The sequence below is a fragment of the Oceanobacillus polygoni genome (genome assembly GCF_008304605.1).
Classification (GTDB): domain Bacteria; phylum Bacillota; class Bacilli; order Bacillales; family Amphibacillaceae; genus Oceanobacillus; species Oceanobacillus polygoni.
The window spans coordinates 57,824-115,494 of sequence record NZ_PIJY01000024.1; the positions used below are offsets into that span (position 1 = coordinate 57,824).

At 38.0% G+C, this 57,671-nt stretch carries 56 protein-coding genes, 1 other RNA gene and 3 riboswitches (2 of these 60 running past the window's edge); of the genes, 38 read left to right on the forward strand and 19 right to left on the reverse strand.

What is annotated here, in order from left to right; translation table 11 throughout:
- The 3 genes from F1560_RS09515 to ade form a co-directional block, all read left to right on the forward strand.
- Positions 1-633 carry the 3' end of a helix-turn-helix domain-containing protein gene (locus tag F1560_RS09515; RefSeq protein ID WP_149474385.1) on the forward strand. 1,470 nt of this gene lie to the left of the window's left edge, so 633 of the gene's 2,103 nt are visible here — the last part of the coding sequence; its start codon lies beyond the left edge, outside the window; it ends in the stop codon at positions 631-633.
- A gap of 114 nt (positions 634-747) precedes the next feature.
- Positions 748-1,290, forward strand: coding sequence for a GNAT family N-acetyltransferase (locus F1560_RS09520; protein ID WP_149474386.1), 543 nt, complete (start codon positions 748-750; stop codon positions 1,288-1,290).
- Between the two features lie 252 nt (positions 1,291-1,542).
- Entirely contained in the window at positions 1,543-3,285 is a 1,743-nt protein-coding gene (gene ade, locus F1560_RS09525) for an adenine deaminase (protein ID WP_149474387.1), read from the forward strand.
- Between the two features lie 64 nt (positions 3,286-3,349).
- Here the strand turns inward: ade and F1560_RS09530 are convergent, their stop codons facing one another.
- Positions 3,350-4,882, reverse strand: a complete 1,533-nt coding sequence (locus F1560_RS09530; RefSeq protein ID WP_149474388.1) for a DHA2 family efflux MFS transporter permease subunit — start codon at positions 4,880-4,882, stop codon at positions 3,350-3,352.
- A 177-nt stretch (positions 4,883-5,059) separates the two neighbouring features.
- Between F1560_RS09530 and F1560_RS09535 the strand changes: the two genes are divergently transcribed.
- The 3 genes from F1560_RS09535 to F1560_RS09545 all read left to right on the forward strand — a co-directional run bounded on the left by F1560_RS09535 (position 5,060) and on the right by F1560_RS09545 (position 7,583).
- On the forward strand, positions 5,060-5,965 hold the full coding sequence (locus F1560_RS09535; RefSeq protein ID WP_149474389.1) for a TetR/AcrR family transcriptional regulator: 906 nt from the start codon (positions 5,060-5,062) through the stop codon (positions 5,963-5,965).
- 379 nt (positions 5,966-6,344) lie between these two features.
- The gene (locus F1560_RS09540) at positions 6,345-6,824 is read left to right on the forward strand and encodes a GNAT family N-acetyltransferase (protein ID WP_149474390.1); all 480 of its coding nucleotides are present in this window, start codon (positions 6,345-6,347) and stop codon (positions 6,822-6,824) included.
- Between the two features lie 198 nt (positions 6,825-7,022).
- Positions 7,023-7,583, forward strand: coding sequence for an NADPH-dependent FMN reductase (locus F1560_RS09545; protein ID WP_149474391.1), 561 nt, complete (start codon positions 7,023-7,025; stop codon positions 7,581-7,583).
- A gap of 81 nt (positions 7,584-7,664) precedes the next feature.
- Here the strand turns inward: F1560_RS09545 and F1560_RS09550 are convergent, their stop codons facing one another.
- Both F1560_RS09550 and pdxK read right to left on the reverse strand, forming a co-directional pair.
- On the reverse strand, positions 7,665-8,204 hold the full coding sequence (locus F1560_RS09550; RefSeq protein WP_149474392.1) for a YusW family protein: 540 nt from the start codon (positions 8,202-8,204) through the stop codon (positions 7,665-7,667).
- Positions 8,205-8,425: 221 nt separating this feature from the next.
- Entirely contained in the window at positions 8,426-9,235 is an 810-nt protein-coding gene (gene pdxK / locus F1560_RS09555) for a pyridoxine/pyridoxal/pyridoxamine kinase (protein WP_149474393.1), read from the reverse strand.
- Between the two features lie 224 nt (positions 9,236-9,459).
- Between pdxK and F1560_RS09560 the strand changes: the two genes are divergently transcribed.
- Entirely contained in the window at positions 9,460-9,984 is a 525-nt protein-coding gene (locus F1560_RS09560; RefSeq protein WP_149474394.1) for a nitroreductase family protein, read from the forward strand.
- Positions 9,985-10,032: 48 nt separating this feature from the next.
- On the opposite strand, the gene F1560_RS09565 is transcribed toward F1560_RS09560, so the two are convergent.
- The 5 genes from F1560_RS09565 to F1560_RS09585 all read right to left on the reverse strand — a co-directional run bounded on the left by F1560_RS09565 (position 10,033) and on the right by F1560_RS09585 (position 14,880).
- On the reverse strand, positions 10,033-10,302 hold the full coding sequence (locus F1560_RS09565; RefSeq protein ID WP_149474395.1) for a hypothetical protein: 270 nt from the start codon (positions 10,300-10,302) through the stop codon (positions 10,033-10,035).
- A 411-nt stretch (positions 10,303-10,713) separates the two neighbouring features.
- Positions 10,714-11,301 carry a CalY family protein gene (locus F1560_RS09570; RefSeq protein WP_149474396.1) on the reverse strand — a complete coding sequence of 196 codons (588 nt, stop codon included), beginning with the start codon at positions 11,299-11,301 and terminating at the stop codon, positions 10,714-10,716.
- A 38-nt stretch (positions 11,302-11,339) separates the two neighbouring features.
- On the reverse strand, positions 11,340-11,942 hold the full coding sequence (sipW, locus tag F1560_RS09575) for a signal peptidase I SipW (protein WP_149474397.1): 603 nt from the start codon (positions 11,940-11,942) through the stop codon (positions 11,340-11,342).
- A 92-nt stretch (positions 11,943-12,034) separates the two neighbouring features.
- A complete protein-coding gene (locus tag F1560_RS09580) occupies positions 12,035-12,427 on the reverse strand; it encodes a hypothetical protein (RefSeq protein WP_149474398.1) in 393 nt (130 codons plus the stop codon).
- Between the two features lie 146 nt (positions 12,428-12,573).
- Positions 12,574-14,880, reverse strand: a complete 2,307-nt coding sequence (locus tag F1560_RS09585; RefSeq protein WP_149474399.1) for a glycoside hydrolase family 3 protein — start codon at positions 14,878-14,880, stop codon at positions 12,574-12,576.
- 746 nt (positions 14,881-15,626) lie between these two features.
- Positions 15,627-15,805: riboswitch (Lysine riboswitch) on the forward strand.
- 106 nt (positions 15,806-15,911) lie between these two features.
- On the opposite strand from F1560_RS09585, the gene dapA reads away from it, so the two are divergent.
- From dapA to F1560_RS09605, 4 genes are all read left to right on the forward strand, one after another.
- Positions 15,912-16,805 carry a 4-hydroxy-tetrahydrodipicolinate synthase gene (dapA, locus tag F1560_RS09590; RefSeq protein ID WP_149474400.1) on the forward strand — a complete coding sequence of 298 codons (894 nt, stop codon included), beginning with the start codon at positions 15,912-15,914 and terminating at the stop codon, positions 16,803-16,805.
- A 336-nt stretch (positions 16,806-17,141) separates the two neighbouring features.
- The gene (locus F1560_RS09595; RefSeq protein ID WP_187773682.1) at positions 17,142-17,576 is read left to right on the forward strand and encodes a universal stress protein; all 435 of its coding nucleotides are present in this window, start codon (positions 17,142-17,144) and stop codon (positions 17,574-17,576) included.
- Between the two features lie 124 nt (positions 17,577-17,700).
- Positions 17,701-17,928, forward strand: a complete 228-nt coding sequence (locus F1560_RS09600) for a YdbC family protein (RefSeq protein ID WP_149474402.1) — start codon at positions 17,701-17,703, stop codon at positions 17,926-17,928.
- 87 nt (positions 17,929-18,015) lie between these two features.
- Positions 18,016-18,402, forward strand: coding sequence for a hypothetical protein (locus F1560_RS09605; RefSeq protein WP_149474403.1), 387 nt, complete (start codon positions 18,016-18,018; stop codon positions 18,400-18,402).
- Positions 18,403-18,473: 71 nt separating this feature from the next.
- On the opposite strand, the gene F1560_RS09610 is transcribed toward F1560_RS09605, so the two are convergent.
- Positions 18,474-19,445: an L-lactate dehydrogenase gene (locus F1560_RS09610; RefSeq protein WP_149474404.1), complete on the reverse strand. Its 972-nt coding sequence runs from the start codon at positions 19,443-19,445 to the stop codon at positions 18,474-18,476.
- A gap of 315 nt (positions 19,446-19,760) precedes the next feature.
- Here F1560_RS09610 and cydD point away from each other — a divergent pair, with 315 nt between their 5' ends.
- On the forward strand, positions 19,761-21,494 hold the full coding sequence (gene cydD / locus F1560_RS09615) for a thiol reductant ABC exporter subunit CydD (protein WP_149474405.1): 1,734 nt from the start codon (positions 19,761-19,763) through the stop codon (positions 21,492-21,494).
- Positions 21,491-23,218, forward strand: coding sequence for a thiol reductant ABC exporter subunit CydC (cydC, locus tag F1560_RS09620; protein ID WP_149474406.1), 1,728 nt, complete (start codon positions 21,491-21,493; stop codon positions 23,216-23,218). Before cydD ends, cydC begins: the two co-directional genes overlap by 4 nt.
- 39 nt (positions 23,219-23,257) lie before the next feature.
- On the opposite strand, the gene cydS is transcribed toward cydC, so the two are convergent.
- From cydS to F1560_RS22745, 5 genes are all read right to left on the reverse strand, one after another.
- Positions 23,258-23,389: a cytochrome bd oxidase small subunit CydS family protein gene (cydS, locus tag F1560_RS22575; protein WP_275955851.1), complete on the reverse strand. Its 132-nt coding sequence runs from the start codon at positions 23,387-23,389 to the stop codon at positions 23,258-23,260.
- A gap of 5 nt (positions 23,390-23,394) precedes the next feature.
- Positions 23,395-24,420 carry a cytochrome d ubiquinol oxidase subunit II gene (locus F1560_RS09625; protein ID WP_149474407.1) on the reverse strand — a complete coding sequence of 342 codons (1,026 nt, stop codon included), beginning with the start codon at positions 24,418-24,420 and terminating at the stop codon, positions 23,395-23,397.
- Positions 24,417-25,757, reverse strand: a complete 1,341-nt coding sequence (locus tag F1560_RS09630) for a cytochrome ubiquinol oxidase subunit I (protein ID WP_149474408.1) — start codon at positions 25,755-25,757, stop codon at positions 24,417-24,419. Before F1560_RS09630 ends, F1560_RS09625 begins: the two co-directional genes overlap by 4 nt.
- Positions 25,758-25,980: 223 nt before the next feature.
- Entirely contained in the window at positions 25,981-26,745 is a 765-nt protein-coding gene (locus F1560_RS09635; protein ID WP_149474409.1) for an NRDE family protein, read from the reverse strand.
- 264 nt (positions 26,746-27,009) lie between these two features.
- On the reverse strand, positions 27,010-27,177 hold the full coding sequence (locus F1560_RS22745; RefSeq protein ID WP_425466044.1) for a putative holin-like toxin: 168 nt from the start codon (positions 27,175-27,177) through the stop codon (positions 27,010-27,012).
- A 366-nt stretch (positions 27,178-27,543) separates the two neighbouring features.
- Between F1560_RS22745 and proB the strand changes: the two genes are divergently transcribed.
- Together proB and F1560_RS09645 are read left to right on the forward strand one after the other, a co-directional pair.
- A complete protein-coding gene (gene proB / locus F1560_RS09640) occupies positions 27,544-28,665 on the forward strand; it encodes a glutamate 5-kinase (RefSeq protein ID WP_149474410.1) in 1,122 nt (373 codons plus the stop codon).
- Positions 28,662-29,909 (forward strand): glutamate-5-semialdehyde dehydrogenase, encoded by a 1,248-nt coding sequence (locus tag F1560_RS09645; protein WP_149474411.1) that lies wholly within the window; start codon positions 28,662-28,664, stop codon positions 29,907-29,909. The genes proB and F1560_RS09645 overlap by 4 nt, the downstream gene beginning before the upstream one ends.
- Positions 29,910-29,964: 55 nt before the next feature.
- Here F1560_RS09645 and F1560_RS09650 read toward each other — a convergent pair whose 3' ends face one another.
- Positions 29,965-30,567 (reverse strand): uridine kinase family protein, encoded by a 603-nt coding sequence (locus F1560_RS09650; RefSeq protein WP_149474412.1) that lies wholly within the window; start codon positions 30,565-30,567, stop codon positions 29,965-29,967.
- 23 nt (positions 30,568-30,590) lie between these two features.
- Complete coding sequence (locus tag F1560_RS09655; RefSeq protein WP_149474413.1) at positions 30,591-31,172, reverse strand: SCO family protein; 582 nt, start codon at positions 31,170-31,172, stop codon at positions 30,591-30,593.
- A 222-nt stretch (positions 31,173-31,394) separates the two neighbouring features.
- Here F1560_RS09655 and F1560_RS09660 point away from each other — a divergent pair, with 222 nt between their 5' ends.
- The 14 genes from F1560_RS09660 (at position 31,395) to F1560_RS09725 (ending at position 46,955) form a co-directional block, all read left to right on the forward strand.
- Complete coding sequence (locus tag F1560_RS09660; RefSeq protein ID WP_149474414.1) at positions 31,395-33,044, forward strand: ATP-binding protein; 1,650 nt, start codon at positions 31,395-31,397, stop codon at positions 33,042-33,044.
- Positions 33,037-33,756, forward strand: coding sequence for a response regulator (locus tag F1560_RS09665; RefSeq protein WP_149474415.1), 720 nt, complete (start codon positions 33,037-33,039; stop codon positions 33,754-33,756). Before F1560_RS09660 ends, F1560_RS09665 begins: the two co-directional genes overlap by 8 nt.
- Positions 33,757-33,930: 174 nt before the next feature.
- Positions 33,931-35,262 (forward strand): CitMHS family transporter, encoded by a 1,332-nt coding sequence (locus F1560_RS09670; RefSeq protein WP_149474416.1) that lies wholly within the window; start codon positions 33,931-33,933, stop codon positions 35,260-35,262.
- Between the two features lie 359 nt (positions 35,263-35,621).
- Complete coding sequence (locus F1560_RS09675; RefSeq protein WP_149474417.1) at positions 35,622-37,199, forward strand: ATP-binding protein; 1,578 nt, start codon at positions 35,622-35,624, stop codon at positions 37,197-37,199.
- Complete coding sequence (locus F1560_RS09680) at positions 37,200-37,883, forward strand: response regulator (protein WP_149474418.1); 684 nt, start codon at positions 37,200-37,202, stop codon at positions 37,881-37,883.
- A gap of 184 nt (positions 37,884-38,067) precedes the next feature.
- Positions 38,068-39,042: a tripartite tricarboxylate transporter substrate binding protein gene (locus tag F1560_RS09685; RefSeq protein WP_149474419.1), complete on the forward strand. Its 975-nt coding sequence runs from the start codon at positions 38,068-38,070 to the stop codon at positions 39,040-39,042.
- Positions 39,043-39,053: 11 nt separating this feature from the next.
- Positions 39,054-39,503, forward strand: coding sequence for a tripartite tricarboxylate transporter TctB family protein (locus F1560_RS09690; RefSeq protein ID WP_187773683.1), 450 nt, complete (start codon positions 39,054-39,056; stop codon positions 39,501-39,503).
- Positions 39,504-39,520: 17 nt separating this feature from the next.
- On the forward strand, positions 39,521-41,014 hold the full coding sequence (locus F1560_RS09695) for a tripartite tricarboxylate transporter permease (RefSeq protein ID WP_149474421.1): 1,494 nt from the start codon (positions 39,521-39,523) through the stop codon (positions 41,012-41,014).
- 220 nt (positions 41,015-41,234) lie between these two features.
- Positions 41,235-41,489 carry a hypothetical protein gene (locus tag F1560_RS09700; protein ID WP_245347630.1) on the forward strand — a complete coding sequence of 85 codons (255 nt, stop codon included), beginning with the start codon at positions 41,235-41,237 and terminating at the stop codon, positions 41,487-41,489.
- 167 nt (positions 41,490-41,656) lie between these two features.
- The gene (locus F1560_RS09705) at positions 41,657-42,499 is read left to right on the forward strand and encodes a MurR/RpiR family transcriptional regulator (protein WP_149474422.1); all 843 of its coding nucleotides are present in this window, start codon (positions 41,657-41,659) and stop codon (positions 42,497-42,499) included.
- Positions 42,500-42,594: 95 nt separating this feature from the next.
- Positions 42,595-43,719 carry a M20 peptidase aminoacylase family protein gene (locus tag F1560_RS09710; RefSeq protein WP_149474423.1) on the forward strand — a complete coding sequence of 375 codons (1,125 nt, stop codon included), beginning with the start codon at positions 42,595-42,597 and terminating at the stop codon, positions 43,717-43,719.
- 20 nt (positions 43,720-43,739) lie between these two features.
- Complete coding sequence (locus F1560_RS09715; protein WP_149474424.1) at positions 43,740-44,531, forward strand: GNAT family N-acetyltransferase; 792 nt, start codon at positions 43,740-43,742, stop codon at positions 44,529-44,531.
- A 161-nt stretch (positions 44,532-44,692) separates the two neighbouring features.
- Positions 44,693-45,808: an o-succinylbenzoate synthase gene (gene menC, locus F1560_RS09720; RefSeq protein ID WP_187773684.1), complete on the forward strand. Its 1,116-nt coding sequence runs from the start codon at positions 44,693-44,695 to the stop codon at positions 45,806-45,808.
- Positions 45,809-45,908: 100 nt separating this feature from the next.
- A complete protein-coding gene (locus F1560_RS09725) occupies positions 45,909-46,955 on the forward strand; it encodes a YkvI family membrane protein (RefSeq protein ID WP_149474425.1) in 1,047 nt (348 codons plus the stop codon).
- Between the two features lie 146 nt (positions 46,956-47,101).
- On the opposite strand, the gene F1560_RS09730 is transcribed toward F1560_RS09725, so the two are convergent.
- The 3 genes from F1560_RS09730 to F1560_RS09740 are packed head-to-tail and all read right to left on the reverse strand — an operon-like array spanning position 47,102 to position 50,129.
- Positions 47,102-48,208, reverse strand: coding sequence for a 5-methyltetrahydropteroyltriglutamate--homocysteine S-methyltransferase (locus F1560_RS09730; RefSeq protein ID WP_149474426.1), 1,107 nt, complete (start codon positions 48,206-48,208; stop codon positions 47,102-47,104).
- 43 nt (positions 48,209-48,251) lie between these two features.
- The gene (locus F1560_RS09735) at positions 48,252-49,355 is read right to left on the reverse strand and encodes a 5-methyltetrahydropteroyltriglutamate--homocysteine S-methyltransferase (RefSeq protein WP_149474427.1); all 1,104 of its coding nucleotides are present in this window, start codon (positions 49,353-49,355) and stop codon (positions 48,252-48,254) included.
- A 21-nt stretch (positions 49,356-49,376) separates the two neighbouring features.
- On the reverse strand, positions 49,377-50,129 hold the full coding sequence (locus tag F1560_RS09740; protein WP_149474428.1) for a cyclase family protein: 753 nt from the start codon (positions 50,127-50,129) through the stop codon (positions 49,377-49,379).
- Positions 50,130-50,229: 100 nt separating this feature from the next.
- Positions 50,230-50,332: riboswitch (SAM riboswitch) on the reverse strand.
- A 181-nt stretch (positions 50,333-50,513) separates the two neighbouring features.
- On the opposite strand from F1560_RS09740, the gene F1560_RS09745 reads away from it, so the two are divergent.
- The 9 genes from F1560_RS09745 to F1560_RS09785 form a co-directional block, all read left to right on the forward strand.
- Positions 50,514-51,449 (forward strand): MBL fold metallo-hydrolase, encoded by a 936-nt coding sequence (locus F1560_RS09745; RefSeq protein ID WP_149474429.1) that lies wholly within the window; start codon positions 50,514-50,516, stop codon positions 51,447-51,449.
- 64 nt (positions 51,450-51,513) lie between these two features.
- Positions 51,514-52,254, forward strand: coding sequence for a CBS domain-containing protein (locus F1560_RS09750; protein ID WP_246811924.1), 741 nt, complete (start codon positions 51,514-51,516; stop codon positions 52,252-52,254).
- Between the two features lie 30 nt (positions 52,255-52,284).
- Positions 52,285-52,899 carry a 3'-5' exonuclease gene (locus F1560_RS09755; RefSeq protein ID WP_149474430.1) on the forward strand — a complete coding sequence of 205 codons (615 nt, stop codon included), beginning with the start codon at positions 52,285-52,287 and terminating at the stop codon, positions 52,897-52,899.
- Positions 52,900-53,047: 148 nt separating this feature from the next.
- Positions 53,048-54,652, forward strand: a complete 1,605-nt coding sequence (locus F1560_RS09760) for an acyl-CoA synthetase (protein WP_245347629.1) — start codon at positions 53,048-53,050, stop codon at positions 54,650-54,652.
- 92 nt (positions 54,653-54,744) lie between these two features.
- Positions 54,745-54,885, forward strand: coding sequence for a small, acid-soluble spore protein L (gene sspL, locus F1560_RS09765; RefSeq protein WP_149474431.1), 141 nt, complete (start codon positions 54,745-54,747; stop codon positions 54,883-54,885).
- Positions 54,886-54,971: 86 nt separating this feature from the next.
- A non-coding RNA gene (ssrS, locus tag F1560_RS09770) (6S RNA) lies at positions 54,972-55,157 on the forward strand.
- Positions 55,158-55,313: 156 nt separating this feature from the next.
- Positions 55,314-55,685 (forward strand): VOC family protein, encoded by a 372-nt coding sequence (locus F1560_RS09775; RefSeq protein WP_149474432.1) that lies wholly within the window; start codon positions 55,314-55,316, stop codon positions 55,683-55,685.
- Between the two features lie 160 nt (positions 55,686-55,845).
- A riboswitch (purine riboswitch) is annotated at positions 55,846-55,947 on the forward strand.
- A gap of 129 nt (positions 55,948-56,076) precedes the next feature.
- Positions 56,077-56,664: a xanthine phosphoribosyltransferase gene (locus tag F1560_RS09780; protein ID WP_149474433.1), complete on the forward strand. Its 588-nt coding sequence runs from the start codon at positions 56,077-56,079 to the stop codon at positions 56,662-56,664.
- Positions 56,661-57,671 carry the 5' portion of a nucleobase:cation symporter-2 family protein gene (locus F1560_RS09785; RefSeq protein WP_149474434.1) on the forward strand. 276 nt of this gene lie beyond the right edge of the window, so only the first 1,011 of its 1,287 coding nucleotides appear in the window; it begins with the start codon at positions 56,661-56,663; its stop codon lies off the right edge, out of view. Before F1560_RS09780 ends, F1560_RS09785 begins: the two co-directional genes overlap by 4 nt.

Consider the following 57,671-nt stretch of genomic DNA (forward strand, 5'->3'; position numbering starts at 1 on the left):
GATCTTCAATATCTAGATATTCATGTGCATCAGTTAGCTTCTCGGATTAACAGCGAGATAGGGGATAGAGAAAAACTTGTATACGGTTTTTATAATAAAATAAGTTTACTTGTATCTCTGTCTAATGTGGAGGAAGTCAACGAAATAAAAACAAAGCTAGAAACGGTCCGTATTCATCAGCATGATAAGGGATCTGCAATCTTCCGCGGAGGATTAAGTAGTGTATACAAAGGGCTTGCTTTTATTAGTAAATGCTTTGATGAAGCAAATAAAACAATTTCTTATCTAGCGAGTCGCAGTAGTCTGGAAGTGATTCGGTATGAGGAAATTGGATTAGATCGTCTATTCCTTAATCAGCCTTCTGGTGATATTGAGCAATTTATACAGGAAACTTTATCACCGCTTACAAAAGAGAACAGTCGGTATAAGGAATTAGAGAAGACATTATTTACGTATGTGGAGGCGAATCGCTCACCTGGAAAAACAGCAAAATTGCTCCATATCCATATAAATACATTGTATCAGCGACTCCAAACTATTGAAGAATTGCTCTGTATAGATTTGAATGATAGTAAAGATATACTTAAAATCCAACTCGCATGTCATTTGAAACAGTCACAAATGGCTTTGTAAAACGGATAATTAGTAGACGTATGTTACAGGGGAATTTGAAAATATTGTGTATATAATTATATAGAAGAATCTTATTTGGCTATGATTATAAGATGTTAAATGGAGGAGACATGCATGCAATTCCCACTATTAGAAACAGAGCGATTAAATTTAGTTGAAGTCGATCAGCGATATACAGATAGCTTTTTTCAAATTATGTCCAACCCTACTGTGACGAAATACTATGGAATGGATAGCTTGGAAAATCAACAACAGGCAAAAAACATTATTCATTCATTTAAAAGAACGTATGAAAGTAACCGAGGAATTCGTTGGGGAATTGTTTTAAAAGAATCGGGCGAATTGATTGGAACACTTGGGTTAAATAATTTAAATAAACATAGCAAACGAGCTGAAATAGGATATGAACTAAACCCGGCTTTCTGGGGAAGGGGAATGACATCAGAAGCTGTACGTGAGGTATTAAAGTATTCCTTTGAAGAACTTGATTTATTTCGTATGGGAGCAGTAACTTTTCCGGAAAATATAGCCTCGATAAACTTGCTGAAGAAACATGGATTTATTAAAGAGGGACGGCTAAGAGGTTACCTATATCAAGGGCAACAATCGCATGATGCCATTCTGTTTTCTTTGTTAAAAACAGAATGGCAACGGTAGAAGAAAGAGAGGAATTGTGGTGGAGGATACTCAGAGATTGCAGCCAATTGCAGCTGGTTGGCTTATTAAGCTCTTTGTACATAATTTAGTATAAGAAAAATGGAGTTGAAATTTTTTTCTTTTAGTTTAAAGAAGAAAGCAGCCTTTTACTTGGTTGAAGTTGACGGTGCCGTAATGAAAAAGCTATGATGGAATTTAAATAGCTGTGACGAAAGAAGTGTTTGAACAGAAGATGACATAGGAGTTGGGTTGATGAGCGATTCAGAAGCAATTACAAAAAGAATAGCAGTAGCTAGCAAAAGAACTCCTGCTGATGTTGTTCTTAAAAATGCTGAGATTTTAAATGTCTTTACAGGAGAAATAATGGATGGAGATATAGCGGTTGTTGATGGCTATATTGCTGGAATCGGATCGTATGATGGAAAGGAAGAGATAGATGCTACGGGGAAAACGGTCGTACCGGGATTTATTGATGGGCATGTTCATATCGAAAGTACGATGCTAACCCCACGGGAATTTTCAAAGCTTTCTCTTTTGCACGGTGTAACTACTGTTATTACGGATCCACATGAAATTGCCAATGTAGCCGGATCTGAAGGGATTCAGTTTCTTTTGGATGACGCTGAAGAACTGCCGATGGATATTTTCATCAATTTGCCATCCAGTGTGCCAGCAACTTCGTTTGAAAACAATGGTGCTACCTTAGACGCGGAAGCATTACAACCTTTCTTGGCTCATCCGAAAGTTCTCGGGCTTGCTGAAGTCATGGATTTTTCTTCTGTGGCAAGTGGAGAAAAACAGATAGTCGATAAAATTGCGATGGTTCAAGCAAATGGTGGCGTTATTGACGGTCATGCCGCCGGATTAGAAAGAGAAGATTTAAATATCTATATGGCAGCAGGAATTCGTACGGACCATGAAAGTGTAAGCAGTGAAGAAGGAAAAGCTCGTCTTGATTTGGGGATGTACCTTATGGTAAGAGAAGGTACGGTTGCCAAGGACTTAGATGCACTACTGCCAGTAATTACTGCACAAAATTCAAGAAGGTGTATGTTTGTAACAGACGATATTTTATTAGATGATTTCATGGAACAAGGAAGTATTAACCATATTGTTCGACTAGCAATAGAGAAGGGGCTAGACCCAGCAATTGCGATTCAAATGGCAACCTTAAATGCTGCTGAATGCTTTGGTTTACGCCATCTTGGAGCAGTTGCACCAGGATATCAGGCTGATTTTCTGCTATTAGATGACTTACAATCGGTCTCCATTCATCAAGTATATAAGCGAGGCAGGTGTGTTGTCGATAAGGGAGAAATGAATAAAGCATTATTTCCGAAGTTACAATCCATTCAAAGCCGGATTGCTTCGCTTCCGACATTTCATACAAAAAAGCTAACTGAAAATGATTTAGAACTTTCGCTAAAATCAACTGTTTGTCATATTATCGAAATTATACCGAACAGTATTGTGACGAAGCATGTAAAAGAAAGCGTACAGGTGGAAAATGGGTTGTTTGTTCCTTCAACAGAAACAGATCACCTGAAGATGGCTGTAATCGAAAGGCATAAGGGAACCGGAAATGTGGGAGTTGGAATAGTGAAAGGCTTTCGATTGAAAAGAGGAGCGATTGCTACTTCAGTGGCTCATGATTCGCATAACATCGTTGTTGTCGGAGTGTCTGATCAGGAGATGCTTCGAGCAGTCGATGAAATTTTAAAAACAAATGGTGGATTAGTAGTTGTAGATGGGGAAGAAGTGTTAGCTACTTTACCTTTACCTGTTGGGGGATTGATGTCGAACACTACGTATAAGGATACTTACAAAACGCTACAAAAAATGAATGCTGCAACAAGCAAGTTAGGTGCAAGTGAATCCTTTAATTTGTTTTTAACCCTATCCTTCTTAACATTACCAGTAATACCGGAACTAAAGCTTACGGACCAGGGATTATTCCATTTCTCTTCCTTTTCATTAATAGATACAGAAGTTTAATGCATAAAAAATCCCTTGAAATGGTCAATCAACTTTCAAGGGATTTATCTGTTGTATCGGTTTGTTATTTTGCGATTACGGAATTTGTTGCCTTTTTCTTTTCATCTCTTTTTTCAATGGTACCGTCTGATTTAACGCGACGAATAAAGAATGCTAGAACCAGAGCTGCTCCCCCAATTATTGTAGACACTAAGAAGGAGAAGTTGATTCCATTAAGCATTGCTTCATTGATAATTTGCCCCTGCATTTCTGCCATTGCTTGTTCAGATTGTACTAGGTTAGGATCCATTGCTACCATCGCTGCATCTGTTAATTCTGTTGTTTTTGCCTCCGTGCGATTGTTCATTACTGTAACCAATAATGCTGCACCAATGGCGCCAGAAACTTGTTGCAGTGTATTATTCATTGCAGTCCCATGTGGATTTGCTTCCATAGGTAACTGATTCAATCCGTTTGTCATAACTGGCATCATTACCATAGACATTCCAAAACTACGGACAGTAAATAAAACCATGAGACTTACATATGACATTTCCATGTCTAGTTGACTAAAGAAAAAGGTCGTTGTTACAACAATAGTTAATCCGATAATGGCAAGGGTTCGTGCTCCGTATTTATCAAAAAGCCGACCGGTAATTGGGGACATTAATCCCATTATAACGGCACCTGGAAGCATGAGTAGCCCAGCATCCATCGGAGAAAAACCACGAATGGTTTGGATATAAATTGGTACTAATATCATCGCGGAGAACATCGCCGTTGATAAAACAATCGAGATTGCTGATGATAATGCGAACATCGGGTACTTAAAAATCCGAAATTCGAGCATTGGCTCATCCATACGAAGCTGTCGGAATATCAACGTAATCACCGAAATGATACCGATAATAATTGTCCCATATACGAGCGGGTGCTCCCACCCTTTGTCGCCAGCAGAACTGAAACCATATAGGAGTCCTCCAAAGCCTAAGCTCGATAAAACAATGGATAAGACATCGAGCTTGATATCACGTTGAGGTGTGATATTCTTAAGCTTGAAAATGGAATAAACTAAGATAAAAATAGCGAAAGGTAATACAATATCGAACAGCATTCTCCAACTATAGTGTTCGACAAGCCAACCAGAAAGCGTTGGTCCAATCGCAGGGGCTACGAACATAACCAATCCAAAGATTCCCATTGCTGTTCCTCTTTTTTCAATTGGAAAGGCTGTAAGCATGATATTCATTAATAATGGCATCATCATTGCTGAACCTGCTGCTTGAATCATTCGTGCAGTAAGAAGTACTCCGAATGTTGGGGATAAACTTGCGAGCAATGTACCTAAAGTAAACAGTGTCATTGCAGTTAAAAATAAACTCCGATTCGTAAAGCGCTGAATAAAAAATGCACTCGCGGGAATTAGAATTCCATTAATGAGCATGTAACCGGTGGACAGCCACTGAACAGCTGTAGGGTTAATTTGAAATTCGACCATAATTGATGGTAAAGCTACATTTAATAGTGTCTCGTTTAAAATAGAAATGAAGGCACCGATAAATAAAATCGCAATCATCCCATATGGAGGTTTATGTTGAATAGAGTTGAACGCACTCATTTTTTCATAATTCCTTCTTTCTTTAAATAAATATAAAGTCCGTTATTTGGAACAAAATATATTCTATACCGATAGTCTAATAATATCAAGTGAATATTTTTTTGATATGTAAAAGTTGATACAACAAGTTTAAAAGTCTATATTATAAATAGACGACTATTACAAAAAGGTGATTAAATGAATCGCAAGAAGAAGCAAATTATAGATGCAGCACATCGGTTGTTTATTGAAAAGGGGTTTGTAACCACATCGATCCAAGATATTTTAGATGAAGCGGAAATTGCAAAGGGAACATTTTACAATTACTTTACTTCTAAAAATGAATGTCTGATGGCGATATTGGAATTCGTATATGAAGAAACGAATCAAAAAAGAAACGAGATTGCCCACGGGAGAGAAAAGAATGATGAGGAAGTTCTTGCTGCGCAAATAGCAATTCGAATGGACACGAATCGCAAACATAGCATTATGGCATTATTCTCTTCTATATCACTTTCAGATGACGATGACTTACAAGCATTCATCGGAAAGCAACATAGTAGGGAGTTACAATGGGTTGCGAAAAGGCTAACGGAAGTTAATGGACCGGAAACAGAACGCTATGCTCTTGATCATGCAGTAATCCTTTTAGGAACCATTCACCATTCCTTACATATTTTAAAAATTATCGGGAATAAAGACATAGCTCCAAAAAGGGTCATTCAATTCGCTCTGGACTCTATAAAACCAATGATTAAAGCGCAACCGCAGGAAGTACTTTTTCAAACGGATATGATTTTAAATAATCCAGAATATGCGGAGGAAAATATCACGGATTTAAAAGTACAAGCTATATCTCAATTGCAGACACTGCTTAGTAAAGTAAATAAAGTAGAAAAAGAAAAAACTGACAAACTTGATTATCTACAATTTTTGATCGATGAACTAGAAGCGGATGAACCACGCCTGTTTTTGTTGGAGAGTGTTCTGATGTCTATATCCAAAGCATTTCATGAACCAGAAGTAGGAAATGAAAGACAGGTTTTTCATTTAGTGTGGAGTATAATGGAACGATTAAAAGAAGTGGAGAAGGAGAGTAAATAAGACTCCATTGCTTTTTTAGTGGTGTTTTTTGGACACCAAAGGCTCAGCATTTAGCTTCACTTGTTTATAATAAAAGGATTTAAGGAATGATATTAGTATAACGTTAGAAATCCATTATCGAAAGGGGCTGCAAAATGGGTAGATTACTACGAAGACTTATTCGATATGGTCCAATTATTTATCCGATTGTCAGAAGACTGTGGAAAAATCGGAAAGCAAAAAGAAATTATAACTAAATCGTTGTAGAGGTGGTCCGTACAGTAACTGGCCACCTCTATCAACTTTGTACATACATTATTTTTTAAAAATTCCCTTTCTATTGTTATAATTATGTTCGTAATGTAATCACTATGTAGTGCAGAAAAAGCGAGGAAATGACATGCAATTTACGATAAGGAAGATGACCGAAAAGTATGCGATTGAGGTTCTTTGCTGGAAATATGAACGTCCCTATGATTTCTATAATCAAGTACTAACAAGTCATGCAATTATGGAATTGACAGGAAAGAAATACTATGTAGTCTTAGATCGATTCGATGTGTTGGTAGGCTTTTTCTGTGTTGGTGCTCCTGCTCAAGTGCCTGCTGGCTATCCGTTTGGTGCATATAAAGAAACGTGTGTTGATATTGGGTTGGGTATGAAGCCTGCTTTCACTGGAAGAGGACTTGGCTTATCATTTTTTTCAGCTATTCTTGATTTTGTAGGAGAGTGCTATGAAAAAATGGATATCCGTCTAACCGTTGCTACCTTTAATAAACGAGCCATTCGTCTCTATGAAAAAGCAGGCTTTGTTGAACAAACTAAATTTCAAAGTAAGCGAGCCGAGTTTATTACGATGATTAAGCCTTGGGTTAAGTGAGACTATCATTATTAGTATTATAAAGGCTTTATATAGAGGATACATTATAGAATGTTGCATGATGATTGCTTTTGATGACTAAAACAAAACGGTCATTTATTTCGCTTAAGCATATATCTTGAATATCCATTTCTACTTTGCTAATAATATTATATTGCATCAAGAGAGTTTAAAAATTATAGATGGAGGAATTACCGAATGAAAATTGTAGCAATGGTAGGGAGTAATCGTAAAGAATCTTATAACATGAAGCTTGTTCAATTCATGCAGAATAGATATGCTGGAAAAGTTGACATTGAAATTTTACCAATTGATCAGCTACCAATGTATAACGAAGATGACGAACTAAATCCACCAGAAATTGTAAAGGAAATCCGTGCGAAAATAAGTGCAAGTGATGGCATTTTATTTGCAACCCCAGAATACAATGGTTCTATTTCTGGAATATTAAAAAATGCAATTGATTGGTTTTCACGTGTAGAGAAAGTAATGGTGAAGAAGCCGGCGATGATCGTTGGAGCTTCGATGGGAGCGCTAGGCACAGTGAAAGCACAGCTGCACTTACGCCAGATTTTAAATTCTCCAGGAGTAGCAACATTGACTTTACCTGGAAATGAAGTTTTTGTAGGTGCTGTTCATGAGAAAATTGATGTACAAGGAAATTTAACAGATGAGGCTACGGTTCAATTTATTGATTCCGTTGTAACAAATTTTGTTAACTGGACTGAAAATTTCAAGGTCACTGCTGCTGTAAAGTAATGACTACATAGTAAACTCCGCTGCTAGTAATGTATAATAAGCAGCGGGGTTTTTTTAATAAAGTTAATGCCTACAAAGGGTTTATTGTTGATATTCGACTTCCGTACCACCAACAAATTCGATATCCAATTCAACATGTTGCGCATCAGATGGGATGTTGAACGCTTCTAGTACGGTACTCAAAACCTCTTCCTTTGGTGTGTTTTCATCAAAGTCAAAGGTTGAAAAGATGCTATCGAGCTCTTGCATCGCTTCATCGCCCCGTAATTGAATTCCTTGTGTTTCATTTCGATAGGATGCTTCTGTTTCATTAGTATCTTGTTCATACTCTACTTCAACAATATCTTCTGTGCCTTCAAAATCAGCTTCTAAATCAAAGCTAGTAAACGGGTAATCAGATTCCATATCTGTTGTTACATTATCACGGTCGTTGTCCGTTTCAGAAGTATCTGTGTTTGTATCCGTGTTCGTATCATCTTGATTTTGATCGTCTGTAGCGTTGTTTTCTGTCTCTCCTGCATTATTATCCGCCGGAGGATTCGTACCTTCATCACTCGTACCACACGCTGCAATAAGTAAACCGAATGTCATTATTGTTACAAGTACCATCATTTTTTTCATGATGCTCACTCCTTTTGTTCAATAGTGTATACCATCATATTGCCCAAACGAGAAGAAACTAAACTTTATTAAAAGATTTTATAACCATTTACCTATGTGCTAAGGCATCTTGGAATTTGTGCCATGGTAATGAGAAAACGCAGATCTTCAGGTGTAATGTAGCTAGTAATCAGGAAAAGCCTTGAAATCCAATTTAATCTATTCCAAGGCTCGTTTATCTTTTATTCGTTTGTCACTTTATTGTATGCACCGTGCATGACTGGACCAACATAATCGTTTAGCTTCCAACCATTAGCGATAGCTGCAGTAACAAAATCCTTAGCAGCAAATACAGCTTCCTTCACACTTTTGCCATTTGCTAGATTTGCTGTGATTGCTGCAGCAAATGTACATCCAGCTCCATGGTTATAGGTGGTATCGATTTTTTGTTTTTCAAGAATTTCAAAGTCTGTACCATCATAAAATAAATCAATTGCTTTTTCATGATCAAGTGCCTTGCCACCTTTAATGATAATGTTTTTTGCACCAAGCTGGTGGATTTTTATAGCTGCTTGTTTCATATCTTCAATTGATTTTAATGGGCCAGTCTGTGCTAATTGACTAGCTTCAAATAAATTAGGTGTTGTAACGAGTGCACGTGGAAGAAGGTATTCGCGCATTGCGTCTGTATTTTCAGGCTGCAATACTTCGTCTTCTCCTTTACAAACCATAACTGGGTCTAGTACGAAATTATTAATTTTATAGGCATCTATTTTTTCTGCACCAAGCTTAATGATATCCACGGAACCTAACATGCCAGACTTCATTGCATCGACACCGACGGATAGAATAGTGTCTAACTGTCTGTTTACAAGATCCAAATCAATTGGTGTTACGTGATGATTCCAGCCCTCTGGATTCATAGTAACGATACAGGTTAATGCAGTCATGCCGTATACATCATGCTCCTGAAACGTTTTTAAATCAGCAGCGATACCTGCACCTCCACTTGTGTCGGAGCCTGCAAGTGTTAACGTTTTTTTCATTGTCATTGAAAGAACCTCCTCTAAAAAGCTAATTTTTATTATAGCACTTTTGAAGTGTCTGTCACTTATTGATTTTATTTTGAGAAAGTTGTCGAAAGAGGAGTTTTCTATAAATATCCGCTTGTTTGTTGAATAGTAGTATCATAAAATTAGCTGGCATTTGGTGGTCGAAGGCATATTAGTTTGCTATGATTACTATAAAATCTAAGAACAAAGGAGAGGACCATACGATGGATGTTTTTCAAGCGATACAAGAAAGACGTGAAATTACAGAGTATGCTAACCGTCCCATCCCAAATGAGGTTCTAGAGAAAGTCGTGGATGCAGGTTATTATGCGCCATCAGGGAATAATCTTCCTTCCAAATCGTTAATTGTGATAAGGAATCGTTCGCCATTAGATAGTCTTGCGGCAACTACTCCTTATATGAAATGGTTAAGAGAAGCGCAAGCGGCAATTGTCGTTACGGGTAAGCCGCAAATAAGTAAATACTGGTTACAGGATGCATCGATTGCATGTGGATTTATCTGGCTTGAAGCTGTTGAAGTTGGGCTCGGCACAGCATTTGGATCGGTTTATCACGCTGAGGATGAAAAGGAATCTTTCGTTAGGGAAAATCATGTGCGCCAGCTGCTCAATATTCCAGAAAAACACCGCGTTGTCGCTATTTTGGGAATGGGATATCCACTAGAAACATTAAAACCGAAAAAACACCTAGCAAGAGAAGAAATTGTATATTATGATACATTTAGCTAAATGAATGAAACTGTTCCTGAAAGTGAATTTGTAGGAACAGTTTCTTTTTTACTTATGTCTTAAATCCTTGGTATTTTGATGTTCCAGCATATCTATTTTCTTTTGTAGTTCGATAATTTGCTGCTGCATCAATTCAAACTGCTGATCCATCTGTGTTTTTTCTTGATTCACCTGGACTTCTCCATCTTTTTCTTGTTCAAGTGCAATGAAAGCACCTAAAATTGCTATATTACCTCCAATGACACTAATTATCTCACCAAGAAAAGTTAGCTTATCACCGAAATTTGCAGGGAGGTCACGATATGAATTTCGCTCCATCTTAATTACCTCCTGAGAATTAAGTTATGTAATAGCATATGTTTCATGTACTCTTGAGTTTCGCACCTTGAAAAAACAATAAATAAGCAATAATAGCCCGCATAAACTGGACTTTGGTTATTGTTTATATAGATGCATTAGGTAGAAATAAGAAAGGAATAGAGATATACATACGACATCAAATTCAAGGTAATGTAGTCGCAGAACAATTAAGTAGGATGGGATATATTGGTCCATTTACAAGTGAAGAGGTCAAACGAAAACGACATAGGTGAGCGGGTGGCCTTGGAAGTTGGGCAGTAGAAGTAGTGCATGAGAAGAACCGTAGTAACATTTTAGGGGGGAGTGGTTAGAAACAAAGGCTTTCTGCCGCAGAGAAAACCACCCGTTCGCACGGGTGGTTTTTAATCGTTATTTTACCTCGCCCTCTGTTTGTGTTGCTACAAAGGTCCAAGTGAGATCTAAAGAATCTCCTTGGAATTCGTTCTGATCTTCTCCGTTATCGACGAAGTTGAACTTGACAAAAAGATCGTGTGTTGTCCCGACCGGTAATCCCTTATCGCCAAGATCTGGATAGAAAATATTTTCATTAATTGCTTCTGGCGTCATGTCTTGTAGTTCAGCCAAGGTTGTTTTGTAAATTACTTCATCTAAGTTGTTGACGTTATAAAGAAATTCTACTTCGATATGTTCTCCAAAATCGCTTGAATTATTTCCCTCTGCATCAATTACGGAATAGTCTGTTTCCAAATACACCGTGTCTATATCTAGGGAACCATTGTTATGCAATTCAAACGTACGAACCATTGAGTCACCAGGCTTCAAATTGTCAACATCGATCAAAGTTGACGGCTCGGTCGATAAATCTAGTGTTCCTGCGGCGAACGTACTATTTGTCTCTGCACTGCTACTAAAATAAGCGAATGTTCCTCCCCCGATTAAAGTTAGGCCTAATACTGCAGTTGTGATACCCATGCCAATCTGTTTTTTAAAACTCATTATAATTCCTCCTCATAATATTGTGTTATGTTGATGCCTCATCCGTTTTCGTTACCCCGATGTGGAAATGGGACCGCTTTATCATTGGCTATCTGTTCTTTATCCTTTGGCGGCTCGATTTGTTTTAGTGCATGCCAAAGGATGATAATTGCGTAGGCAAGTAGTAAAAATCCTGGCAAGATTAATAGTAAAACAGCACCTTGTTCCGTATTAGCAAAGTGAGCTACATAACCGGCATACGGAACCGTAAATCCTGTATATTTTCCGACGATATTTTCAGCTAGCACGGGCTCTGTATCAGTAGCGTTATTATTATCCCCTTTGGTAATATACTGCTGGGCATTATTTTGGACTTCGTGAATTCGATGGGTGATGAGAATCTCATCAGAGCTTTTGTAAGTGATGACATCTCCTGTCTTAAACTGGGTTTCACCATTGGTAGGATCGATCAAAATAATGGATCCAGTTTGGATGTCAGGTTCCATGGATCCTGACAAGACCGTTTTTAATTGGTACCCAAAAACATTTGGCTCCTCATCAGCTACCTGGGTAGAGATGACAGCGAATAAGGTGATAATTAGTAAAATAAACATTAAAGCTGTTGTAAGTCTGCTGATGAGTTTCTTGGTTTTTCTCCACATAGTGATTGATCACTCCGGTACTATTTTGTTATCATTATATAGTTTATTTTTGCTTTATTTTGAAAATAGATTGTTTCATTGCATTCTGCTGTTTATTTATCCTCATTCTCGTCCTCATTCATTTTTGACTCAGAATCAACAACTTCCGATTGGTGCTCTTCTTTTGCATCAATATTATCTTGCTCTTGCTCAATAGTGTCGGCGGTTTCATCTTCTGCTTGATTGGAATCGCTCGTTGCTGATTGTTGTCCCACGTCGTTATCGGAATTTACTACGTCATCTTGTCCTTCCGATTGTTTAAACATGTTATCAGCGGTTATCCTTCCTTCCATTGTTTGCGTATCGTGGAAAGATGCTGCTGTCGGTGATGAGAATAGGGTGACGAAACAAATTAACAGATATGAAATGACGAGTAGGTTGAATGGAATGCCCATTTTCTTTTTTTTAAAGCTTCGTTTCGTTTTTGTTAGACGAAAGCTCCCCATTTTATTCACTCCTGATTACATATTCCATGTACTAGAACCTGTTAAAAAGAAAGATTGATCGTTCAAGGACTCGTGATTCTAATATTACCCTCTGTGACGGGTCACGACCTGTCACAGAGAGTGCCTTGCCTGATAAACTTAAAAATCTACTGCCATAACTTGATTAATTGATCAGACTGATTGCTGAGAATGTCAAACGCTTTATCAGAGATCAACCCATTTTTTTGCTGACTGTTAAGTAAATACTTAAATGTTTCCATGTGTTTAACGACTTTTTCCGAGGCCTGTTGATTCTCGTAAAGACTAACTGCAGTTAAATGTGTCTTTAAAGAACGCGCAGCTTGATCATTTTGGAATTCTCCATCTATCTCGTACTGTTCAACAAGGTTTTTCATATATTCTGCACTTATATAGGATAGACCGTAGCCCAAGCTATAGTCATCACCCTTCACGTTGGTGTAAGCATATTCAAATGTCTCGGCGTATCCAGGTACGTCCGATGCGTTGTTAATTACAGCTTCCACATCGGCTGGCACTGTGAATGGTAGTTTACCAGTTGGGTTGAACTTGCCGCGAATGACATCAACAATGGCGTCAGGAGTAGTATTGAATGTAGCCAACACTGCATCTGCACCCGGCTCAATTTCATTGATCAACCATGGGTTTGTCATATTGACACCTAGAATAGTAGTATCCACCTGTTCTTGCAGATAGAGGATTCGCTCGGAATCAATCTGTGTGTCGGAATCCATATTCAACTCAACCGATGGTGGATCTCCCAAGGTGTCGTCTTCTCTCCAGCTTAGCGACGGAATCACGTAGATGTAAGCATGAGTCGCTTCCTCTGGGGAGTGCACAATCTCAATCGATGGGTCTGCCAACGCGATGGAATCAGCCAAATCTTCACTTGCTTCCGCTGACCTCTCCTCACCTTTCTGGAAGACCTCGACGTAAAGCTTAACGTTCTCAACCTCATCGTCTGTAATCGGTAAAACTTGTCCGCTCGCATCGTTATCATTGCGCAACAGGACGATAGACTTACGGTGAGCTTTGTCAGCAATTGCCTGAGACTCAGGATCATCGCCAATTTGTTGGGCCAGCTCTGGATCTACGTACGGATTCTCGAACAGACCAAGGTCATACATCTCAGTTAGCAAGGGAGAGATGGAATTGTCAATTTCGGACTCGTCTACTAGACCAGTATTGATGGCCTCTATTAATGGTGCAACATCGCTACCTCCAGAGAATAGGGCGGTTCCGGCATTAATCGCCTTGGCATAACGTTCTGGTTCGGTCAAGTCTTCAACGCCCCAAATACGTTCACTAATGATGCCTGTATCAGAATTTACATAACCGTTAAATCCTAACTCGTCACGCAATAGACCTTGAAGCATACCCTCGTTATAGGCGAATGCTACCTCCTCAAACTGTTGGTCATCGGAGAACCACAGGTGCTCGGGCAGTTGAACCGCGCTGGGTTCATTCACTGGCATGGCATAGTACGGCATAATTGATGTTGTACCAGCTTCTATAGCTGCCTCGAACGGAGGGAGATGGTATTGATACAAGCTACCTTCTGTCGGGTATTCGTTCGTTTTCCCCCATTCATGGTGCGGGTCCGTACCTTCTAAACGTGGCCCACCGCCAGCGAAATGCTTAATGGTTAGCGAGACACTATTTTCATTTAATTCTTCACCCTGAAATCCTTCGACGATCGAGGTAATCATGTTGGAAACAAGCTCGGGATCCTCACCGAAGGTACCATCAGTACGCGTCCAACGTGGCTCAGTCAATAAATCTGCCATATATCCGTAGATCTTATGCATACCAGCGGCACGCCACTCATTGGCAGCAATTTCAGCGAATTCCTTAACCAGCTCAGGGTCCTGAGTAGCTGCCAAGCCAAGCTCGCCTGGCCAGGTAGATAGCTGTCCACCGGCTTCTGAGTGGCCGAATGTCGCATTAGGATTGACGTGATTACGAGGATTTGAGGTCATTATAACCGGTATCCCCAAACGAGAAGCTTCGCCAAGTTCCTGAAACTCGTTATTGCGGATAGCTAAATCACGTGGCTCCGGGTCATCGCGAATGATAAAATAGCGCAAGTGGTCCTCAGTTAGGCTTATTCTACTCGAATTGTTATTGAGACTGGAGATAAGCATCAAACCGGCTTTCTCCTCTACAGTCATCTGTTCAATGAGATCTGTGACGCGTTCATTGGTAGGTAAGCGCCAATCCTCGTATGCGTCAAGAGATCCGTTACCGTTAAGGTCGCGGAACTCTTGCTGATCAATGGTGATACTGGGTTTCACTCGAACCTCGATTTCAGGAGAGGTGTTGGAGTTACCCGGGGTTGCCGCAACAACACTACTTGTGAGACCCAATGTGAGAGCGACGATTAATATAAGAGCGGGCTTTACGATCTTCTTTGAATTTTTAGGCTTTACAAACATTTATACTCCTCCTTTATATAATTTAAGCGCTTTCAATGTATGGTACATAAACTAATCACTTCTGACATTTCTCTTCATTCGAAGTTTGTTTTATAAACAAACTATCCAATAAGATTTAACTAAAAAGATAAAGGATTACCTTATTTCCTCTCAATATCCGTACTTTATCTAGAAATAATCCTGTGTTACAACATTTTTCACTCCTTTCAAATTATTTAAGCGTTTACATAGTTGTGAACATAGACTGATTACTACGAACCTCCCTTCTAATTTGATAGTTTGTTTTGCGAATAAACTAACAAATTAGATTTATCTTAATAGATAATCTGTTATAAAGCAATAATAATTTTTAATATTTACAAAAAACAGATATAAATACCTATAAGAGATTTGATCATAATTTTCATTTTATCCAATCCTGTTTCTTGCCTAACGAAATACTACCAACGAAGTACGGAAATCATTCACGGCTCGACTATATATATTGAACCGTGAAAAAAGAACTATTGAAGATGCTAAAAATGGAGAAAGGAGTTAAAGCCTGTTTAGAAGTTCTTTTTTTATGTTATTCAAATGGAATAATACCTAAACGAAGTTATACCAAATGGATTTTAAACGGTATTAATGATGTAAAATAACTGTATCAATTTGAAGCGTTTTTAATAGTTTACAAATGCTTGTTTTTTAAACATGTCCCTGTTATAATACACATAACAATTAAATACTTTCTTATTTTAGATTTGTAAAGTAAGGGTAGAGGTGCAAAGACCATAAGTACTTACATGGAGGAGAATGAGCTCTGACGAAATGTAAGGGAAGGGGGATTTGCCGAAGTGGAAAGAAGACTCATCTTCTGAAGCTGGGCCTGTTATCAAATAGATACAGGACTGTCATATAGGGTACTATATGGAGGGCTATCAAGCTTAGAACGATAAAGAATGTTCTATAAGCGGCAGCGAGCTCTCTCGTTGCTGCTTTTTAATTTGGTCCTCCGCACCGATAAAATAATAGGATGAAAAGGGTGTGTCGATATGTATTTTGGTAATGTATTAACGGCAATGGTTACTCCATTTAATGAGGCTGGAGAAATTGATTTTGAGCGGACTAAAGGGTTAGTTAATTATTTGATAGCGAATGGTACAGAAGGTTTAGTGGTTGCTGGTACAACGGGAGAATCACCTACACTTTCCAATGATGAAAAACTGAAACTTTTTCAAACGGTAGTAGAAGAAGTAAATGGAAGGATTCCTGTAATTGCAGGAACTGGATCAAATAATACAAGAGCATCTATCGAACTAACGAAAGAGGCAGCGGCTACAGGTGTTGATGGGATTATGCTTGTTGCTCCTTACTATAATAAACCGTCACAAGAAGGCATGTATCAGCACTTCAGAGCGATTGCAGAAAGTACAGCACTACCTGTCATGCTTTATAATATCCCTGGTAGAAGTGTGGTAAATATGGAATTAGAAACAATTGTCCGTCTTTCTGAAATCCCAAACATTGTTTCGGTAAAAGAGGCTAGTGCCGATTTAGATAAGGTTTCGGAGATTATCAGCCATACTTCTGATAATTTCAGTGTTTATAGTGGTGATGATAGTCTTACATTACCAACCCTTGCGGTAGGAGGGACAGGCGTTGTGTCTGTGGCATCGCATGTAATTGGTAACGAAATGAAAGAAATGGTCCAGCTTTTCAAGAATGGTGATGTAGCCAATGCTAGTGCTATACACCGACATATTTTGCCGGTAATGAAAGCATTATTTTCAGCTCCGAGCCCTACCCCAGTAAAAGAAGCACTAAACCATATTGGAGTCCCAGTTGGTGGTGTGCGCTTACCGCTTGTACCATTAACGGAATCAGAACAGGAATCAATTTATAAATTAGTAGCAGTCTACGAAGTGAAAAAAGCTGTTGGATATTAATTTAAAAAAGGAGTAAGCAGGGATGCTTATTCCTTTTTTTGGCAGATAGAGGATGGGACATAACTAAAGTACTTAATGTTAAAGACGAACGATGTACAAACTTAGCGGAGTATATTTTCGGAGCGATTTATTTGCATCAATCATGTTCGGTTTTTATTTCATAAAAATACTTTTGTCCCAGCCTCTAAACTTTCCTTTTTCCCTAAGTGAAATTACGATTCGCTTAGGGAATTTTAATGTGCTATTAGCTTACCGAAAGCATTAAAAAACTAACTTCTCAATGCTTAACAATGTATAATAAAAGTAGCAATTAACTGTTAACGAGGAGGAATGCAAATGGACCGAAAAATTCTCGTATCGTATGATGGTTCAGCTAGTAGTAAAAAGGCGATTGAAGAGGCAAAAATTCAGGCCTCTCTTCCAGCTAAAGCAGAAGTTCATGTTATTTCAGTTGTGACACCGGGAATTAAAAGTAACGATACAGCTATTGCGGGTAATATATCCATGTCAGATGCAGAATTTCTTCTACCGGGATTACAACAAATTAAAAAGGAAATGGAAGCATCAGGAATTGTTACGGTAACGGACATTAGGACGGATTTTTCACAAAGTAATCCTGGGAAGTCGATATGTGAATATGCTTTAGCTAATGACATCGATTTAATCATTGTAGGTAATCGTGGGATTAGTAATATGAAGAGTCTTCTGTTAGGTAGTGTAAGCAATACGATTGTACACAACGCTAAATGCCCCGTTTTGATTGTTAAATAATCGATTTAATAGGACTAGGTTAAGTAAAGCCTGTTTGAGCATGGATTTTTTTGAATTTACTAAACGAAAGTAAGAAAAAGGACGAATAGTAAAATGAAAAGCAACAGAATAAAGGAGTATGAATATGGCTGAATTAAACTATGAAATTATAGAAACGCTTGCTGTTATTTCGGAATCTCCAAAAGGATGGACGAAGGAACTAAATGTAATCAGTTGGAATGGACGCCCACCAAAATATGATTTACGTGACTGGGCACCAGGTAAGGAAAAGATGGGAAAAGGTGTAACATTAACAAAAGAAGAACTCGTTCAATTAAAGGAAGCATTAACACGTTTAGACACGCTTTCGTAATTTAAAGATTATGTGAAATTATTATCATGGGATACAGATAAGGATTCGTATAATAGATATAAAGATAAATGAAAAGTTGGAGATGCGATGAAAGAGATCATTATTACCCTTGCAGAAATTGTAAATAATATCCATGATATCCTTACAGATATGTTTGGCTTACATATGACAGATAAAGAACTCCATTTTTGGGTGATGGGTTTTATCGGAATGGCGATTTTCTTTTTTGTCTATATCTTTTTCAAACTACTGGAAAAGCTTAAATGGAGTACAACAATATTTTCTTTCGTATATACATTTACGATTATGATTGTTATCGTTTTTGCGATAGAATTGCAACAAGCGATTACGAATCGGGGAAACATGGAATTTGCTGATGCAGTGATGGGACTGTGGGGCTTTCTTGTTATGTTTTTTATCTATGCTGTAATTGCATGCGTTATTTACTTTGCTATAAAATTTATTAAAAAGTAGCAAAGATAAATCCAGAAAGAATGCACAACAAAGCGAGAGCTTGTTGTGCATTTTTTACGTTTTTCATCCCATTATGTTGATTTGCATTCCTCAAAGTAAGGGGCAAGCATTTCTTTAAGTACATTTGAACTATGCTTGAATTTCCCTTGCTCTTCTTCATTTAATTCAAGCTCGATAATTTCGCGTATTCCGTTTCGATTGATAACAGCTGGTACGCCGATATAAACATGATCCTCGCCATACTTACCGTTTAAGTGAGCAGAAACGGTAAGAATTGAATTTTCGTTGGAAAAGATCGCTTTTGTAATCCGAACTAAGCTCATCGCAATTCCATAAAAAGTTGCTCCTTTATTTTTTATAATATAATAGGCGGCATCACGAACATTTATAAAAATCTCATCAAGGTCTTCAAGCATGTATTCCTCTTTATGATCGATAAACGTTTTTATCGGCATCGTTCCAATCGTAGCTGTACTGTAAACGGGCAGCTCACTATCTCCATGCTCTCCAATTATATAGGCATGAATATTACTCGGAGACACTTGGAAATATTCCCCGAGAGAAAAACGAAAACGAGCAGTGTCTAAAATCGTACCAGAACCAATTACCCGCTCCTTTGGAAGCCCACTGAATTTCCAGGTTGCATAGGTGAGAATATCAACAGGGTTTGTAGCAACAAGAAATATCCCATTAAAACCACTAGTCATCACTTGTTCCACTATGCTTTTAAATATTTTTAGGTTTTTATCAACAAGATCAAGTCTCGTTTCACCAGGTTGCTGATTAGCCCCAGCACAAATAACGATTAAATCAATATTTGAACAATCTTTATATGTGCCATAACGAATGTTCATCGGGCTAGGTGCAAAACCTTTCCCATGGTTTAAATCAATGACATCCCCTTTAGCCTTATTCTCATTTACATCAATCATAACCAGATCATTGACAACACCTTGATTCATTAATGCAAATGCATAGCTTGAACCAACAAGTCCTGTTCCAATTAAAGCAACGCGACGAATCCGAACATCCTGATCGAGCATTGTTAACCGACCTCCATACGTACAATGTGCTACAAGTAGTATACCTTTATCCTGTTTCTTTAAAACGAAAGGATGGATTGGACAGGAAAGGCATCGGAATATAAAGATCATGAATAAAAAGCGGTGTCTGAGCAATTACTGGCGAGGCTTATCTATATGAGATTAATCTTATATGGATTAGCCTTATTATGATTAAATGCATACAAAATCGACATTTATGTTAACGCCATAGCTATACATTTACTTCGTCAAATCAAATCATGTATACTTATGTGAAGATGTTCACTAAAAAGTTTAGTGTTAGGAGGGGAATCAATGGACAGGCTGAAGAAAATAGTAGCAGAACAGAAAGGAAAGCTCGTACTTTTTGTTGTGCTTGCGGTTCTTTCTGCAATTGCTATTATCGGTCAAGGTTATTTATTTGTAATGATAATTGACCGCGTTTTCCTAAAAGGCTATTCATTTTCAGAAATAAGCCCATTGATAATTGGCTTAATTGTAGCGCTTCTACTACGGACAGGACTCAATTATCTGAATGGAAGAACAGGCATAAGAATGGCTACTATTGCTAAAAGAGCGCTTCGAAGTCAATTTGTACATACATTTTCAAGAAACCCGATGCAGGCATCGTTAGAAGGTCAATCAGGCAGGAAGGTTGGGCTGCTATTGGATACGGTAGATGAAATTGATTCTTATTTTAGCAGCTACATTCCACAAGCTATCCAATCAACGATTGTACCGCTTTTCATTCTTGTTGTTATTTTTATGGAACATATGGCAACAGGAATTATAATCTTAGTTACCGCACCATTTATTCCCATATTTATGATTATTATTGGTTTTAATACGAAAGACAAATCCGAGCAGCAGCTAGATAAGATGAATGCTTTCTCTGGCACGTTTCTCGATACGTTACAAGGGTTAACGACTTTGAAATTATTTGGACAATCTAAAGAACAAGAGAAAACCATTCGGAAAAGCAGCTTAGATTTCCGTGATGCGACGATGGAAGTACTTAAAATTGCATTTACGAATTCCTTGGCGTTAGAATTCATTTCGATGTTAAGTATTGGTCTTATCGCATTGGAAGTTGCTGTTCGAATGATTATTTTTCAAGATATCATGTTTTTTACTGGCTTTTTAATGCTTATTCTTGCTCCAGAGTTTTATACGAAATTAAAGGAGCTGGGAAATTCATTTCATACCGGTAGGACAAGCATGGCGGCAGCGAATAAATTAGATGAAGAGCTTTCGACACTCGAAGATGATGAGGCTGGGTGGGGAGAAATGCCTTTGGCGAAAAATAAGCCGCCACATATTAAAGTAGGTAATGCAGGATTTTCATACGAGGAAGGTGGATTTGCGTTAAAACATATCGACTTAGAAATCGAAGCCTTTAATCAAATTGCGATTATCGGAAAAACAGGATCAGGCAAAACGACATTATTGCATATGCTTGCTGGACTTGTCCCACTTACAGCAGGAACGATTCAAGTAAATGAAACTACCTTAAGGCAATACAGTGAGAAGGATTGGTTTGATCAATTAAGTTATATTTCACAAAATCCATATATATTCTCAGGTACGGTTGCAGAAAATATTGCAATCGGTTCTACAAAAAGCGCAAATCAAGAAGAAATAATAATAGCAGCTGAGAAGGCTGGGATTAATCGTTTAGTCGAGTCACTTGAAAGTGGATACGATACATCAATCGGTGAAGGTGGAAGAGGCCTTTCTGGCGGAGAGAAGCAGCGAATAGCACTTGCTAGAGCCTTTCTCAAACGACCGTCTGTCATTTTCTTTGATGAGCCGACAACAGGTCTTGATTTGCAAACGGAACAAATCCTTCAAAAATCAATGCAGGAGTTAGGAAAACATTCAACCGTTATTACGGTTGCTCACCGACTTCATACTATTCAAAAGGCTGATAAAATAGTGCTTTTAGATAATGGTGAAGTTAAGGCAGTAGGTAAACATGATGAATTATTGACGACGGTAGAAGCCTATCGGAATATGGTGACTGTACAGCAGGGAGGGATGACAAAATGAAGGGATTACGTTCTGTCATCAAGATCGTGTTGCAGGAAAAAAAAGATGTTATTTTTTCAATTACGTGTGGCTTTCTGGCTGGAGTAACTGCGGTTGGGCTATTTTCATCGAGTGGTTACTTAATATCCAAAGCAGCTTTAGTACCGCCAATATATTCCTTGATGGTACTCGTTGCAATCGTGAAGTTACTTGGGATTATATCGGCATTAAGTCGTTATGGTGAAAGGTATTTTTCACATCGAGCGACATTTACAATGCTTAGTAATTTGCGTATTTCGTTTTATAAAAAAATGGAGCCACTTGCACCAACTATTTTCCAAAGTCATCGTAGTGGAGACCTACTTGCACGTATTGTTGGCGATGTAGAAACGCTGCAAAACTACTTTTTACGTGTTTTTTACCCACCGATTGTGCTTGTTCTCGTATTTCTTGTCACGATTCTTTTCACGGCTTATTTCTCTATCGAAACAGCTTTACTTCTATTTCTTGGGCTGTTATTAACGACGTTTGTTGTTCCATTCGTCATCGGTATGAAGCAACGGAAAATTGATTATCGGGTGAGGGAAACGAGAGGAGACTTATCGACGGAGGTTACAGAATTTCTTTACGGCTTTCGCGATTTAAAAATATATCAGCAAGTAAATAACAAAGAGGAAGCGTTATTTAATTCAGCGGATACGTATTTGTTAGAGCAAGAGCGTGAAAATGTGCATCGCCTATTTAGTGAATCGGCAAATACGTTTCTATCACTTCTTGTTTCTGTTTCCGTGTTAACGGTAGGTGCTTATTTTGTCTCGGAACATCAGCTAGACGGGTTATTTCTTGCAATGCTTGTGATGGTATCCTTAACGATATTTGAAAATACATCACCAATGGCGGCATTCCCGAGCTATTTTCAAGAAAGTCGTCAGGCGGTAACAAGACTTGATGAGGTAACAGGTAGCGGAGAGAAAGAGAATACGGATTATTCATTAACAAAGCTAGACTTAAAAAGCGCTCCGTCCATTACATTTAATCAAGTATCCTTTGCTTTTCCAACTGAGGCGACTGATACATTAAAAAACATAACATTCCATTTACCTGCTGGTTCGAAAACGGCAATTGTTGGTCCGAGTGGATCTGGAAAGTCCACTATTATGCAGCTATTACTTAAATTGTACCAAGTGCATGAGGGGACTCTTTTTCTCAATGATCAATCGATAGCTGATTTAGAAGAGGAAAGCGTATGGAAGCATGCGAATGTTGTACTCCAGTCTAATCATTTTTTCTATGGGACGATTCGCGGTAATCTTGCACTAGCTAAAGAAAATGTAAACGACAATGAAATGATGGAGATTCTCCATGACGTACAGTTAAGTCACTTCGGATTGGACGATCAAGTTTTGGAAAAGGGAGAGAATCTTTCTGGTGGTGAAAAGCAACGTTTAGCACTAGCTCGAGCAATGCTAAAGCAAGCACCATTATGGCTGCTAGATGAACCAACCTCCTCGATAGACGCAGTAACAGAGGAACAGCTCTATAAGCAACTATTTGAGGTATCGAAGGATGATACGGTTGTTCTAATCAGTCATCGTTTAACAGGACTTGAGAACATGGATCAAATTATGGTAATGGATCAAGGTGAGATTGTAGAGTCTGGTACCTATGAAGAATTAATGGAAATCAAAGGGTACTTTTATCAAATGAAGGAAATCGAACAAAGTGTGTTTTTGGGAGATCATTAATAAATAGGTAACGAATAAAAAAGAAGCTGACGAGAGAATTTACTCTTCGCCAGCTTCTTTTGTAATTTCCTTTGTTACAGGTTTATCTTTACCGGCTCCCCAGAATGCAACCGCAACTGCAATTATAATGACGAGGATGGGAGCGACAAAAATTAGAAAATCATTAAACATTTAGCTCACTCCTTCTTATTCTTTATTCCCTGTACATACTTCTTATCGAAGAGGAATAGTCGCAATAATAAATACAAGGAAGGAATTAGTAAGGCTAGCCCGAGAATAAATACGAATACGAGTGAAATTGCCATTGCCGTATTCGTGAACCCTTCATAAATCGTTAGATGAGGATAAAGCAAATACGGGTAATGCGAAACTCCATACGCGAAAAATGCGAGTGCAAATTGACCAACGAGTAGCCAGAATGCGGTACCGTAATTTCTTCTCTTCCAGATGAGCCATACTGTTGCAAACCATAATATAAACGATAGTCCAAACATCCACCACAAATCCATGATACGTTCAAAGTGGGCTTCATTGTGAGAGCTTAATTCATAAACAATGCCACTAGCAGTGATAATTAATGGGACAGCCCAACCAAGTGCGTACTTACGCATTAAATCGGTTGCCTTTGTATCACCGGTTTTATATGCATACCACGTGAGGAACACAGCGGATATATATAATACAGCAACAATACTCAATGCAACAATAGACCAGGTCAATGGACTAGTAAATAATGCTGCGTAATCAAGCACTGGGTTATCATTCACGATGGATACAAATCCACCTTCTGAGATGGTTAGTACAATCGATAATGAAGCTGGAATTAATAATCCAGAAGCTCCATACATAAAGGCATATCCCTTATGACCTCGTGTTCCGTACGATTCAAACGCATAGTACGAACCTCGGATCGCCAGTAATATGAGCGCAATGCTTCCTGGAATCAGTAAAATCGTTCCGAAGTAATATGCCGATTGCGGAAAGAATCCAACAATCCCAACGAAAAAGAACACAAAGAATACATTCGTTACTTCCCAAACAGGAGAAAGATAACGCTGAATAATTTTGGATAAAATATGCTGCTTACCAGTTATGATACTTTGTGCGTTGAAAAATCCTGCACCGTAATCAATCGAACCGACGATGACATAGCCAAATAAAAATAACCAGAGTACGGAAATTCCAAGAACCTCTAAACTCATTCAGAATCACCACCTTGCTGTTTGGCGAGCACCTTTTCAATCGGATCGTTTTTAAACATTCGTCTTAGCACGACAACCGTACCAACACCTAAGATAAAATACAATCCAACGAAAAGGATAAACATGACACCAACATAATCGCTTGTTGTTGCAGCTTCTTCAATTGTCATTATTCCTCTGAGTATCCATGGATAGCGCCCGACTTCTGCCATCCACCAGCCAGCTTCAATTCCTAAGAATGACAATGGACCACCAAGAACAATGAGCCAGCGATACCAGGCTGCTTTAACGAAGGACCAGCGTCGTTTGATTCCAATCCAATAGATAAGAGAAAGGGCTAGCATGAACATACCGATTGTAACCATTAAGTCAAAATAATAATGGATAATTAATGGTGGCTGTTCCTCCACTGGAAATTGATCCAGCCCAATTACTTCTGCATTTGGATAACCGTGTGCAAGAATGCTTAATCCAAACGGAATTTGAAGTGCATAGTTTACTTCTTGATTTTCATCAAGCATTCCATAAAGAATGAGTGGTGCAGCTTCCTCTGTTTCAAAGTGCCATTCAGCTGCAGCTAGCTTCTCGGCCTGATATTCTGCTAAGTATTTTCCAGACAGGTCTCCAATTAACACAGCTGCAATGGAGAAGATAAGTCCGATTTTCATCGTCATGAACAGTGCTTTTTTATGGTATTCATGATTCGAACCTTTAAGCAACCTGAATGCTGCAATCGCTGCTAGCATAAATGCAACTGTCATATATGCCGTAGCGAGCACATGAGAAACCTTTGTTGGCATTGCTGCGGTAAACATTGCCGCAATTGGATTCGCATTTGCAAGTTGTCCATTAATGATATCGAATCCAGCTGGAGCATTCATAAACGCGTTAACAATCGTAATGAAGACAGCTGACATACCAGCTCCAAGTGCAACAGGGATTAGTAATAGTAAGTGTTTACGAGGATTATCAAAACGATCCCACGTATACAAATAAATCCCTAAGAAAATTGCCTCAAAGAAGAAAGCAAAAACTTCCATAAATAATGGCAATGCAATGATATTGCCAGCAAGCTCCATAAAGTTAGGCCATAACAGGGATAATTGTAAACCGATCGCAGTCCCTGTAACGACACCAACAGCAACCGTAACGACAAAGCCTTTAGCCCATCGTCTAGCCATTAGCATATAATGCATATCGTTTTTCTTAATTCCAACCCATTGTGCAATCATGATCATGAGTGGTACCCCAACACCGATCGTCGCGTAGATAATATGAAACGAAAGGGTTAAAATGGTTAATAATCTACTGGCAAATACCGGATCATCAAATAACAAATTAGATCTTCCTCCTTAACTTCTCAGGATGCACTGCCTAAGACTAGGTTCTATAGGCACATCTAAGTTTATTCTAACGTTTTGACGTATCAAAATGGAGACGAGTTATGACAAAATTTCTAACGCACCATGAACTAATTGTGAACTTATTAACATTTAATGAAAAAATATTAAAATGCTGATTTATACGTAGTAGTTTCCCCAAAAACGTTGCTGTTAATCTTTATTTTATTTGGAAGGTAAACTGGTTTTCCTTTTCAAAATTTCCTTTACGATATGTTCGCTCTACAAAAGTAACTTGATGATTGCGGTCGATTAATAAAACCGTTGAAGACCGTGTCCCATAATCGGCTGTTCGAATAAATAGTGGGGATAGCTTTCGTTCTAATTCAATCCCAACGCCCGTTTCTGGTAAGGCATCATCATCAGCCTCCTCTGCATCTGAAATAATGTCAAAAAGATCATCCATTTGAACTTTATTGTGTTGTTGCACATATTCTTGAAGCATTTGCCTTCCTTTTGTAACTTTTGGCCAGGGAGTATTTAGAAAATGATTGCTTAAGGCGTGTGTTCCTTTGGCAATTGGGGAAATCTCATCTTGAATATTATTGTAGTAATAAATCATCTCAGAATTTCCGACAAGCACATTAAAACCGACATAATTATCTTTTTGCTTACGTAGTAATTGTAAATATTCCTGTGGTGTAAGCTCACTTGTTAAATAGTCCGTTACAATTTCACCTCGAGATATTTTACCTTGTTGCTCCATTGAAGGGTCACGGTAGTTTGTCAAAGCTGCGAAACGACCAGCTTTGGTGATACCTAACCAAGTTCCCATTTGCATTAAATCTCTTCCTGCAAGTACCGTCGGATAATCTTCCCAAAAATGTGCACGAGCTGTTGGCCTTGCATAAAATTCATCTCGATTTGCCGCGATAATTAATTTATAGTTTGGATGGTTATGTAAATGAAAGTTGATTAAACACATACGAAGAGCCTCCATTCTTATTAAACGAGCTGTTAACATTTATCATTTTTCGCAAAAAATGCGAAATAATTACGATGATTCGAATTACAATTGAAATTATCAGGAAATACGTTTATAATATTCTATATATAACATATAATAAAGCAACCGTAAGTGCTGGAACACCTACGGTTGAATGTACAAATAGCTGCTACTCAGAAGAGGAGCTGGCTCAAATGGTAAGAAAACATAGACCATCACCTGGATTGCAGTCTCAAGGGAGGTCTATTTTTCTTTGTTCATAGCCAACAATGCGATTAAGGCGCCGAAGGAAATCATCAAAGAAATCGCTTCGAAAGTTGACATATGCATCACCCCCTTTCTTCTGAGGGTGAGCCGAACATACCGCCCCTGAGTGAGCCAAACTATTGTACAGACTATAGTATAGCACATACAATTAGATACAAAAAAGATTATCAAAGAAAGAACTGAATATTTTACCTATTGACAATGCAACCTTTTCTATCCATAATAGAAGTCAATATATTGAACGTTAATAAAGGACTACTATGCAGGACTTGCTATGCAAGAGAGCGGAATTTAGGAGCTGGAAGATTCCGTCATAGACAACCTGTAGAACCTACCTTTAGAGTCCCATGCCAATACATGGGCGCATCTCCAGCGTTATGGATGAAGTGGAATGTCTATACATTCAAGTAATGGTGGTACCGCGGAAGCAAGCTCTTTCGTCCTTATAATATAGGATGATTGGGCTTTTTTTGTGTTCATAAGGAAATACGTTTAATGGAGGTAATAGGAATGCGTAAGCAACGAATCGTAGTCAAAATAGGCAGTAGCTCACTAACAAATGATAAGGGTGAAATCGATCAGCAAAAACTAAATGATCATATTCACGCGCTGGCTGCGCTTCGAGAAGCAAATCATGAAGTTATCCTTGTATCTTCAGGTGCAATTGCAGCTGGCTTTAGAGGACTTGGTTATTCATCAAGACCAGTAACCGTGAAAGGAAAGCAAGCAGCGGCAGCAATTGGGCAAAGCTTGTTAATTCAAACTTATATGGAAAAATTCAGTGCCTACGGTATCACTGCAGCCCAATTATTATTAACTCGAGATGACCTTTCTGATCGCGAACGTTACCGAAATGCTTATGCAACAATGACCGAGCTGTTGGAGAGAGGCATACTTCCAATCATTAACGAAAATGATACGGTATCGATTGAAGAATTGACGTTTGGTGATAATGATATGCTATCAGCTTTAGTTAGTGGATTTATTCATGCCGACCAGCTCATTATTTTAACGGATATAAATGGAATATATAGTGGAAATCCAAGAACAAACCCTTCAGCAGTAAAGTACGATTCCATTGATGAAATAACCAACGAAATGATCGGTGCTGCAGATACAACTGGTTCGAAGGTTGGTACAGGTGGAATGAAATCAAAATTAATGGCGGCAAAAACGGCAACAAGGCTTGGAGTCCCTGTCTTTATCGGCCATGGAAAAGGAAGCGAAAAACTAATAGAAGTTTTAAAAGGAAATGGCGATGGTACGTATATTGCCGGCCATGTCAAGGCTCCTATCAATACAAGGAGACAGTGGATAGCGATCCACTCTGAATCGATGGGGAAACTTTATGTGGATAAAGGTGCAGAAGATGCGATATCCCATCATGGAAGCAGTCTTCTTTCAGCAGGTATTTTAAAAATCAGCGGTACCTTTCAAAAGGGAGATGTTGTCCAGGTTTATGGAATAAATGAGTTGCTTGGCAAAGGAGAAGTAAGCTGTTCATCAGTTGAATTACAACAGGCAATCAACGAACATATCGATAACGAGAAAGATTTTGCCACCTCTTCTATAGAGGTAATTCATCGTGATGGCTGGGTAGGTGTACAAAAAATCGGGGAGGAATTATCATGAGTGAAGTTGTTCTAAAAGGCAAGGCTGCAAAAAAAGCGAGTTATTTAATGACTGGAGTTACTACGGAAGAGAAAAATGAAGCATTAGCTTTAATCGCAGAGCAATTAATAATGGATCAGGAAATGTTGCTTATCGAAAATGAAAGGGATCTTGCAGCAGGTAAAGAAAAAGGGCTTTCTGATGCTGTTTTAGATCGGATTATGCTGAATCAAGAGCGTATTAAAGGAATTGCTGCTGCCATTCATCAAGTTATTGAGCTCCATGATCCAATTGGTGAAACCTTAGAATCGATTAACAAGGAAAATGGCCTAAATATCGAGAAAAAGCGGGTTCCAATTGGTGTTGTAGGTATCATTTATGAAGCTAGACCGAATGTGACAGTTGATGCAGCAACACTTACATTAAAAACTGGAAATGTGGTTATTTTGCGAGGGAGCTCTTCAGCTAAAAATTCGAATATTGCATTAATCAGTTCCATTCATCGTGCACTAGAGCGCAGTGCGCTTCCTGTTAATGCTGTGCAGTTAATTGAGGACACAAGCAGAGAAACAGCTCGTGAATTATTCCGCTTAAACGATTATTTAGATGTATTAATTCCAAGAGGCGGTAAAAACCTGATCGATACAGTTGTCCGAGAAGCTACTGTACCAGTAATTGAAACTGGCGCTGGGAACTGTCATATCTTTATTGATAAAACAGCTGAGAAAGAAATGGCAGAGCAAATTGTATTGAATGCAAAGCTGCAACGGCCATCTGTTTGTAATGCGATTGAATCTCTTTTAATCGATCCAGAATGGTTTCGTCAACACGGCAGCGACTTGTTGAAAAAACTGGAAGAGAATGGTGTACAAATTTATGCAGATGGGCAAATTCGTGAAGCTTATCCAACAGCTAACCAAGCAACGGAAGAAGACTGGTCGAGCGAATATCTTGGACTTTCCATTAGTGTTAAATTAGTGGATACGGTTGAAGAAGCTATCGGGCATATTAATCAATATGGAACGAGACATTCCGAGTCAATCATTACAGAGAATAGTAAACATGCCGAAATGTTCCTGCAGCATGTAGATGCGGCGGCTGTCTACCATAATGCATCCACGCGATTTACGGATGGTTTCGAATTTGGATATGGAGCAGAAATTGGAATCAGTACACAAAAGTTGCATGCAAGAGGTCCAATGGGGCTTGCGGCATTAACATCAAGTAAGTTTCAAATTAAAGGCAGCGGTCAAATTAGAAACTAAATTGTTCATACAAAGGGGCTGTTCCATGTTGGAGCAGCCCTTTTGTGTACTTGAATTATTGATTGAATGTAGTATTTACAACGAGATCGCATTGTTTTTCAAGTTGAAGCGTGTCAAAATAATGTTCCTCCAAAGGAATCCATTTCTGGATAAAGGTTTCTAGTTTTTCCTTACCATTACGTTTCTGGATTCGCTTACGCTGCACATTTTTATCAACTGTAAGAAAAACTTTATAATCATAGAAGTCCTGCAATGCAGGATGGAGGGAGTAAACCCCTTCGACAATGGTTAGATGCCTAAAAGTTGTCTGAATTGGGTCATCCAACGCTTTCTTCTGACAATTATAAGGCCGATGAACGGTTGTGTTACCACTTTGTAACGGTCGAAGTACTTCTTCCTTAAAGCGCTCATAGTGAACATTGCCACCAGGTTCAGATAACCTTTCTTTTGTTTTCAACTCAAAAGGAAGGAAAAAGTCATCCATATGAAAAAGTGTGCTATCAAACTTGGCGGCCAGCTGCTTAGCTAAGGTTGTTTTTCCGCTTCCACACCGCCCATCGATGGCAATAATTTTCGGTTCATCTGTACGATATAAATTTTCCAGTGCACTACAAAGTGATGAATAGCTTGCCGTGTATTCGTATTCGCTAGTTTGCAATACATTTCACTCCTTATTTCCTGTTATTCTTTCGAGGTTACAGCTATTAAATCTTCAACGATGACATCAATTTCACTAGAGCTTATACCGTCATACCCTTTAATAACCTCTCCGTCAGGATTAACAAGAAAGAATCTAGTCCCATGCATAACTTGGTCGTCTCCTTCTAGTGGTTCCTTGACTAGATTTTTAAAAGATTTAATTGATAATTCTTTGATCGTTTGAAAATCATAACCAGTTAGAAACGACCAGTTTTCAAAGTCTGCTTGATAGCTATTACCGTATTCCTTCAGAACCTCTGGCGTATCATAGTCAGGATCTACTGAAAAGGATACAAGCTGAACACCGAGGTTTTGGTCATTCACCCTTGATTGTAACTCAGCCATATTTGCTGTCATTGGAAGACAAACAGTTGTACAATTTGTAAAAATAAAATCAGCTATCCACCATTGGCCTTCCAAGTCATTGAGGCTTAAGTTTTCATTATCTTGTGTTGTAAATTGGAAATCGTCCACTTCTTCCGACATGTTCGTTTCAATAGCTTCGGAACTACAACCAATCAGAACAAAAGCTAAAAGTATATGTAGTAGGAGTATTTTCTTCATCTGAATGTCCCCTTTTATGTATTTAGCGTTAGTATAACATTATATCACGAATGACATGTTGGCAGTTCAGTGAAACCATTGTGAACAATTTCTACTTAAGGATTTAGTCATTATGTAAGATTAAAATCTATCACAGCCAAGTTTGATTTTATAGTAGCTGGTTAGTATTCTTAAAATAATGTGTTTTATGAAGATAGATATATGTTTAAAGGAGCGGGGGAAATGAGAGGGATTTATCAGGAAAAACAGAATATCCGCCCAAGCATCAGGTTTAAGCTAAAAGCAAAGATGATTGCATTAATAAGTATCTTAATTATTGGGGTTTTTATCATCTTTGCATTATTTCTTCAGAACTTTATTGAAAATACGATGGAAGAACAAATTGGAAAACGAGCACTCGGTGTTGCTGCAAGTGTTGCAAATATTCCAGCATTAAAGGAAGCCTTTCAATTAGAAAATCCTGCAGCCGTTATTCAGGACATTGTCGACCCGATTCAACAGGAGACCGAAGCGGAATTTATTGTCGTTGGAAATACAGAGAGTATTCGTTATTCACATCCTAATCAAGACCATATTGGAAGAAAAATGGTTGGCGGTGATAATGAACGGGCTTTACAAGATGGTGAGTCTTATGTTTCTGTCGAAGAGGGATCACTTGGATTATCCATTCGGGGGAAAGCACCAGTGTACTCTGATGAAGGAGAGATTATCGGAGTTGTATCGGTTGGATTTTTAAATGATGATATACAAAAAGTGATTGCAAATCAGAATTATTCGCTTTGGATTACATTAACTCTAATTATATTGCTCGGTGTTCTTGGAGCTATTTTTATCTCACATTATATTAAAAAATTGTTGTCCAATATGGAGCCAGAAGAAATAGCACATTTAATGATCGAAAAGGAAGCTATCTTGCAGTCGGCCCATGAAGGAATTATAGCGGTTAATAATAATGGTCAAATCACGATGATGAATGCAACAGCGCAAAAGCTTTTATTTAAACAACGAGTAGTGGAACAGGATTACAGTGGAAAGGTAATCCAAGATATTATCCCTTCATTAAATATTCAGGATTTCTTAGATAATGATAGAAGCTTCTATGACAGAGAAGCGATTCTCGGTGAAACTGTAGTATTAATAAACCAAACACCGATGTATAACGATAAAACAATTATTGGAACCGTTTTGACGTTTCGTGAAAAAACAGAGTTAGAAGGAGTTATCCATGAGTTGTCTAGGGTAAAGCAGTATGCAAATACGCAACGTGCACAAACGCATGAGTTTTCCAATAAGCTTTATACCATTCTTGGTCTCCTGCAGTTAAATCAGAATCAGGAGGCAATTGAATTTATAAAAAAGGAAAGCAAAATAAGGCAAAAGTGGCAACGCTTTTTGACAGATAATATTGCAGATCCACTAATTCATGCCATTATTCAAGGGAAATTCAATCAAGCGAATGAGCTCGGCGTAAAGATGTCAATCCATCCAGATAGTCAGCTTTCTTACCGTTTTTCGGAAGCGGAAAAAGATGTATTATTAACCGCACTGGGAAATTTAATCGAAAATGCTATTGAAGCAGTGAAAGATCAAGCGCCTAACAAACGCAATGTATCCATTTTGTTTACAGATATTGGGGAAGATGTGTTAGTGGAAGTAGAAGACTCAGGACCGGGTATTGCAACATCGGATATTCCACGGATTTTCGAACAAGGCTTTTCTACAAAAAGTGGAACCCATCGAGGAATTGGACTGGCTTTAACCTATCAAGCAGTCCAACGTATAGGTGGGCAAGTAATACTAGAAGAGGGTGACTTGGGAGGCGCCTGTTTCATCATGATCATACCAAAGAAAGGGGAAGAAGCAAATGCATGAAGATTATAGCGTTTTAATTGTTGAAGATGATTTTCGAATTGCGAATATTCATCGCCAATTTGTTGAGAAAGTAGACGGCTTTGTCGTCAGTGATACGGTAAGGACTGGCGAAGAAGCGCTAGCCTTTCTTCGGGAGTGTAGTGAATTACCGGATCTTGTTGTATTGGACATCTATATACCTGATGTAGAAGGATTGAATTTGTTCTGGGAAATCAGAAGCACCTATCTAGAAATAGATATCGTTGTAATCACAGCTGCAAAAGAAGTAGAGACAATTCAAGAAGCAATTCGAGGCGGTGTGTTTGATTATATTATTAAACCTGTTGATGTAAGTAGATTCGAGCTTACATTAACACGATACAAAGAACGAAAGTATTTACTATCATCTGTTGAGGAAATGGAACAGGGAGATGTTGATGCCATGATTTGGTCAAATCCAGCTCCAATTCCAGCGAAACAGAATTCAGGTTTGCCAAAGGGGATTGATGCGATTACATTAAAGGAAATTACGAGCTTGTTGAAAACCGAACATTCCGGAGGAGTTACAGCAGTAGAGCTTAGCCAGCAAATTGGTACAAGTCGCTCAACTGCACGACGTTATTTAGAGTACTTAGTCAGCGAAAATGAAGTTGAAACGAGACTGAAATACGGGACTGTAGGTAGACCGGAGCGAAGATATTTCCGTTGTGAAACTTATGAACAAAATGATTAATATGAAAATTAGACTTCTTATGATAAGAAACTTCCTTCCTATTTTCGTTTATGTTATTTTTTTCATTAAGTAAAAAATACAAACTATTTTTTACTTATACGTTTTGCTAGCGCTTACATAAAAGGGCATGAAGAAAAAAGATGTATTGCGTTTAGTTAGGAAGGGGAAATAAAAGTGAGTCTAAGTATAATAGGTTTTTTGACGATTTTAATTATTGTATTACTACTGATTAGCAATAAAGTAACACCGATTGTAGCTATGGTGCTCGTGCCATTAATCGGTGCACTTATTGCAGGCTTTGGATTTTCGGAGATTGGAGACTTTTTCACAGAAGGTACATTAACCGTAATTGAAGTTGCGATCATGTTTATTTTTGCGATTTTGTTTTTTGGCGTCATGCAAGAGGCGGGTCTTTTTGATCCTTTGATTCGCAACATGATACGATTAACAAGAGGAAACGTAATAACAGTAAGTGTAGGTACAGTTTTCGTGGCAGCAATTGCTCATTTGGATGGATCCGGAGCTTCTACATTTTTAATAACTATTCCTGCCCTTTTACCATTGTATAAACATTTAAAAATGAATCCTTATTTACTCTTATTATTGATTGGCGGAAGTGCCAGTATTATGAATATGGTTCCTTGGGCAGGTCCATTAGGCCGGACAGCTTCTGTATTGAACATGGATGTTACCGAGCTTTGGAGACCATTGATACCAATTCAAATTACTGGTCTGATTCTAATGATTGCTTTAGCTGTTTTCCTGGGAATTATGGAAAAGCGGAGAATAAGCAAGTATCACGGTCTAGTCAGTGCTGAAGAGTCCGCAGCCGCAATTGAAAGAATGAATGGTGATTCAACAGCTGCACAAGAGAAGGAATCTTTAGCAAGACCGAAATTGCTTTGGGTGAATGCGATTCTTTTTCTTTCCGTAATTGGCATACTTGTATGGGGAATTATTCCGGCAGGCTTTGCGTTTATGATTGGACTTAGTATTGCTTTACCACTTAATTATCCAAATATGAAGCAGCAGACTAAAATAATGCGTATGCATGCACCGAGTGCTTTAATGATGGCGACGATTATTCTTGCTGCAGGGTCCTTTTTAGGTATTCTTACAGGAACAGGAATGCTAGATTCCATTGCAGAAGATCTAGTTACAATCATTCCAGCATTTATTGCACCGTACCTGCACTTAATTATCGGATTTTTCGGAGTACCATTTGATTTATTGCTAAGTACGGATGCTTACTACTTTGCTTTATTGCCGGTTGTTGATCAAATTGCTACAGGATTTGGAATTGCATCCCTCTCTACAGCATATTCCATGGTGATCGGTAATATTGTTGGTACCTTTGTTAGTCCATTCTCGCCTGCACTTTGGCTCGCATTAGGCTTGGCAGGCCTTGAAATGGGAAAACATATACGCTATTCCCTTTTGTGGATGTGGGGACTAAGTATTGTACTCTTAATTGTTGCTGTATTAATTGGTGTTATCGCAGTTTAAGTAAGGTTGTAAACGATTGAATAAAACGGAGTCCATTATTAGGTGGGCTTCGTTTTTATATAGGGAGTACGATTTAATAAGTTTAAGAACATTTTGGTTTACTTTTTTAGGAGAGAGTTTTTCCAAAAAGGCAGCGTATCATGTATTTTAAGCTAAGATGAAACTCTTTAAGAATAATTATAATATTTCCTTCTCATGTGAATAGAAGTAATTTCCAATGACCCAAAAATATTCTCTTTATTTTTCTAATCGTACTAGATGATAGATATAAAAACTGAATTCATATAAACTTATATAGACTAATAGATTACTAAATGAATAAAGTAGTCTTTATATGCTATTAAGCTGGAGGGATAGGCATGTTTTCCTTCGTTAAAACCATGACAATTCGGAAAAGGATTATCTTTATTTTTCTGATTTTATCGATATTTCTAATTCTGTTATTGGTTACAATGTTTGCATACATCGAGATAAGAAATTCACAAGAAAATTATAAACAGTTGTCCAGACAAACAGCAAATGGTCTTGCGTTTATGCCAGCATTGGTTGACGCGATTAATAGTGGGGATCATATAGAGCTCCAGGGAATTATTGACCGTGTTCGTCTCCAAGCCGAAAATCCTGTCGTGACTGTAGTTGCACGTGATGGTACCTATATCATACATCCAGATTCGAGTAAAATAGGCATACATGGTGAAAGAGATCGTTTCGCGCAAACGTTATTATTTGGTTCCTACGTCACCGATAATGCAGAAGGCACGACCGGATCTGCGATTATGACAATTGCTCCAGTGTATGAAGAATATAGGGGAGGAGAAAGGATCGCTGGGGCTGTTACCGTTGAGTATTTACGAGAGGATATTAATGCTACGATTGTAGCCAGACTCTTTCGTCTCCTCTTCGTTGCTTCTCTTGGTATAGCAATTTGCATCGGGGGAGCATTGTTTCTTGCACGTAGCATTCAGGAAGATACTCTCGGGGTCGAGCCTTCGGTTATTGCTCGGATGTTTAGAGAGCGAGAAGCAATGCTCAATGCAGTAAGGGAAGGAATCGTTGTGATCGATCAAAACGAAGCTATCTCGATGATTAACCCGTCTGCGAAATCATTGCTAAATCCATCGACTAATGAAAGAACTCTTGTAAAAGTGCTTGGTTTGCAGCAAACACTTCATACAGGAGAAGTCAGTTACGATGAAGAACGAGTGCATCAGGGAAAAGTATTCATTACAAATCGCATTCCTTTATTTAAAGATGAACAAGTTGTCGGGGCGATTTGTAGTTTTCGTGACAAGACAGACATAAAGCAACTTCAGGAGACAGTTGCTCAAATGAAAGGGTATGCAGATGGATTACGTGCACAAACACATGAATTTCAAAATAAAATGTACGTTCTTATGGGTTTGCTGCAGTTAGAACAATATGAAGAAGCTCTAAAGGTTATTCAAGATGAGACAGCGGAAAATAAACAGACGATACCAAAGTTAAGAACAATTGAAGATCCAGGGGCACAAGCGATTTTATTAGGTAAAATGGCAAAAGCTGCAGAGAAAAAAGTATCGCTGATGATTGATGAGGCTAGCCGTCTTCGTAAAACAAATATCTCCATTACCGATATGGCTATAATACTTGGAAATTTACTTGATAATGCGATAGATGCTGTCTTTGAATCTGAACAAAAAGAAGTTATTGTTATGATAACAGATATTGGAAATGAAATCGTCATTGACGTTCAAGATACAGGGACTGGAATAGTTCAAGATGAAAGGAATCAACTATTCATGAAAGGATTTTCTAGTAAGGGTGATGATAGAGGCTATGGACTTGCACATGTGTATGAAACAGTCAAAAAATATGGAGGAGAAATAGAGATTTCCTTACCGACAGATGGTGGAACAGTTTTCTCTTTATACCTCCCTAAATGGAAAGGAGAAGCTTAGATGAATGTTGTTATAGCAGAAGATGATTATCGTGTTGCATTACTACATGAACAATACTTACAAACCTTTTCGATGATAAAAGTCGTTGGGAGAGCATTAAATGGAAAGGAATTAAAGGAGATTTTAGAAAAAGAAGAAGTTCATTTAGTTCTCCTTGATATTTATTTTCCTGATACATTAGGAACAGAGCTACTTCCGCATTTACGAATGAACTATCCGGAAATGGACATGATTATCGTCTCAGCTTCAACTGATCGTAACCATTTACGAACAGCTCGACAATATGGTGTATATCAATTCTTAATTAAACCAGTTTCTGTGGGAGACTTCACTCAAACAATTACAAATTATTTAAAGGATAAGGAATGGTTTAATCAGGATGAAAGCTTTCAAGCAAAGGATACACTGCATATATTGTCCGGAACTTATCAAATGGACCAAACGGTAAAAAGTAAGAATGATCAGCTTCCATCTGGGGTCGATTCGATTACGCTGGACAAAGTGAAAGCAGCTTTAACCGAAAATGAGGAAGGTGTAACGATTGATACGATGTGTCAGCTTGTCGGAATTTCTAGAACAACAGCGAGAAGATATTTGGAGCATATCGTGGCTGAAGGAGAAGCAACAACAAAATTAAATTACGGTGTTATTGGCAGACCTGAAAGAAGATATATTTTGGAATAGAAAGAACATCCTGGTATAGGGTGTTCTTTCTATTTCTTAGGTAAGGAAGAAATAGTGGATAAAAAGGACAAAAAGAAATAAAAGAATTTTAAGCTGATTAAATTCGAAATATTGTGTTTAACCAAACAGTCTGAGATAATAATGCTCAATGTTGAAAGCGTTTACTTATAAGTGGGGTGTAAAGATGAAACGTATATTTTTATTACTAATAGGCTGTATTATTTTAACGGGATGTTTAGGGAAAGCAAGTGGAGATAGTGGAGCATTTCCTGTAAAAAACATTGAAATTATCGCTCCTGCGAGCCCTGGTGGTGGATGGGATCGAACGGCGCGTTCCGCACAGCGTGCAATGAATGCGGATGGAAGTGTTGATCAAGATATTACAGTTATTAATAAACCAGGAGGTGGCGGAGAAGTAGGTTGGCAATATTTGATGCAGCAAGATTCACATGCTGTTGCTTTAAATTCTAGTTTACTAACTACTGGAGCAATACTGGGTCAAACGGAACTAACATACAAAGATTTCACTCCATTAGCTATGCTGTCCACCGAATGGCTTGCAGTTGCGTCAAAGGCAGGCTCAGGGATTGATGATGCAAATCAATTGATGGATCAATTAAGAGAAGACCCAAAGTCATTAGTAATTGGGGTAAGCCCATCTTTAGGTAGTGGGAACCATCTATCATTTGTTCAAGCTGCGGTTGAATCGGGTGTAGATCCTACTGAACTACAGTTTCTTGTTTATAGTAGTGGTGGTGATATTATGAATGCTTTACTAGGAGGCCATATTGATATAACGAGTAACTCTTTGTCAGATCTCTCGGAACAATATGAGGCTGGAGAAGTAGACATTTTAGCAATAACAGCTCCGGAAAGGCTTGATAGCTTTCCAAATATACCTACATGGAAGGAGCAAGGTGTAGATGTAGAATTTCCACATTGGCGAGGAATTATGGGACCACCTGGGATGAGTGAAAATGAAATAGCTAAATGGGATGAATATTTGAGTTCAATGGTTAAAACAGAAGAGTGGCAAACTGACTTAGATAATAATGACCTTGATAACTTTTATATGGATAGTAAAGAGACATTAGCGTTTTTAGAAAAGCAACATGACTTTTTCAAAGATATTGTTCGTGAATCAGGGTTAACACCATAGGAGGAGAAATGATGCAGACAATTCGTTATACATTACCAATATTATTTATTGTTGCCAGCGTCATTTATGGCGTAATGATTATCCAATTACCATCAGCCACATTGGGTAATCCAAATGGACCTATGCTATTCCCTCTATTTGTTTGCATAGGAGTGTTAATCTTTTCGATTATTGATTTAGTTAATGTTCGAAAAGAAAGTGACAATGATAATGAGGATTTAAAAATGATGGCGCAACGTAACTCGTTTAAATTGATTGTAACGATTATTGGTATTTGCTTAATCTATACTTTTATTTTTGAACGGCTGGGCTACCTGTTTGCAACCATATTATTTATGGCAGCACTTATGTTTTATCTGAACGGAATAAAAAAATGGGGCTTGAATTTGATAGTGACGTTGGTTGTTTCCTTTTCTACATGGTACGGCTTTACGCAGCTATTACAGATTAGCCTGCCATAGAAGGGAGAAGTGCTTAGATGGATACAAGTGTAATTCTTGATGGTTTATGGACGGCGCTTCAGCCGGCTAACTTGCTTTGGCTTCTACTTGGTGCAGCGCTTGGTACAATAGTTGGTATTTTACCAGGTCTAGGTGCTGCTACAGGAGTGGCGGTACTCATTCCGCTAACATTTGGAATGGAGCCTGTTAGTGCATTGATTTTAATGGCAGCAATTTATTATGGTGCACTATTCGGTGGTTCGAGAAGCTCGATTCTTATTAATACACCAGGAGACGGGTCTTCCATTGCAGCAACATTTGACGGTTATCCAATGACAAAGAAGGGGATGGCAGGACAAGCAATGTCGATAGCAGCAATGGCTTCTCTTATTGGTGGAGTTATGGCTATATTCGGCTTTATCTTTTTGGCAATCCCTTTGGCAAAATTTGCTTTAAACTTTGGACCTGCAGAATTTTTATTACTTTTCTTATTTGCATTATCAGCAGTTGTCACGTTATCACAAGGGAATACGATAAAAGGGTTTTTAACAATGTTTCTAGGGCTAGGCATTAGTACAATTGGAGTTGATTTACAATCGGGTGTGCATCGATTCACGCTTGGTCTGCCACATTTAACAGACGGTATAAACTTTATCGTTATTATTATTGGTATCTATGCAATTGGTGAGGTACTTTATAATTTGCTCAAACCACAGCATTCGAATAAGTCGGATAATGAAGCTATAGGTAGTAAATGGTTTACAAAAGAACAGTGGAAACGATCACTTGGTCCAATCTTACGTAGTGGACCAATTGGCTTCTTCTTAGGAGTTTTACCTGGTTCGGGAGGGACAATCGCTTCTTTATTGGCATATAGTACTGAAAAACAAGTCTCTAAACGAAAAGATGAATTTGGAAAAGGGGCGGTCGAAGGACTAGTAGCACCAGAATCTGCAAATAGCTCTGCAGCAGTTGGCTCGATGATCCCGATGTTAACGATGGGAATACCAGGTTCTGGTACAACTGCAGTCATGCTAGGAGCACTAGTAATGATAGGAGTTACTCCTGGTCCATTACTATTTGAGAATAGACCAGATATGGTATGGACCTTAATTAACAGTATGTTTATTGGGAATTTAATTCTAGTAATCATAAATATCTTAATGGTAGGTATGTTAGTGAAGGTATTAAAAACACCGCCGAATGTTCTTTATCCAATTGTTCTTATCTTATCATTCCTTGGAGCGTACACACTTGGTTACAGCACGATTGATTTCTATATTTTGATTATTGCAGGAGTAATTGGGCTTTTTATGAGAATGTTGAATTATCCAGTAGTGCCACTAATTTTAGCATTAATTGTAGGAGGAGATATGGAACAGAACTTTCAGAGAGCAATGGTAGTTTATGATTCACCAGCGGCTGTATTATTTGCTTCTCCGATTACAATTGTACTAGCTATATTAACGCTTTTATCCTTATGCTATCCACTGATTACCAAGGTATTTAGACGGAGAAAGGCTGTAAATTAAAGTCATGTAATTTGTATACTGTAAAACCTCAATAAAACCCGTATCACCTTATTTTAGGTGGTATGGGTTTATTATTTTTGCAAGTAAAGTTACAAAAATTCAACAAAACATCAGAGAACAACTAGTGTTGAAAAAATAGGATATAATAGATTGAAGCACTTTTTTATAATTTATATTTAATTGGATAATTGAATTATAGTAAGAATGAGGAGGGCATAGGTTGGTAAGTACAGGAATGATTGTTCTTATTGGTGTAGTATGTCTGATTGCTGTAGTTTTAACGTTGTATGGGATGAAACAGGAAGAAGACAAACAAAAGAAGTATGAAAAGGCTGGAGAAGAGGCCGTAAGTGAATTAGCACGTTCGCTTGAGTATGAGACAAAATCGTTGAAATCGAATTTACCTTCATTGATATGGATATATGTGATTACCATCGGTCTTTCAATGCTGGCATTGGCATTTTATATTTTCTAATGTATGATCATAGGCTACCTGACACAAGGTGGCCATTTTTTATGTGAAAAATATGAAGTGACATACGATAGAAAATATGATAGTATGAATTAACAGAAAAAAGGAATTACTTCTTTTTTGTTAATAATTAAAGGGATTCCTTTTTTATAACTTAATGAGGTATTCATATGGAAACTATTTATCAAAAGATTTATGAACAAAAAAATACGTTTACAAACAGTTTACAGAAGATTGCATCATATATTTTAGAGAATCCAAGGATATTTGCAGTTTCTTCTGCAACGGAAGCTGGAAAACAAATTGGAGTTAGTGAAACAACTATCATACGATTCTGTAAACAGCTAGGATATAACGGATATAAGGAACTTCAAGAGGAGGTTCAAAATATCCTATTACAAAGGAGTTCGTTATCTGAGTATGTGGAAGATAAAAAAGTCGATGCTGCCATAGAGAATTCGATTAAACGATTCATGGCGAACGATGTGGGAAATATTCAAAGAATGATGCAGCAGCTGTCAGAGGAAAGTCTTTCAACAGCTGTTACGAAATTAACGAATGCAGATCGTGTACTCGTTGCAGGGGTGCGGTCATCTTATGCACTAGCAAGCTGGTTCTCCTATTCGCTTGATTTAATGCTCGGTAACACGAGAATATACAATCCTGGTACAGATGATATCCTGCTACGGCTAAGCGAACTTACTGAGAAAAGTGTGTTTGTAGCATTCTCATTTCATCGCTACGCTGTAGATACGATTAATATTGCCAAGCATGCTAAGAATGGGGGAGCATTTGTTATTGGAATTACAGACTCAGGGCTCTCTCCAATTACAGCATATTGCGATTTGGTGTTAAGTGTGCAGCTATCAGGTAAATCAACATTAGATGTAGCACCAGCAGTGATGTCGCTGTCAAACAGCATTATCGCATCTATTTCACTTGAAAATGACGAAAAAGTTAAAGAGAGAGTAAAATTGTTTGATTCCATAAGTGGAAAAGATTTTTTTGATTGATAAAAAGATATAAACCATGCTTATGCTTATAAGTGCAATAAAGGTATTCACTAAGTGAATACCGTGTTTTTAAACTTAGATGGGAGTTAATTAAAATGAATGCAACATTAGAAAAGCTAAACCCATTATTAGAGAAAATTTTTAATCATTTACACGAACATCCAGAAATTAGTTGGGAAGAAAAAAAGACGACAGCTTATATTGAAGGTCTGTTTCAAGGCAAAGACTGTACGATTAAACGTTTTGATGATTCAACAGGATTAGTAATCGATGTAGGAAGCGGCAGTCCTGTTATTGCTCTCAGAGCAGATATCGATGCATTATGGCAGGAAGTGAATGGAACATTCCAAGCAAATCACTCCTGTGGACATGATGCACATATGACAATCGTCATTGGTACACTTCTTACAATATTAGAAGAGAAGAAAGATTTTAAAGGAACATTTCGTTTTATTTTTCAACCGGCAGAAGAAAAAGGTGACGGCGCGTTAACCTTTGTGGAGAAAGGCGTTGTTGATGATGTTGATTATTTGTATGGACTGCATTTGAGACCGATAGAGGAATTGGGACATGGTCAATTTGCTCCTGCTATCGAACACGGTGCAGCTAAGTTTATTCAAGGTCATATTAAAGGGCATGATGCACATGGAGCAAGACCACACTTAAATGCAAACGCCATTCAGGTTGGGGCGGAATTTTTTCAAGCATTAAACAGTATGCAAGTGAACCCGATGATTCCACACTCTGCTAAAATGACAGCATTTCATGCTGGTGGAACAAGCTCCAATATTATTCCTGGAAATGCAACCTTTTCCATTGATGTCAGGGCTCAAAATAATGAAGTAATGGAAGAAATCACAGATAAAATCTATCGAATTGCTTCATCGCTTGCAGATCTTCATGGGATAGAAATTGATTTATCAGTTGGTGCAAATATAGCGGCGGCTGTGCTTGATCAGGACGCCATCTCATTCATGAGACAGGCAATTGTTGAATGCGCAGGAGATGAAAATTTATCCCCAGTTATTACAACAACTGGTGGGGATGATTTTCACTTTTATACGATAAAACGTCCAGCGTTAAAAGCAACCATGCTCGCGGTTGGCTGTGATTTGGTACCAGGCTTACACCATCCAGAAATGACCTTCAATCATAAGGCTATCCCAAAGGCTGTGGAAATTATAACACGTGCACTATATAAAACGATGGAATCAATTTAGTAGAAGGAGTCTTTTGTGTGATGAAAGGGAAACTAGAAATTAGGAAACTAACAACGCTGGACGAACTAAGAGAAATTCAGAGACTAGAGGAGTCAGTATGGCATATGTCGGCGATTCCGTTGCACCAAACGTTCACAGCATTAACGAATGGCGGCATTATTTTAGGAGCCTATGATTCCGAAAAGCTAATTGGTTTTCTATATAGCTTTGCAGGATTTGATGGAAAAAGTGCTTATCTATGCTCCCATATGATGGGGATATTACCGGAATATAGGAAAGATGGAATCGGAAGAAACTTAAAACGAAAGCAAGCTGAATTGGCAAGAGAAATGGGCTATGAAATGATAACATGGACATTTGATCCATTAGAAAGTGTGAATGCCTATTTAAACTTGCACAAACTCGGTGCTAAAGGTGTTTATTTCAAAGAAAACCACTATGGTAAGCTGGGTGATGAATTTAGCGAAGGACTTCCATCTGATCGATTTCAAATAATGTGGGATATTAGTAAAGCTGCTAAAGAAAAGGAAATGGTTTCAATTGATGCAGCAAACGTATTGTTACAGATGGATTCTGATCAAAAGCCGATTCTAACGAACAATCATAATTTGAACGATCGTATGGAAAGCGATGTTTGGTTCGTTGCAATTCCATCCAATTTCCAAAAGCTAAAACAAGAAAACTTTGAACTTGCGAAACAATGGAGATTGACAACCCAAAAGGTATTTAGAGAACTTTTCCAACAAGGTTACCAAGCAGAAGATTTTGTTCACCATGCTTCAGACCATAACTACTATGTTTTTCGCAAATAGATAGAAATAATGGTGAGTAAGACACCACCGTATTTCTGGGTAGGCAGGAAAGTATAAAACTTTCCTGCTTGCATAAATAAGTGCAACTAAGGTATTTATCCATTAGTTAGGTGGATGCTAAGCTGTCTAAAAAAGTACGAACTTAAACAGGAGGATACACAATGACAATCCCTATTAAACAACTAAAACTACATAAATTGAACATGCGCCTAAAGGATCCTTTTACAACGAGCTTTGGAACCTTTCAAGATAAGGAATTTTTTATTACAGAGCTCATTGATGACGATGGAAATCGTGGGTATGGGGAGTCTGTTGCATTTTCAAGTCCTTGGTATAGTGAAGAAACGGTAAAAACCAACTTACATGTTATGGAAGACTTTCTTATTCCGATTTTAAAAGAAAATCAAATTAGTCATCCGGATCAGGTATCTGATTTATTCCATCCAATTAAGCGTAATAATATGGCCAAGTCTGCATTAGAGGGTGCAGCTTGGGATTTATATGCAAAACGAGAAAAACTAACCTTAGCAGCAGCTCTAGGTGGAGAAAGAAAACAAATTGACGTTGGAATCAGTATTGGAATCCAACCTACAGTAGATGATTTAATTCAAACGATTCAACACTTTGTTGATGCCGGCTACAAACGAATAAAAATAAAAATTAAGCCGGGTTGGGATGTAGAGGTACTTCGTGAGGTTCGCAAGCATTTTCCGGATACACCAATTATGGCAGATGCAAATTCAGCATATACGATTGACGATATTGAGCATTTACAGCAATTGGATGATCTCAATTTAATGATGATTGAACAGCCATTGGAGCATGATGATATTGTAGATCATGCGAAGCTTCAAGCGGTTATGAAAACACCAATTTGTTTAGATGAGAGTATCCATTCACTTGAAGATACGAGAAAAGCCTACGAGCTTGGCAGCTGTAAAATTATTAACATAAAAATTGGACGTGTCGGTGGATTAACCGAAGCGAAACGAATTCATGATTTTTGTATGGATAAAGGTATCGACGTTTGGTGTGGTGGCATGCTGGAAGCTGGGGTAGGCAGAGCACATAATGTTGCATTAACAACGCTAGCACAATTTGTGTTACCAGGAGATACAGCTGGCTCATCGAGATATTGGGAAAGAGATATTATTAAACCGGAAGTTGTTGTAGAGAATGGACTGATAAATGTTCCAGACCAGCCTGGAATTGGTTATGATATCGACGAGGAAGCGATGGAAGAATTTACGGAATGGACAAGAGTCTATCATTTTTAATAAAATACGGTGTTATATAGAGGAGCGCATTGTACGCTCTCCTCTTTTACAAGATAAAAATTTTCAAAATATTATGATATATATAGAAGGGGATTTACATATGAAAAAGAGTCTTCAGGTTGCTGGAGCTTATGTTGGATTAATTGTTGGAGCAGGGTTTGCTTCTGGTCAGGAAGTCATGCAGTTTTTTACAAGCTTTGGAATCTATAGTGTCCTTGGAACCATAATCGCGGGGGTGCTCTTCGCTTTTCTAGGAATGCATGTGCTTCAGTTAGGATCTTATTATCAAACAGCATCACATCGTGAAGTAATTTATAAAATATGTGGAAAATATTTTGGATTTGCAGTCGATCTATTAATCACATTCTTCCTGTTTGGTGTTGCAGTTGTCATGATTGCAGGTAGTGGGTCGATTTTTGAACAACAATTCGGTATTCCTCCACTTGTTGGAAACTTAATCATGACTGTAGCTGTCATCGCTACACTTTGTTTAAATGTAAATAAAGTTATTACGGTGATTAGTAGCATAACACCTTATTTATTGGTGTTAATATTTATTATTACCGGTTATTCTTTATTCAGTAGTGATGCAAGCATTAGTCAATTAAATGCATTGGCAGAAGTACAGCCTGCTTCAGCCCCTAACTTTATTATGGGAGCTTTGCTCTATGTTTCGTATAATCTTGCAGCAGGATTTGCTATGCTGGCTGTCATTGGCGGCACGATGAAGGATAGAAAAACTGCTGGCTGGGGTGGAATTTTTGGTGGAATCGGACTCGGATTATTACTATTTTTAATTAATTTAAGTTTATTTATGAATATCGGGTCTATTCAAGAAGCAGATATGCCTACATTGATGCTGGCAACGGAGGTCTCGCCAATTGTTGGTGTGTTAATGGCAATTGCTCTATTAGGAATGATTTTCAACACAGCAGTAGGTATGCTCTATGCTTTTACGGCACGACTCGTTCCGCAGAATACGAAAAAGTTTAAAGGAGCCGTTGTTATCATCGGTTTACTAGCTTTTGGTGCAAGCTTTATTGGCTTTACGACACTTGTTGGGACTGTTTATCCAATTACCGGTTATCTAGGATTTGTTTTAATTATTGCAGTTATTATATCTTGGGTTAGATTGAGAAAAGCGTAGAGGTTATAAATGAGAAAAACGAACAGCAATTGCATGCTGTTCGTTTTTTAGAAAACTAGGCATTCACCAAGACTTTGGGGGATGCCTTAGTTGCACTAATGCAGAAAGGAAAGTTTTATACTTTCCTTTCTGCCAAGTCTAAAGAATTATTTCCAAATCTCTTTTGATAAATCAACAATATATTTTAATTTCTCCCATTGCTCATCTTCTGTTAACTTATTGCCGTGGTGGGTTGAAGCAAATCCACATTGTGGACTTAAAGCAATTTGCTCTAATGGCACGAACTCAGATGCAGCTTCAATTCGCTTTTTGATAACTTCTTTATCTTCAAGTTCACCAAATTTAGAGGTGATAGCCCCAATAACGACTTGTGCTCCACCTTTGGGAATGTGTTTTAATGGCTCGAAGGTTCCAGAACGCTCATCGTCATACTCTAGGAAAAAGCCGTCCACTTTCTCTTTCGCAAATAAGGTTGGCGCAACTTCTGCATAGCTGCCTTGGAATGCCCAGCTAGAACGATAGTTTCCGCGACATAGATGTGTTGTTACAATTAAATCCTCTGGTTTGTCTTCGAGTACACCATTTACAATACGAACTGCTAAATCGATTAATTGCTCTCTTGAATAGCCGCCAGTATCGATTAATTTAAAGTCAGAAGATGAAAGTCCAGCAATGTACACATCGTCTAATTGTAAGTAACGAACACCAGCATCATAGAATGCTTTTACAGCGTCTCGGTATGCTTGCGTAATATCTTTGGCATATTCTTCAATATCTGGATAAATTTCTGGGTTTCGTATCCCAACTTCAAATAGCTGGTTTGGACTTGGAATCGTTTGTTTCGGAACCGCACGGTCACCAACAATTTCCTTAAATTCAATAAAGTCTTTAATAAACGGATGATCGGCATTAAAGGAAATTTTCCCGATGTTACGCACATGATATCGGTCTGTTTCTACGCCATCGAATTGATAGCCTTTTTCGGTGTTGTAGCCTTCAATCCCATTTAAATGCTCAAGAAAATCAAGATGCCACCAGCTGCGACGGAATTCACCATCGGTTACTGCTTCCAGCCCAACTTCAATCTGCTTATCAACAATACGCTTGATTTCATTTGTTTCGACTTCGCGTAATTCTGCTGCAGTGATTTTTCCCGCTTTAAAATCTTCTCTCGCCTGATGTAAGTTATCTGGGCGTAATAAACTTCCTACGTGGTCTGCTTTGAATGGTGCTTTTACTAGAGTTTTCGTCATGTCTATTCCTTCTTTCTTTCATTTTAATAGTAAGTAAGAAAAATTATCCCCAAATTTCTTTTGAAATGTCTACGATAAATTTCAGTTTTTTCCATTGTTCTTCCTCTGTTAGCTTGTTACCATGGTGGGTTGACGCGAATCCGCACTGCGGACTTAAAGCTAATTGCTCCAACGGTACATAGTTAGCAGCTTTCTGAATGCGTGCTTTCAATGCCTCTTTATCTTCAAGTTCACCAAATTTAGATGTTACAGCGCCAATGACTACTTGTGCACCGCCCTCTGGGATATACTTCAATGGCTCAAAAGTTCCGGAACGGTCATCATCATATTCTAAGAAAAAGCCATCTACTTTTTCTTTTGCGAATAATGTTGGTGCAATTTTTGCGTAGCTTCCTTCAAACGCCCAGGTAGATTGATAGTTTCCACGACATAGATGTGTTGTTACAACTAAATCCTCTGGTTTATCTTCTAGCACACCATTTGCAACTCGGAGCGCTAAATCGATTAAATATTCTCTAGTTAATTTACTATCATTAAATGGAATGGTATCAGAGCTCAATCCTGCGATATAAACATCATCTAATTGCAGGTAGCGACAGCCTGCATCGTAAAATGCTTTTATCGCATCTCGGTAAGCGACGATAATATCATTGGCGTATTCCTCAATATCTGGATAGATATCTACATTACGAATCCCAGCATTGAATAATTGGTTTGGACTTGGAATCGTTTGTTTCGCGACAGCTCTGTCACCGACAATTTCATTAAACTCAATAAAGTCTTTGATGAATGGATGTTCAGGGTTAAAGGCTATTTTTCCAACATTTCGTACGTCGTATTTTTCCGTTTCAACGTCTACAAATTTAAATCCGTGATCTGGTACATAGCCTTCAATTCCAATAAAATGCTCTAAGAAATCTGTATGCCAAAATCTTCTGCGAAACTCCCCATCTGTTACAGCCTGAAGGCCAACTTCAATTTGTTTATCAACTATGCGTTTAATTTCCTCTGTCTCAATTGCACGAAGCTCACTTGCCGAAATAGCTCCTTCTTTAAAATCCTTTCTCGCTTTATGAACCCTTTCTGGTCGTAATAAACTTCCTACGTGGTCTGCTTTAAATGGTGCTTTAACTAATGTTTTCGTCATGAAAATCCCTCCATATTTTTATTAAGGTAATATTGCAAAAGAGCGTACTGGAAAGCCAGTTGCTTTTTCAGGTTTGGCAACGATATTAAAGATATAAGCTCCTTTTGTTGGTACTTTATCTAAATTGGTTAGTAGCTCAATCTGATATGTATCTTGTTCCAGCACATAATACTCGCCAATGAGTGAACCATTCTTTCGGACATCGATCGAGGAATCTGTATCAAATGTTTCATGACCGACAGCATTTACGTTTCTTTCTTCAAATAAAAATCGCAGTGCGTCGATTCCCCATCCAGGCAAGTGACTATTGCCAGCTTTGTCCTTATTTTCAAAAGCAGTCTTATCTGACCAACGTTTACCCCAGTCGGTTCGTAATGCTACGAATGTATCTGCTTCAATCTCCCCATTGGTCGCTTCAAATGTTAGAATATCTTCTTTTGATAAGGTGAAGTCATTATTTTCTAAAGCTTCCTTTGACTTATCGATCACTACAAGTGGTAAAACAAGCTCCTTTAATTCAAGCTCTTCAAGGTAACGTTGATCCTGTACAAAATGAATCGGTGCATCAATGTGTGTGCCGTATTGTCCAGGAAAGGTAAATCGTTGTGCGAAAAAGCCATCATCATGTGTGAAAAGCGTTTTGAATTCCGCATCATCAAATGCTGAAAAATGTGGTGAATCTGGACCAAACGCATGCGTGAGATCTACCCATTTCTTTTCTTTCAGTAATGCAATTGCCTGTTGCAATTCTGTTCCTGCTTGAACCGTTGACAATTGAATCCCCCCAATAGTTTTTTTAACATCTTAAGAGAAATGAAAAAAACCTCTTCTTAAAAATAAGAAGAGGTTTAGGTACCGTATCGTCTAATATCTCTTCTTATCTTCAAGCAATCATTGCTTCTGGAATTGGCACAGTACTTAAAAAGTCTGTTGCCGAGGTATCATAGGGCCAGTCCCTCCACCTCTCTGGATAAGAAAGTTTTTGTATGAAATTAATAATTAGAATACTCCATACGATTCTGAATGTCAACCATTAAAATTAAGAAAATTACATGTAGCGTGAAAAATACGCTGCAAAAGTTAGAGATTCTTGCAATCTAACTGATGAACGCTAAAATTAATAGTATAGAAAGAGCTTTGTATAATGGGGATGATAATTTGTTAGTAGATGTATGTGAGGGTATAGAAAAGCTAGTCGTTCGTTTTGCTGGAGGAATGCAAGAGGTAAATAGCTATCTTGTAAAAGGGGAGAATGGCTATACCGTTATTGATACAGGGATTTATGCAGAAGAAGCAATTGCGACTTGGGAAGCGCTATTCGATACTGGTGTCGAAGTGGAAAAGGTTGTTTTAACACATACACATCAGGATCATATTGGTCTTGCGAGATGGTTTCAGGAGCAAAAGGGTGTTCCCGTTTTTATATCGAAACTTGGATATAAGGAAATGTTGAAACATCGTGATAAAGCTAGAATTAAAGGAAATCTGGCTGATTTGCTTCATATGCATGGGGGCCCGGATTTGCCTAGCAAAATAGGGAATGATTCCTTTATCTATGAATTTGAACCAGATGGATTTTTTGATGAAACAGATACCATGCTGTTAGGGAATCAGTTGTTTGAGGTTGTTTGGACACCTGGTCATGCTCCAGATCATTATTGCTTTTATCAAAAAGACAGGAAGCTAATGCTAATTGGTGACCATATTTTAAATAGGATTTCTCCTGTAATCGGTTTGTGGACAGGCGAGGAATTCAATCCATTAAACGATTATTTTGCATCAGTTGAGCGGATGCAGCATTATCCGACAGAGTTAGCCTTACCAGGGCATGGTGGGAATATCCATCACTTGGGAGAACGTGTACAAACCCTGCTGCAAGGACATGAGCATCGGTTAGAAGAGGTTGAAAGCATGGTTAAAGCTGAGTCTTTGACAGCAAATGAAGTGTGTGGAAAAATTTATGGTAGTTTACATTTTAGTCTCTTTATTAGTCCGTTTATGGCGACTTTAACAAGATTAATATACTTAGAGTCGATGGATAAGGTATATCGATTTCATCAAAATGGTAAGGTCTATTTTCGCTTTAACCAATAATCCGTTTGATGCGGCTAAAACCGTTGTTATGTATGAGGAAGAATACGAATAAGGAGGTTAGCTAGTGAACCATTTCAACAATCCAACAATAAAACAGGACCAAGCTGATATGATTTATAGAAACTCGGATCGTTTTTTGACAGCGTTCAATCGGATTGAAAAAGTCTTAAAGTCTTTCCTGATTAAGAAAGAAATGGGCTTTTCTAGAGCTGTAAAAGTATTGAGTAAATCAAATGCCATGATAAAACAATATCAAGACGATCTCCTTGAGTTTGCTGAGTTACGAAATGCAATTGTACATAACAAGACAGATCTCATGTATACCATTGCAGAGCCACATGATTCCGTTGTAGAACGGATAGAAGTGATTGAAATGGAACTGCTAGAGCCGAGAAAAGTAGATCCGCTTTTTATTCGAAAAGTAATATACTTTCAGCAAACGGAGTCATTGTCAAATGTGCTGGAAATCGTTAATCAGCATGGGATAACGAAGTTTCCAGTATATAAGGGGAATGTATTCCAAGGGTTAATTACGCATAAAGGAATAACAAAATGGTTTTCAAAAGGAATCGGAAAGAGGTTAACCACATTACTAAACGCAAAGTTAGTAGAAGTCTTGGAATGTGAAAAAAGCGATAATTTTAGATTCATATCTAGAGAGACATCTGTTTATGAAGCGAAGGAAATTTTTAAGGAACAAATTGGAAAGGGTAATCGATTAGAAGCATTATTGATTACAAGTGAAGGGAATGCCAATGGAAGCCTTGTGGGTATTGTAACCAATTGGGATATTATGGAGATATGAAAAATAGTATGAACATGAAAGGAGAGAGCTATGAACTTTGTGGCAATAGACTTTGAAACAGCTAATGAAAAACGCTTTAGTCCCTGTTCAGTAGGTTTAGTAATAGCCAATGAGCATGGAATAGTAGATGAATTCTACAGCCTTATCAATCCGTTAATGGAATTTAAATCATTCAATACGTATATTCATGGGATTACAGAACATGATGTAGCCGATGCTCCTACATTTGCTGAGCTTTGGCCAACATTACGGAATTACTTAAGCCACCAGCTGGCAATTGCACATAATGCAAGTTTTGATATGAGTGTGATTCGCAATACCCTTGATTATTATATGCTTCCATATCCTGAAATGGATTATCTTTGCACCGTGAATATATCTAAAAAGCTTTGGCCGAGATTGGATAATCATAAATTGAACACACTTGCGACATATCACAACCTTCAATTTGAGCATCACCATGCATTAGAGGATGCTAAAGTAGCTGCGGGAGTAATGATTCAAGCTTTACGTGAAACAAAGACAAGTTCCCTTGACCACTTTTTAGAGAAATGCAGCATGACAAAAGGGAAAATTTATGATCATGGTTATTATCCGCCAAAAATGAAACCCGTAAAAAGAAGTACAAGCCTGTTTTTTAAATAAAGAAAAATGCTAGAGCATAGTTTGGATGTTCTAGCATTTTTATTGCTTTAAGTGTACTGTTACTTGCTATATATAGTTTACTGAATTAAAATAATAAATAGAATATTCAACGAGGTCATCATCATTATTCCATTAAAGGGGTGGTAGGATGAATACCGATACAAATGTTCAAAATGATTTGGAAAAAATGCTGCAAAGGGCAAGGAGAAATACATTAGGGGATTTATTAGCTCGTACTAGGGAAAGAACGCCTACTAAATTTGCGTTTGCTTATGAAAACAGGCGGCTAAACTATGAAGAGCTTGATAATATTGTCAATCAGACGGCTCGTGCATTTTTAGCAGACGGTATGAAGAAAGGAGATATGATTACGGTCATGTCTAAGAACAGTCTTGATTTCGTTGTAGCTAATTTTGCACTTGCTCGAATTGGAGCAGTTATGATTCCGATCAACTATATGCTAAATCGAGAAGACGTGCAGTATATCGTTGAGCATGCTGAGGTTAGAGGTTTACTTGCATCAGAGGAGTACGCGGGCTTACTCAACCAATCTGTTGGTAATCAGGAAATTAAATATCGCTATCTGATGGACACTGCACTACCATATAATGGAGAAAATAAAGGGTGGAAACCATTAGCCCAAGCTCAAGAAGGTCAATCGATTCAATCCGTTGATGCAGATATTAATGATGATGATCTTGTTCAGGTTTTATATACAAGTGGTACGGAATCAAGACCAAAAGGAGTTATGCTGACACATAAAAATTTAATTAGTGAATACCTTAGCAGTATTGTAGATGGGAAAATGGGAGCGGAAGATGTCGCGATTCATGCATTACCATTATATCATAGTGCACAGCTCCACGTTTTTTTGGGACCGAGTGTATACCTAGGATCAAGTGGGATTATTCTAGGTTCAGCAAGTCCTGAATTAATTTTAAAAACGATTGAGGAAGAAAAAGCAACGCAGCTATTTTGCCCGCCAACCGTTTGGATAGGATTATTGCGTCATCCAGATTTTGATAAGCGAGATTTATCTTCCCTTGAAAAGTGCTATTACGGTGCAGCAATTATGCCTAAGGAAATTTTAAAAGAGCTTTCTGTACGATTACCAAACGCAAAATTTTGGAATTTTTATGGTCAGACGGAAGTTGCTCCTCTTGCAACTGCACTTCAGCCGGAAGATCAGTTACGGAAACTGGGCTCTGCAGGTAAAGCAACATTAAATGTCCAAACGAAAATTGTAGATGAAGACGACAATGAAATCCCTCGCGGGGAGATTGGAGAAATTGTTCATCGTACACCTCATGCGATGAAAGGTTATTTGCACGAACCAGAAAAAACGGCAGAAGCATTTCGAAATGGTTGGTTTCATAGTGGTGATCTAGGTGTAATGGATGAGGATGGCTATATTACAATTGTAGATCGCAAAAAAGACATGATTAATACTGGTGGTGTGAATGTTTCTTCTAGAGAGGTTGAAGAAATTATTTATCAGTTAGAAGGAGTTTCGGAGGTTGCTGTAATTAGTATACCAGATGCTTATTGGATTGAAGCAGTAACAGCGATTGTCGTACCAAAAGAAGGAGCAGAAGTGACAAAGGAAAAGCTGATTCAATTTTGTACAGAAAAATTATCGAAATACAAAGTTCCTAAATTTGTTGAGATTACAGATGAACTACCGAAAAATCCAAGTGGGAAAGTGCTAAAGCGTTCATTGAGAAATAAATATGAAGGATTAGCAGAGCAATAAATGGTTGTACGTTTTAAAGCAGGGTTTGTTTAGCCGATTTGTTCGTATACAATGAAACTAATTTGAAACACTAAGCCTTGGAGGTGTTTCAAATGGCAAATAAAAATGAAAATTGGAGTAAGAAACGTGTTAATTCGAGTGTGAATCCACAAGGATATTCTGAAGATGTAGCTGATCAAGAGCCAAAGTCACAGCTGGAGCAGCGTGCAAAGAAGAAAAATACGAAAATATAAATGCGTTTCCAATGGTCAAACAACGTTATAAAAAAATGGTAAGAACTTACCATTGAATTTTTTCATGATAAGATGTAATATATAAATACAAGCTACAATGTTCGTATTTAATTAAGTTTTAACCTCTAATGAATGTATAGGGAGTTTTACATCGAGATTGGAATGTCGTGCCGCCAAAGCAGCGGAAGGCAGGAAGGTTTCTGCGAACACCCACTTTGCGAAGTGGTGGTTTAAAACTTTTTATTACAAAATACGGCAATTGTGGCCTGTATACATAACATATGCGAGACCGACTTTCATTTTGAGAGTCGGTTTTTTGATGTGTGCGATAAGGAAAGCTTTAACGAATTGATTGTAAATCGGTATTATTCCAAGTTGATAAAAAAGTGTAAGATAGAATTATCAAATAATACGAGAGGTGGAAATCGATGACTTTTCATTATGAAACGATTGATCATGTTCAATTAGCTGCACCTCCTGGAAGCGAAGTAAAAGCACGTAGCTTTTATGAGGAAATATTAGGCTTTAGAGAGGTAGAAAAGCCGGAATTGTTGAAAGCGAATGGTGGGGTTTGGTTTCAGGCTGGCACGATAAATATCCATATTGGTATTGAAAAGCCATTTGTTCCTGCGAAGAAAGCACATCCAGCAATCTTAGTTAAAAATATAAAAAAACTAAAAGAACATTTAACTGAAAATCAAGTGGATTTCCTAGTGGATCATAAACTGCTGGGAGCAAATCGTTTTTATGTATCCGATCCGTTTGGAAATCGTATTGAGTTTTTAGAGTGGGAAAAATAGAATCGTTTTAAATGAATGCAGCGTGATTTAAATCTCTAAATTGTGCGAATGATTTTATTTTTATAATCCACTTGTAATAAGCGACTCACATGCTATACTAATAACAATCTATTAGTGTTAATTTATCGCTACTAGTTTTGTATTAGAATCTAGTAGCGATTTAAAATTGAATATGTGTTTTCATATAATAGCAGGAATATGGCCTGTAAGTTTCTACCAGTTTACCGTAAATAAACTGACTATGAAAAGTAACGTAACAAATTGGAGAAGCTCTCATCGGAGTGACTTCATTTTGTTCTATTTCGAATTTGAAAGCTCGAGGTTTGCTTTTATCATAGTTATGGTAGAAAGCAGGCTTCCGAGCTTTTTTAATTTGTTAGGAGGACAAAAAATGGAATTATTGAAACAAAAGATAAGAGATGAAGGGAAAGTATTATCGGATACGGTTTTGAAAGTAGATTCATTCTTAAACCATCAAATCGATCCGAAACTAATGCAAGCGATTGGAGAAGAATATGCAGCTCGTTTTCGCGATAGTGGGATTACGAAAATTTTAACACTCGAGTCCTCTGGGATTGCACCGGCAACAATGGCAGGTTTAACTCTTGGAGTACCGGTTATCTTTGCTAGGAAACGTAAGTCCTTAACATTAATTAATGAATTATATTCTGCGCAGGTATATTCATTTACGAAGAAAGAAACAAATAAGATTTCTGTATCTAAAGACTATATTTCAGCGAATGATGTTGTTTTAATTATTGATGATTTCCTTGCGAATGGACAAGCTGTTTCAGGATTGCTTGACATTGTGGAACAGGCAAATGCGATGCTTGCGGGAGTTGGAATCGTTATTGAAAAAGGGTTTCAAGAAGGCGGTAAACAAATTCGAGAACGTGGTGTCCGTGTAGAGTCACTAGCGATTATTTCATCTCTCGAAAATGGGGAAGTAACCTTTGCGAAGGAGGCAGTACCTAAATGAAAACTGCTGCATTAGGGTTTCAACATGTTCTGGCAATGTACGCTGGAGCAATATTAGTACCGCTTATTGTTGGAGATGCTCTAGGGCTAACTTCAGAGCAGTTAACATACCTTGTTGCAATTGATATTTTAATGTGTGGAGTCGCTACGATTCTGCAAGTTGTGAATAACCGCTTTTTCGGAATTGGACTTCCTGTAGTTCTTGGCTGTACATTCACAGCCGTTGGACCAATGATTGCAATCGGTGGAGAATATGGAATTTCAGCTATCTATGGAGCGATTATTGTGACAGGTATTGTAATCGTGCTAATCAGTGGATTCTTTGGAAGTTTGGTACGTTTTTTTCCGCCGGTTGTAACAGGTACAGTTGTAACAATTATTGGTATCACATTAATCCCTGTCGCTATTAATAATTTGGGTGGGGGTCAAGGTGCAAGCGATTTTGGATCGATTGTTAATATTTCCTTAGGTTTTGGTACGCTATTATTTATCATTTTATTGTATCGTTTTGCGACTGGGTTTATAAGATCGATATCTATCCTTATCGGCTTAATTGTTGGTACAGCAGCAGCTATGTTTATGGGAAAAGTAAATTTCTCTGCTGTAGCAGAAGCTTCCTATTTTCATATGGTAGAGCCATTTTATTTTGGAGCACCGACATTTGAATGGACTGCGATTTTAACGATGATTTTAGTTGCTATTGTATCTTTAGTTGAATCGACTGGAGTATACTTTGCATTAGGAGATATTACAGAAAGAAAGCTCACGCAAAAGGATCTTTCTAAAGGATATCGTGCAGAAGGGATTGCTATTTTTCTCGGTGGAATTTTTAACGCATTTCAATATACCGCCTTTTCTCAAAATGTTGGACTAATTCAAATGACTGGCGTGAAAACGAGAAAAGTCATTTTTGTTGCTGGTGGTATGTTAATTGCTTTGGGGTTTGTACCTAAAATTGCAGCATTGACAACGATTATTCCAACTGCTGTTTTAGGTGGAGCGATGGTT

What these genes read in the sequence shown, in the direction of transcription:
- F1560_RS09520 (WP_149474386.1), top strand. Translation starts at nt 748, where the DNA reads ATGCAATTCCCACTATTAGAAACAGAGCGATTAAATTTAGTTGAAGTC.
- ade (WP_149474387.1), top strand. Translation starts at nt 1,543, where the DNA reads ATGAGCGATTCAGAAGCAATTACAAAAAGAATAGCAGTAGCTAGCAAA.
- F1560_RS09530 (WP_149474388.1), bottom strand. Translation starts at nt 4,882, where the DNA reads ATGAGTGCGTTCAACTCTATTCAACATAAACCTCCATATGGGATGATT.
- F1560_RS09535 (WP_149474389.1), top strand. Translation starts at nt 5,060, where the DNA reads ATGAATCGCAAGAAGAAGCAAATTATAGATGCAGCACATCGGTTGTTT.
- F1560_RS09540 (WP_149474390.1), top strand. Translation starts at nt 6,345, where the DNA reads ATGCAATTTACGATAAGGAAGATGACCGAAAAGTATGCGATTGAGGTT.
- F1560_RS09545 (WP_149474391.1), top strand. Translation starts at nt 7,023, where the DNA reads ATGAAAATTGTAGCAATGGTAGGGAGTAATCGTAAAGAATCTTATAAC.
- F1560_RS09550 (WP_149474392.1), bottom strand. Translation starts at nt 8,204, where the DNA reads ATGAAAAAAATGATGGTACTTGTAACAATAATGACATTCGGTTTACTT.
- pdxK (WP_149474393.1), bottom strand. Translation starts at nt 9,235, where the DNA reads ATGACAATGAAAAAAACGTTAACACTTGCAGGCTCCGACACAAGTGGA.
- F1560_RS09560 (WP_149474394.1), top strand. Translation starts at nt 9,460, where the DNA reads ATGGATGTTTTTCAAGCGATACAAGAAAGACGTGAAATTACAGAGTAT.
- F1560_RS09565 (WP_149474395.1), bottom strand. Translation starts at nt 10,302, where the DNA reads ATGGAGCGAAATTCATATCGTGACCTCCCTGCAAATTTCGGTGATAAG.
- F1560_RS09570 (WP_149474396.1), bottom strand. Translation starts at nt 11,301, where the DNA reads ATGAGTTTTAAAAAACAGATTGGCATGGGTATCACAACTGCAGTATTA.
- sipW (WP_149474397.1), bottom strand. Translation starts at nt 11,942, where the DNA reads ATGTGGAGAAAAACCAAGAAACTCATCAGCAGACTTACAACAGCTTTA.
- F1560_RS09580 (WP_149474398.1), bottom strand. Translation starts at nt 12,427, where the DNA reads ATGGGGAGCTTTCGTCTAACAAAAACGAAACGAAGCTTTAAAAAAAAG.
- F1560_RS09585 (WP_149474399.1), bottom strand. Translation starts at nt 14,880, where the DNA reads ATGTTTGTAAAGCCTAAAAATTCAAAGAAGATCGTAAAGCCCGCTCTT.
- dapA (WP_149474400.1), top strand. Translation starts at nt 15,912, where the DNA reads ATGTATTTTGGTAATGTATTAACGGCAATGGTTACTCCATTTAATGAG.
- F1560_RS09595 (WP_187773682.1), top strand. Translation starts at nt 17,142, where the DNA reads ATGGACCGAAAAATTCTCGTATCGTATGATGGTTCAGCTAGTAGTAAA.
- F1560_RS09600 (WP_149474402.1), top strand. Translation starts at nt 17,701, where the DNA reads ATGGCTGAATTAAACTATGAAATTATAGAAACGCTTGCTGTTATTTCG.
- F1560_RS09605 (WP_149474403.1), top strand. Translation starts at nt 18,016, where the DNA reads ATGAAAGAGATCATTATTACCCTTGCAGAAATTGTAAATAATATCCAT.
- F1560_RS09610 (WP_149474404.1), bottom strand. Translation starts at nt 19,445, where the DNA reads ATGCTCGATCAGGATGTTCGGATTCGTCGCGTTGCTTTAATTGGAACA.
- cydD (WP_149474405.1), top strand. Translation starts at nt 19,761, where the DNA reads ATGGACAGGCTGAAGAAAATAGTAGCAGAACAGAAAGGAAAGCTCGTA.
- cydC (WP_149474406.1), top strand. Translation starts at nt 21,491, where the DNA reads ATGAAGGGATTACGTTCTGTCATCAAGATCGTGTTGCAGGAAAAAAAA.
- cydS (WP_275955851.1), bottom strand. Translation starts at nt 23,389, where the DNA reads ATGTTTAATGATTTTCTAATTTTTGTCGCTCCCATCCTCGTCATTATA.
- F1560_RS09625 (WP_149474407.1), bottom strand. Translation starts at nt 24,420, where the DNA reads ATGAGTTTAGAGGTTCTTGGAATTTCCGTACTCTGGTTATTTTTATTT.
- F1560_RS09635 (WP_149474409.1), bottom strand. Translation starts at nt 26,745, where the DNA reads ATGTGTTTAATCAACTTTCATTTACATAACCATCCAAACTATAAATTA.
- F1560_RS22745 (WP_425466044.1), bottom strand. Translation starts at nt 27,177, where the DNA reads ATGTGCTATACTATAGTCTGTACAATAGTTTGGCTCACTCAGGGGCGG.
- proB (WP_149474410.1), top strand. Translation starts at nt 27,544, where the DNA reads ATGCGTAAGCAACGAATCGTAGTCAAAATAGGCAGTAGCTCACTAACA.
- F1560_RS09645 (WP_149474411.1), top strand. Translation starts at nt 28,662, where the DNA reads ATGAGTGAAGTTGTTCTAAAAGGCAAGGCTGCAAAAAAAGCGAGTTAT.
- F1560_RS09655 (WP_149474413.1), bottom strand. Translation starts at nt 31,172, where the DNA reads ATGAAGAAAATACTCCTACTACATATACTTTTAGCTTTTGTTCTGATT.
- F1560_RS09660 (WP_149474414.1), top strand. Translation starts at nt 31,395, where the DNA reads ATGAGAGGGATTTATCAGGAAAAACAGAATATCCGCCCAAGCATCAGG.
- F1560_RS09665 (WP_149474415.1), top strand. Translation starts at nt 33,037, where the DNA reads ATGCATGAAGATTATAGCGTTTTAATTGTTGAAGATGATTTTCGAATT.
- F1560_RS09675 (WP_149474417.1), top strand. Translation starts at nt 35,622, where the DNA reads ATGTTTTCCTTCGTTAAAACCATGACAATTCGGAAAAGGATTATCTTT.
- F1560_RS09680 (WP_149474418.1), top strand. Translation starts at nt 37,200, where the DNA reads ATGAATGTTGTTATAGCAGAAGATGATTATCGTGTTGCATTACTACAT.
- F1560_RS09685 (WP_149474419.1), top strand. Translation starts at nt 38,068, where the DNA reads ATGAAACGTATATTTTTATTACTAATAGGCTGTATTATTTTAACGGGA.
- F1560_RS09690 (WP_187773683.1), top strand. Translation starts at nt 39,054, where the DNA reads ATGCAGACAATTCGTTATACATTACCAATATTATTTATTGTTGCCAGC.
- F1560_RS09695 (WP_149474421.1), top strand. Translation starts at nt 39,521, where the DNA reads ATGGATACAAGTGTAATTCTTGATGGTTTATGGACGGCGCTTCAGCCG.
- F1560_RS09705 (WP_149474422.1), top strand. Translation starts at nt 41,657, where the DNA reads ATGGAAACTATTTATCAAAAGATTTATGAACAAAAAAATACGTTTACA.
- F1560_RS09710 (WP_149474423.1), top strand. Translation starts at nt 42,595, where the DNA reads ATGAATGCAACATTAGAAAAGCTAAACCCATTATTAGAGAAAATTTTT.
- F1560_RS09715 (WP_149474424.1), top strand. Translation starts at nt 43,740, where the DNA reads ATGAAAGGGAAACTAGAAATTAGGAAACTAACAACGCTGGACGAACTA.
- menC (WP_187773684.1), top strand. Translation starts at nt 44,693, where the DNA reads ATGACAATCCCTATTAAACAACTAAAACTACATAAATTGAACATGCGC.
- F1560_RS09725 (WP_149474425.1), top strand. Translation starts at nt 45,909, where the DNA reads ATGAAAAAGAGTCTTCAGGTTGCTGGAGCTTATGTTGGATTAATTGTT.
- F1560_RS09730 (WP_149474426.1), bottom strand. Translation starts at nt 48,208, where the DNA reads ATGACGAAAACTCTAGTAAAAGCACCATTCAAAGCAGACCACGTAGGA.
- F1560_RS09735 (WP_149474427.1), bottom strand. Translation starts at nt 49,355, where the DNA reads ATGACGAAAACATTAGTTAAAGCACCATTTAAAGCAGACCACGTAGGA.
- F1560_RS09755 (WP_149474430.1), top strand. Translation starts at nt 52,285, where the DNA reads ATGAACTTTGTGGCAATAGACTTTGAAACAGCTAATGAAAAACGCTTT.
- F1560_RS09760 (WP_245347629.1), top strand. Translation starts at nt 53,048, where the DNA reads ATGAATACCGATACAAATGTTCAAAATGATTTGGAAAAAATGCTGCAA.
- sspL (WP_149474431.1), top strand. Translation starts at nt 54,745, where the DNA reads ATGGCAAATAAAAATGAAAATTGGAGTAAGAAACGTGTTAATTCGAGT.
- F1560_RS09775 (WP_149474432.1), top strand. Translation starts at nt 55,314, where the DNA reads ATGACTTTTCATTATGAAACGATTGATCATGTTCAATTAGCTGCACCT.
- F1560_RS09780 (WP_149474433.1), top strand. Translation starts at nt 56,077, where the DNA reads ATGGAATTATTGAAACAAAAGATAAGAGATGAAGGGAAAGTATTATCG.